This is a genomic window from Luteibacter sp. P1_D3 (assembly GCF_056406135.1).
Window position 1 is genome coordinate 1 of the sequence record NZ_JBFUAT010000007.1, and the last position, 53,355, is coordinate 53,355.

The window sequence follows — 53,355 nt, forward strand, 5'->3', positions numbered from 1 at the left end:
GCACCTGGTACGACGTCATCACCGGTAAGAACCCCGCCGGGGACTGCCTGTTTGACAACAACTATTACTGCAACATTAGCGCCCCGACGTCTCCCTACGACTTCGCGCCATTGCGCTACGACGGCGTATACACACTCTTTTATTACCTGAAGAGCCTGGGAGTAACGGCTCCTGTCGGATCACTCGACATGACGCTGTCCGACACGGTGGACACGGCGATTCCTGCTGGCGAAGACCACGTCGATGTCGCAACGACCATCAATGGCCAGCAGGTTCGTGTTCCGATCGAGGTCAAGCCGGGCGAGGATATCAGCGTCAGCCTCACCGATATCGACAGCCAGCCCAGCCCGTTCTACCTCACGGCCCAGCTGTTGCGCCCCGATGATTCCCAGCTCACGAGTTTCAGCTGCGGTGCGGGGTACGGAAGCTGCATGACAACGCTCGAGGGTGCGACCCCCGGGATCTACCACCTGGTTCTGAAGCAAGCTGATACACGTACCCAGACGTTCGCTGCCAAGGTGTGGAGGGTGCCGTTCGTCGACGCCGGCCCATTGGCAATCAATTCGACCATCAACGTGGCTACGACTCTACCGGGACAGGTTCTTCGGTACTCGGTCTCGGGCGCGGCTGGCCAGCTTCTGCATTTCTATCTGGACAACGTGGTTCCAGGGGCGGGCGGGCAGTACATGTACCTCACTGGAAAGAACCCCGCAGGTGAGTGCATTTYCGACAATAACTACTACTGCAGCTTTGGCTCGTCCTCGCATGGGCTGTACGACGTCGCGCCGTTGCGCCTGGATGGCACGTACAAGCTGCTTGTCTACTTCGGAAGTACCGGCAATCAGGCCGCATTCGGCACCGGCACGATTAACCTCTCCGATACGAAGCCGATTCACGTGCAATCGGGGGAGTGGTCAGACTCCTTGGTAGCCGATCGGCAAGGGCAAACGGCCCGGGGCATCATCGACGTTCAGGCCGGCGAGAGCTTTACATTGGCCACCACAGACGTGCTTCCGGCAAATACCGATGGCCTGATCATTAATCTCTACGCGCCGAACGGTTCGCTGGCACGCGACTTCTGGTGCGGCTACAGCGGCGGATGTTCCACGTCGGTACTGAGTGCGACGGCAGGCAGCTACACCGTTGAAGCAGCATCCATGAATGGTTACGGGAACACCTTCGCAACCACGCTGATCAAAAGTGAAGTGGTGGATGGCGGCAGCATCACACCTGGCGTCCCGCTTAGGCTGTCGGTCGACAGGCCCGGAAACCTGGTTCGTTTCACCCTGTCGGGCAAAGTCGGCGATCACTTCTCCATCGCGGTAACTGACCCGGTTCTGGGGCCGAAGGCCGGCAGAGCTGGTGTCAGTGGGCGTGGCGCCGACGGCACATGCGCGTACTACGACAACTACTACTGCGACGTGTCCACGGGAGGCACCGCGACGATAGGGCCTTTGTCGGCAGACACCACGCGCGATATCTATTTCTATGTCTCGGGTAACGGAACCAGTGCCGCGACAGGTGCGGCAACCGTGACCGTGAGTCGCATTAACTAATTCGGTAACCGGAAGCCGGGGTGGTCTTGTGAAAGCATTGGGATGCTTAATTTTCTTAGCCTTCGTGGCGATGTTCAGTCATCGGGCCGAGGCGGATAGCGGCCTCTGTAAATGGGAGGGCGGCCCTGGGGTCGACGCAAGTTGCAAGGCAAATGAGTGTCCACAGTACGGAGGTACGGCGATCTGTACGCAGGTGGAAATAAAGAAGCCAGACCGTGGTGACAATCCGGAGGGCTATACGTATTCCATGTGTGATGGAAGCCTGTACACCAGCAACGATGTGAAGTGGTGCATTGCCGCTGGTGGCACGCCGGGGACCGGTCCCGACGGGGGAGCCGGTTGCGACAATTTGCCGGCGCATGTCCTCGGCAACATGGGGCAGGCGGTCGACCAGGAATCTCTTACCTACACGATCCCGGATAAAAAGGTTGGCAATCCAACTTGCGACAAGACGACGGTCGTCGATTCCGGCTGGGGAAAAAAACCTGAACATGACCCCGGCTGCTGGTCCGTCGATCCGATGTCGGTCAACGGCATCAACGTCCTGGACAGGCGTGAGCGAACGTACTCTGGCCACTTTACCGCTTCCGATGGGACGTGCAGCACGCCATGGTCCGGTACGATCGTTGTCAGACGCGATAGGGGGGTCGTTTGCCCCATAGGTTATGACCAGCGTACCCGGCCCGATAAGTCCATTGATTGCTATAGATTGCGGCCGTGTCCGAAGTGCGTGGGTGATCCGGTGGAAGTCGCCAGCGGCGCGCGCGTGCAGCGCGAGAAGGACTATGAGTTTGGAAACGCGACCGGCTTGGGGCTGAGTCGCTACTACTATTCGTTCGGATTTTATCGCCCAGCATCGTCTGCTAACACGAGTGTCGCGGCTTACACCGACTTCTGGCGCACGAGTTTTGACATTCGCCTGTATGAAGAGGTCACCGTTGGCGGCACGGTTGTGTCGATCGTAGAACCTACCGGAGCCATCAGTGCCTTTGACGGGACGGGCGCGCAACTCGGTAGTGACGGTTCCGGAGATAGGCTGCAGCGTGGCAACGATGGAACGTGGATGCGACTGCGTGGTAACGGCTACAAGGATCACTTTAATACGTTGGGCCAGATCGTCTCGATCGCATCACCATCCGGCGACGAGACATTGCTTGCATACGATGATCAAGGGCTACTCGGCTTGGTGCAGGACAGCTTCGGTCGATCGATCGGTTTCTCATATACAGCCGGGCGACTCACGGGGGCAACGCTGCCTGATGGCAGACTTGTGACCTACGGGTACGACGACGCAGGGCGGATGTCTTCCGTGTCTTATCCCGATGGGACACAGCGAAAGTATGAGTACTCGGTTGCAGCACAGCCCTCACTGATGACGGCTCTGGTCGATGAAGGCGGAATGCGGACAGAGTTCGCGTACGACGGGAACTGGCGGGCATCGGCGAGTCGCGCCGGCGGCGTTCTCGACGAATCGTTCTCTTATGGCGCCGCATCAACCACGTACATCGCCGGGGATGGGTCAGCCACGACGACTCGCTTTGAACCTATAAATGGCGTGAATCGCCGTGTTGGTGAGAAGGTAGTTTGCCCTGGCTGTTCCGCGCGCGAGAGCACGACAACTTATGATTCCGACGGAAACGTCGTTCAGACCCAGGACAGTCGGGGCACCACCACGAAGTTCACCTATTTAGCTGGATCGAATCTTGAGGCGTCGCGCGTCGAAGGATTGGATGTGGCGGGGGCTACGACAGCAGATACACGGCAGACTTCAACAGAATGGAATGTCGCGCTGCGAAAACGATCTCGCATTCTGCATGAGGCGAATGGCGAGCCATCCTGGACCGAAAGCTGGACATACACGCCCAATGGCGCGGTGAGTAGCTATACGCGATCGTCAGGAGGAATCGACAGCACAACGTCATACGACGTGGACGCTCATGGACGCGTCACTCTCGAAGACGGCCCGTTGACAAACGTTTCAGACACCAAGTCGTACGAGTACTACGCCGACTCCGATCCTTGTTCTGGTTGCCGGGGGAGTGTCAAGGTGGAAACGGACGCCGTCGGTCAAAAGACGACATACGCGTCGTATGACTCGAGTGGGCACCTGTTACGTGAGGTCTTGCCCAATGGCACGGTGAGCACTTGGACCTACGATGAGAGAGGTCGCCTCATAAGTTCTACGTCTGCCTTGGGTACGGATGCCGAGCAGACCACAAAGTATGGCTTCGATCCTGCAGGACGGCCGATGTCGACAACTTATCCCGATGGCACGTCGAAAACCTACACGCGAGACGCTGCAGGCCGGCTGACCGGCCAAAAGTACCCATCGGGTGCTTTTGCATCGTTCTTGCTGGACGGGGTTGGCAACAGGACCGAAGCGTCGTTCACCGATGGCTCCGGTGTGCTTCGGCTGCTGGGTCGGTCGACTTTTCTTGGTGATGGGTCGCTCTCCCAGACTGCGGACGCCTATGGAAACACCACCTATTATTCATATGACGGTTTTGGCGGCCTGGCCGCAGTCATTAGCCCGTTGGGGCACATGAGGCGTTACGCGTACGACACGCTCGGGAGGCGGACTTCGGTCGTCGATGCGAACGGTGGAATCGTTACTTTCAAGTACAACTCTGAAGATCTCCTGGCCTCCGTCGTCGATCAGGACGGTGTCACAACGTCGTACGAGTACGACGCGGCTGGTCACCGGACGCGAATGTCCAATTCCGCTGGAGATGACATTCATGATGCCTTTGATAGTGCTGGAAACAGGGTTTCGAGGAGCGATTCAAGTGGGCGCACAGAACACATCTCGTACGACGGCCTCGGTAGAGTAACCTCTGACGATGTGGGCTCAGGAACCTCGACGACGGAATCTACCAAGTTTGTCTACGCTGGCGCGGGTCTTGAGACTGGTCAAGTCAAGTCCATATCGAAGACCGGCGTAAGTACGTCGTATTCATATGACGTCCTGGGTCGAGTCGTCGATGAGGTGGGAGTGGTCGACGGCAGTCCGGTGATGGATGTTGGCTATCAGTATTCCCTTGGCCGTCTCAGGAAGATGACGTACCCGAGTGGTCTCGAGCTTTCATATACCTACGATCAGGATGGAAACCTGAATGYGATTACGGCTGGCTCGGACATTCTGTTCTCGAATGCTCGTTACGGAGCGCCAGGTAATTTGATTGGGTTCACGACGGTCGGTGGCTTTTCGATAAAACGCGACACTGACCTGTCAGGGCGGCCGGTAAATGTGTCCCTCGGATCTGGCGCCCAAGCCGAAGCAGCCAGCGTTTACGCCTATGACGCCGTCGGTCGGTTGACTGATGAAATGTCGGCGCGGGTCCAGGGCTCATATATTTACAGCCTTGGAGGCGATCGCAAGCGGTCATCGATCAATAGCGCTGTCCTTGCGTACGACTACGCGCCTTATTCGCATAGGATATCCACAGTTAGGGATGCTTCGGCGACTTCGACGTTTGCATACGACGGCATAGGAGCAATGACTTCAAACGGCGAATTATTGCTTTCTTACGACGATTCGGGGCGGCTCAGTTCAACGAATGGTGTTGTTGGCGAGGCCTATAAGAGCGATGGACTAGGGCGTCGTGTGTGGTTGTCTGGACCTGATGGCGTCGTACGGTTCGCCTACGATTTCTCACACCGGTTGATCTCGCAGCGGGTTGAGTCGGGCGAATTCATGGAGACCGTTTTCGCAGGGAGCTTGCCTGTCGCGGTTGTCCGTACCTCGCCGACTGGCGTTCGCGAATCGTTTTCTGTCTATGCCGATGTGATCGGCGCCCCGTTCGCTTTGTACGATATTCAGGGGCGGCTTCGTTGGCGCTGGGTGCACGACGCGTTCGGCGTTGGTGAGGCAGAGAATGATCCGTCTTCTATCGGCGCGCTGCGCTACGGCGCTCGGTTTCCCGGGCAAACTGCTGGAAGTTCCTTGGGTCTGGTGTACAACGTTTTTCGATCCTACGACCCAACGACTGGTCGTTATTCGCAAACGGATCCCTTGGGACAGGCTTCGGATCTCAATCCCTACGTTTACGCAGCATCGGATCCCGTCTCCAATGTTGATCCGCTGGGCTTGGCAACCTTCTCCGGTTTCCAGCCCTCTCAGGAGGGCCTTATCAGGGGTGGCATCGATCTGGCGGAGAAGCGGCTCAGGGACTGCGACCTCACAGACTGCAACGGCCTCGATCACCGGGATATAGACAGGGTTGCGAAGTCAATCGCTAATGCGCATTACGTGCTTTCACCAGCGCTGCCTACTTGCGGTTATACCGTACCTTTCTTTTCGGAGGTGATCGAGCTGGCACCGTCGGCCTTCGATTACACGGTGTGCTGCGACCTTGCGTCGACCATTGCGCATGAGGGTAGTCACCTGCATGGCGGCATGCGCGGCACGGAAGATCGTAGCGTGAAGGTCGAGATTCGTTGTTTCGGCTGCACGCAGCTTCCCAAGGGGCCCGACATCCGGCCGCCCGCGCTTTGACAAGGCCGCACTTCCTAAAAGATGGTCGGAGGCTCTGAATACTGCACGAGAAATCTCCGCGATGGTGGCATCGAGCTTCGTTGGGCTGCCCCGTTGACGCGTATAAGAAGTGTGCCTTTTCTGGGTGTAGAGACGAGGCGATACGTGTCTCACGACTCCTGGACTTTTGCCTTGATCCTGCAGCAGGATGTCGTTGTAGGGAGCGTATCGGCAATGTAGGGGTGCGAGTAGTGAATGACGTTCAAAGGCGGACGATCGCGAGCCGTCGCTTGCTTTATTTGCCTATCGGGGAATCGGAAAAGAGAAACCTCACAGTTCGCATTGTGGGTCCGTATCTTCTTGTCCAAGGTTCCGTTGGCTTTGCTTTTGACGAGGGAGCGGCCGGCTGCGATATCGAATTCGATGGCCTGTCGATGGAAGTGATATCGGTGTACGGAGCCGATGCTATTCAAGCGTTAGCCTTGGCTACCGATATCGATCCTTATCTGCGTGGGCTCAGTCGTAAGTACCACTTTTTCTTTGAAACGGGAGAGCCGTATTTCGACGCCCTAAGTTAGCCATGTACCGTGATCTCTAATTTTTCTCTCGGATATTGGCGTTCCGCTGTGGCTGCTCCAGAAGAGAATTCCGTGTGTTTTCGCCAGCACCCATCGCCGATGAATCGGCTCCTACAAGGGCAGCATCTCCTTAAGGCCAGAAGATTTTAGAACCACTTGTTGCGCTTTAGAGCGATGAAGATGATGCCTACCACACACGCCACCAAACAGGTGATAGCTGGATAAGCCCAAGGCTGCTGCAACTCCGGCATATGCGCGAAGTTCATGCCGTACCAGCTGGTAATCAGTGTCGGCGCGGCGAGCATGGCGGCCCAACCGGCCAGCTTCTTCATCACCTCGTTCTGTCCAAAGGTAACGAGAGCCAGGTTCACACTGATAGCCGCCCCAAGCATCTCCCGCATCGCGGAAATCGACTCGTTCACCCGAAACACGTGATCGTAAATATCGCGGAAATACGCCCGCAGCTCGTCGTGAATCAGATGCGGATGCAGCCGCGTCAGCTGGGCCACGATGTCCTGCAGCGGCACGACCGCCAGGCGCAAGGTCATCAACTCACGCTGCATGTCGTACAGCCGCTTGATCGTCTGCCGGTTGTACGTCTCGGCGAAGATATCGTTCTCGAGTTCATGCAGTTCCTGCCGGAAGTCGCGCACGATAGGCAGGAAGTTATCGACGATGAAATCGAGTACGGCATACAGCGCGTAACTCGGCCCCATGCCGAGCAATTCGGGCGATTGCTCGCAACTACGCCGCGCCGGCGCATACGACAGCGAGGCGCCATGGCGCACCGTGACGAAGTAACGCTGTCCGACAAAGATCTGCGTTTCACCAAAGGCGATGTTGCCACCGACGAGCTGCGCCGTCTGCGCCACGATGAAGAGCGAGTCGCCGTAGGTCTCGATCTTGGTACGCTGGTGGGCGAGCTGGGCGTCCTCGATGGCGAGGTCGTGCAGGTTGAATTCTTCCTGCAGCTTCAGCAGCAGCGCTTCGTCGGGCTCGTGCAGGCCGACCCAGACGAAGGTGTCGGGCTCCTTGAGCACGTCGCTGATCGCGTCGATGGTGATGTCGCCGATGCGACACCCATCGTTACGGTAGGCGACGCAGTTGACGACCATGCCGCCGTTGGAAACGGGCGGAGCGACGGGTTCGGGGAGAATCGAGACAGATGCCATGGCGGCATGATGCCGCCCCAAATGTGACGGGGCAATCTCAGCGATTGAGGCGATCAGTCGTGCTTACGGCAAAAACTTGCGAATAGCGCGGCCCAGCACGGCAGGGCAAGCAACAGCCACGGCATGTTGCGCTGCGGGAAGTCGGGCCACAGGTGCAGCAGCAGGCCGATCACGCAGGCAGCAAACGATATCGCGGCGACGCGCGGCGCCGTGCGGCCCATGGGCCGACCCGCTCTGCGTAGACCCCAGATACCCGGAATCAGCAACAGCGCAAAAGGCTGGTAAGCCAGCAGATTGAAGTTGCCCCAAGCGGATCGGTGCAGGGTCAGCGTCCACAGGCCGAGCATGAACAGGCCAGCCAGTCCGGCGAACACGGCGAACAGAGCGGCGGCAGCGACGAAGACGCCGCGAGCAACGCGGTGCCGGGTGAAAGCGGGCAGGGCAAGCGGAATCGCCCACAGCAGGCCGGCGATCAGCAGCGGCCAGCGCAGGTCGGGTGCCAGCTCCGGCGGCGGATCGAGTTTGTTCTGCGCCAGCGTGTCTTCCTGATCGACCAGCGGCCGCGCGTCGGCGCCGTCCCCGATGCGGACGTGACGGAGCTCGTCTTCGAGCACCATCGGCAGGAAGGCTTCCTTCCAGGCGGTCATCGGCTGGTCGGCATAGGGGCCGAGGCCAAGGTCCATACCCAGCATCAGCCAGGCCTGGTTGCTCATCAGGCGTGCCGTCTGCTCGCGGAAGGTCATGCCACCGGGTCGCTCACGTAACTGGCGGCTCAGCGCACCACCTAGCGCGCCGTCCAGCGCATCGCGTACGCGCGTGGTGCAGTTGTCGGCGTAGTAGTCGTAGTTGTAGCCGGCGTTGGCCGGTTGCACGTTCCACAGCAGGAAGCGGCGCAGGCTGTCTTTCTGGTCGTTATCCAACGCCAGTCGCTGGCGGCGCACGTAGCGACCTTCGCCCGAGTAGAACTCGACATCGGACTGCGTGGTCTCGGCGTCCATGCGGTAAGCCATGATGCCGCGCGCGAAATTGAGGATGAAGCCCTTCTGGTCGAAGTCGAACACGCCGTAATTGAACGCGATGGCTTCGCCGCTCACGGTGTCGCGGACTTCCAGCGCATCGTGGCCGAAACGCTCCCAGTAGATGTCGCCGGGCCCGTACGTCATCAGCGAGATTTCGAGGTTGGCCGCCGGGGCATCGACGATGCCCGCATGGGCTGCCGGAACGAAACACAGGGCGATCAACAGGAACAGGGCGTAGCGCATCGTGGGGCGTGGTCCTTGCCCGCAGGCATGGCTTGAAGGGAAGGCGAGCCGCCGGCCTTGCGGGCCGGCGTCGGTATCAGGCGCCGTTGCTGGCGCCGCCGTTGCCGCTGACGCGGGTGACGTGGAAATGCAGGACGCGGCGATCGTCGGCTTCGGTGACGCGGAAGACGAAGTCGCCCATGGTGATCTCCTCGCCCACGCTCGGCAGGTGGCCGAACTCGGAGGTGATCATGCCGCCGATGGTGTCGAACTCTTCATCGGAGAAGTGCGCACCGGCCACCTCGTTGAAGTCGGCGATGGGGGTGAGCGCGCTGACCGCGAACACGCCTTCGTCGAGCTGGGTGGCGAGGATGGGATCTTCCTCGTCGTCGTGCTCGTCGTCGATCTCGCCGACGATCTGCTCGAGCACGTCCTCGATGGTGATCAGGCCGGCGACGCCGCCGTATTCATCCACCACCAGGGCCATGTGGTTACGCGTGAGGCGGAACTCCGCCAGCAGCACGTTCAGGCGCATCGACTCGGGGATCAGCACGGCGGGGCGGAGCAGGGCGCGTACATCGCCGGCTTCATCCTGGCCGAAGTACTTCAGCAGGTCTTTGGCCAGCAGGATGCCAAGGACTTCGTCCTTGTCCTCGCCATGCACGGGGAAACGGGAGTGACCGGATTCGACGACGGCGGCCATGATCTCGGCCAGTGGCGCATCGACAGGCAGGCTGACGATCTGGGCCCGGGGGACCATGACGTCGTCGACGCTGAGTTCGGTGACCTTGATCGCACCCTYGACCATGGTCAGGGTGTCGTTGGAAAGCAGGCCGTTGGCCTGGGCGGTACGCAGTTCCTCGATCAGTTCGTCGCGGTTGCGTGGCTCGCCGGAAAACATGTGGCCCAGACGGTCCCACCAGGATCGGTGTGTAGGGCCGTTGGTACTGCCAGGGTCCTCGTTCATTACTCTTTGATATTCGGCCCGAATGGGCGGAATGAGCAGTCTAGCGGAATTTTTGTGACGGTTCAGGCCGGATCGCTTGGTGGGAGCCGATTCATCGGCGATCGGGCGCTGGCCGAAACCTGGCCCGCTGCCGCGGGATCGCCGATGAATCGGCTCCTACAGAGGAGCCAGGTAGGGATCGGAGATCCCCAGACCCGCCAGGACCTTGGTCTCCAGCGCCTCCATCGTCTCGGCTTCGGCCTCGTCGATGTGGTCGTAGCCCAGCAGGTGCAGGGTGCCGTGGATGGTCAGATGGGCCCAGTGGTCGGCCGGTTTCTTGCCCTGCTCGGCGGCTTCGCGGGCCACCACGGGAGCGCAGATGACCAGGTCGCCGATGAGTGGCAGGTCGACGCCGGGCGGTAGCTCGACCGGGAACGAGAGCACGTTGGTGGCGTAATCGCGACCGCGGTACTGCAGGTTCAGCGCCTGGCCTTCCTCGGTGTCCACGATGCGAACGGAGACTTCGGTGGCCTTGCGGCGCTTCGCGCCCTTCAGCGCGGCCTCGATCCAGCGCCGGAAGCTGGCCGAGGCTGGCACGCCTTTGCGCGGCGCGGCATAGCCGACGGCGACGTCCAGCTTGCTCAACGGGCTTCGTCCTTCTGCTCGAAGGCCTCGTAGGCGCGGACGATCTTGGCCACGAGCGGGTGGCGTACCACGTCGCGCGAGGTGAAGAAGGTAAAACTGATGCCGTCCACGCCGCGCAACACTTCGACGGCATGACGCAGGCCCGAGCGGATATTGCGCGGCAGATCCACCTGCGAGACGTCGCCCGTGATCACCGCGACCGAGCCGAAGCCGATGCGGGTCAGGAACATCTTCATCTGTTCGACGGTGGTGTTCTGCGCTTCGTCGAGGATCACGTAGGAATCGTTGAGCGTGCGGCCGCGCATATAGGCGAGCGGCGCGATCTCGATCACGTTGCGCTCGATCAGCTTGGCGACTTTCTCGAAGCCGACCATCTCGTACAGGGCGTCGTACAGCGGGCGCAGGTAGGGATCGATCTTCTGGCTGAGGTCACCGGGCAGGAAGCCGAGCTTTTCGCCGGCTTCCACGGCCGGGCGCACCAGCAGCACGCGCTGCACGCGGTTGTTCTCCAGCGCCTCGATGGCACTGGCGACGGCGAGGTAGGTCTTGCCGGTGCCGGCCGGACCCACGCCGAAGTTGATGTCGTGGCTGGTGATCGCGTGCAGGTAGCGGGCCTGGTTCGGGCCACGGCCCTTGATCACGCCGCGCTTCACCTTGATCACCACTTCCTGCGTCGACTCCGCGGCCTGGTCGGCCAGTGCGTCGATGCCGGACTCGGCGAGGTGCAGGTTGATGATCTGGCCGTTGAGGGTTTCGTGTTCGGCGGCGGCGTACAGCGCGCGCAGCACCTTCTCGCCGGCGCGCGCGGTGAGCTCGTCGCCGATCACGCGGAACGTGCTGCCGCGGTGATCGATCTCGACACCCAGGCGCAGCTCGATCTGGCGGATGTGCTCATCGAGCGGACCGCAGACGTTGGCAAGGCGGATGTTGTCCTCGGGCTCGAGGGAGAAGTCACGCTGGATGAGCTGGCTCATGGCATTCACGAGGCGAGGGCGACCTCTTCGTCGAGGCGGACACGGCCGCGCAGGGAGTTCGACATCGCCTCGGTGATCACCACGTCGACGAACTGGCCGATCATCCGTGCATGGCCTGGGAAGTTCACGTAGCGCATGTTCTCGGTGCGTCCCGACATCTCGCTGGCGTTCCGGCGGCTGGGCTTTTCGACCAGTACGCGCTGCACGCTGCCGACCATGGCTTCGTTGATCTTACGGGCATTCTCGTTGATCGCGGCCTGCAAACGCGCGAGGCGCGCCTGCTTGACCTCGGCCGGCGTGTCGTCGGCGAGGTTGGCGGCCGGTGTACCGGGGCGCGAGGAGAAGATGAAGGAGAAGCTCTGGTCGAAACCGATATCGTCGATCAGCTTCATGGTCTTTTCGAAGTCGTCGTCCGACTCGCCGGGGAAACCGACGATGAAGTCCGACGAGACACAGATATCCGGACGCACGGCGCGCAGCTTGCGGATCTTCTGCTTGAACTCGATCGCCGTGTAGCCGCGCTTCATGGCCGAGAGGATCCGGTCCGAGCCGGCCTGCACGGGCAGGTGCAGGTAGTTGGCCAGCTGCGGCACGTTGGCGTAGGCCTCGATCAGCGAGTCGGAGAACTCCAGCGGATGCGAGGTGGTGAAGCGGATCCGGCCGATGCCTTCGATCTGCGCGATGGCGTGGATCAGTACCGAGAGATCGGCCATGTCGCCGTCGTGCATGGGGCCGCGATAGGCGTTGACGTTCTGGCCAAGCAGGTTGACCTCACGCACGCCTTGCTCGGCGAGCTGGGCCACTTCGACGATGACGTCGTCGAACGGACGGCTGATTTCTTCGCCGCGCGTATAGGGCACGACGCAGTAGGAGCAGTACTTCGAGCAGCCCTCCATGATCGAGACGAAGGCGGTCGGGCCCTCGGCGCGCGGCTCGGGCAGGCTGTCGAACTTCTCGATCTCCGGGAAGCTGATGTCCACCTGCGACTTGCCGCTGGCCCGCTGGGCTTCGATCATTTCCGGCAAACGGTGCAGGGTCTGCGGGCCGAACACGAGGTCCACATAGGGCGCGCGCTTGAGGATGGCATCGCCTTCCTGCGAGGCGACGCAGCCACCCACACCGATCAGCACCGGCTTGCCGCCGGCCTTGTGGGCCTTCCAGCGGCCGAGCTGGCTGAAGACTTTTTCCTGGGCCTTTTCGCGGATCGAACAGGTGTTGACCAGGATGACGTCAGCTTCCGCTTCGTCCTGGGTCAGCTCGAGACCGTGCGATGCGAGCAGGACGTCAGCCATCTTGGCCGAGTCGTACTCGTTCATCTGGCAGCCGTGGGTCTTGATGAAAAGCTTGCCGCTCATGGGCCGGGGTACCGTGATTCGTGGGGAGTTACCGAACCGCGCAGTTTACGCCGCCACCACCCACCTTGCCACAGGGTTCGGCGGATCAATGACTTGCGTGAGGAAGATCACGTTATTGGCCCTTGGCAGGGCAGGGGTGCTGGGGCACACTCGCGCCCATGGCTCACGACGCGATGCCAGGGGAAAGCGCCGGCCATCGCGCCTGCCGTTTTCTGCTCTCCCGGACGGCCCTGCGAAGGGTCGCGGGCGTTGTCGTGCTGCTTTCGGGTCTGCTCGCCGGACCGGCTTCTGCGGGCGCCCTATATAGATGTGTCGGCAGCACCGGTGAAACGGTGTTCGCCGGAACGACGACCGGCTACAAGGACTGCAAGCGGCTGGCCAACATGGCGCCGGCGCGACCGGCCCGGCCGATCGCGCTTCCTGTGGCGGCGGCTCCCGCTTTCCAGGCGGTCGAGGCAGCGCCTTCGCTGAAGGGCGTGATCGGCAGTGTGGTCCTGGCGCCCGGGCGAAACGATGACCCGGTAACGTCCGGCCTGACCGTGGAGAGTTCCGTCACCACGACGGCGAAAGCTCTCGGTCCCGCCCGCGTGACCGCCGCCAATCCGGTCACAGTGGCCGATGCCGTCGCGACACCGGGTCTTCCCGTGGGCGCCACAGCCGCTGCGGCCAACGCAGCGCCTGCCATCAAGGCCCCTAGGGGCACGTGGGACTACCGCGAGTCCGCCTCCACGGACCTCGCTTCGATGCCTGCGCCCGAGCAACCCAAGGGCTCGCGCGTGCTCCGCGGTGCCGTCTACCGCATCACCCGTGCGGATGGCGGTGTCGAGTACACCAACATTCCCCAGGCGGCCAGCGGCCAGAAAGGGCAGAGCATCAAGATGCTCTTCACCTACATCGCCACCTGCGCCGCCTGCGACGTGCATTCGAAGATCGACTGGAACAGCGTCGCGCTCAACATCAGCGCGTACGGCGATGCCATCAGCTCGGCCAGCAACGAGTTCGGCGTGGACGAGGCGCTGCTACGCGCGATCATCCACGCGGAAAGTGCGTTCAATCCGCGGGCGCTTTCGGTTGCCGGCGCGCAGGGCCTGATGCAGCTGATCCCCGGCACCGCGCGGGACATGGGTGTGCTGGACGCCTTCGATGCGAACCAGAACATTCGAGGCGGCGCGCGGTATCTCGCGTTGTTGCTGAAGAACTTCAACGGTAACGAACGCCTCGCTGCGGCCGCGTATAACGCGGGCCCGGGTGCGGTGCAGAAGTACAACGGCGTGCCGCCGTATGACGAAACCCAGGTGTACGTCGAACGCGTCGGCCAGCTACGCAAGCGCTATGGCGAGACGTTGAAGAGCCGGCCGGGTACGAACGTGCCCCTGGCGTCGCGCGGCAGCTAGCCGCTAGCGCAGCCTTGGTAGGAGCCGATTTATCGGCGATGCGGTGCTCGCGACACAGTTAGGGTTCGCCGATAAATCGGCTCCTACCTGGGCGCGCCTTGCAATGCCTGCATGGGTGCCGTGGGTGGGCGCTGGCTCGGGGTGATCGTGCTGGTGAAAGGCGCGCCACTGCGCAAGCCTGAGACTTCGATCGCCGTGCCCGGTTTGAAGGACGCCTCGCGCCGGCGTAGGTCCGAGGGATCGAGGATGTCTTCACCGCCGATCTTCAGCAGGACGTCGCGCTGCTGGATGCCGGCGATGGCGGCGGGGCCGCCGGGCGAGACGTCGTTGACCACCACGCCACGCGCGGCGGAGGGCAGGCCACTGTCGGCCGAGATGGGAAGCACGCCGTAGTCGGCGCCGATCCACCCACGCACCACGTGGCCGGTCTGGACGATCTGGTCGAGCACGTTACGGGCGCTGGCCACCGGGATGGCGAAGCCGATGCCTTCGGCGCCGACGGCTTGGCCGATCAGCGAGGTATTGATGCCGACCAGGTCGCCATGGGCGTTGACCAGGGCGCCGCCCGAGTTGCCGAAGTTGATCGCGGCGTCCGTCTGGATGAAGTTCTCCAGGCTGGACAGATTGAGCTGGCGGCCGATGGCGCTGACGATACCCATGGTGACGGTCTGGCCGATGCCGAAGGGATTGCCGATAGCGAGCACCACATCGCCCACCCGCGGACGGCGATCGGCCTCGGTCATGTGGATGGCGGGCAGGTTGCCGGCGTCCACCTTGAGCACGGCCAGGTCGGTCTCGTCGTCGGAGCCGACCACGCGTGCCTTGGCCACGCGGCCGTCGTAGAGCAGCAGCTGGATGTCGTCGGCGTTGGCGATCACGTGGTTGTTGGTCAAAACGTAACCATCGTCGCTGACGATCACCCCCGAGCYAAGGTTCTGCTGGCGCCGTGTCCGTGCCGGCCCGGTGGGCACGCTGAAAATGCGCTGCAGCACCGGATCCGAGTACAGCTGGCGCGGCTGCTCGGTGACCATCTTATTGGCGTAGATGTTGACCACCGAGGGCGCAGCCTTGGCCACGGCGTCCGCATACGAGACCGGCCCCGAGGCGGGCGAGTCGCCCGTAGTGGTCGCCGTGATGCCGGCTGGCGCGGTGAAACGCTGGCGAAGAAAGGCGCCGCTACCGGGCCAGAAGAGGCCGATGATGAAGGCCACGGCAAGGCCGAGCACGACGAAGCGGGCAATGAAAGCGAGCGTGCGGGCGGCGTGTTTCATCTAAGAACGAGGGATCCTGTCGTCGTCGCATCGCCGTGCCCATGGCACCCCTTGCCCCTTATGGGATAGGGTGGCGTCCAGTTTATTGTACGTCGCTAGTGCTGACGTTACACTGACGCGATTTGCGGAAGCCGATTTCCGAAAGAACCGGCGATAGGGGTCCGCAACCTCAATGGCAAAGTTCCGGAGAGCCTGATGGCGAACGAAGTCGTCGATCACGGGCGCCGTCGCTTCCTTACCGTTACGACAGCAGTCGTAGGTGGTGTGGGAGTGGTCGCGGCGGTCGTGCCCTTCATTAAGTCGTGGGAACCAAGTGCAAGGGCAAAGGCGGCAGGAGCGCCCGTCACGGTCGATATCAGTGCCATCGATGCGGGCCAGAAGGTCACGTTCGCATGGCGTAGCCTTCCGGTTTTCGTGGTCAACCGCACCACGGACCAGCTGGCCCAGCTGAAGGGCCTCGAGCCCCGCCTGCTGGATCCGCAGTCTTCCAACGCCGAACAGCAGCCGAAGTACGCGACCAACGAAACGCGTTCCATCAAGCCCGAGTGGCTGGTCGTCATCGGCCTGTGCACTCATCTGGGCTGCGTTCCCGACTTCGTCCCGGACATCAAGCCCGAGCCGTTCGACGCGAACTGGAAGGGTGGTTTCTACTGCCCCTGCCATAAGTCGCGCTACGACCTCTCCGGCCGTGTGTTCAGTGGCGTGCCCGCACCGAAGAACCTCCCCGTGCCGCCGTACCACTTCGTGGACGACACGCACATCCAGATCGGTGTCGATCCGAAGGAGGCCGGCTGATGGCTAACCTATTTGATTGGGTCAACGAACGCGCGCCGAACCTGGCGCCCACGTTCCGCAAACACATGACCGAGTACTACGCGCCGAAGAACTTCAATCTTTGGTACTACTTCGGCTCGCTGGCGATCCTGGTCCTCGTGAACCAGATTGTGACCGGCATCTTCCTGACCATGAACTACAAGACGAGTGCGCTGGAAGCGTTCAACTCGGTCGARTACATCATGCGYGACGTGSMSTGGGGCTGGCTGATCCGCTACATGCACTCCACGGGCGCCTCGCTGTTCTTCGTGGTGGTSTWCCTGCACATGTTCCGCGGGATCATGTACGGCTCGTTCAAGCGTCCGCGCGAGCTGGTGTGGATCCTCGGCATGCTGATCTTCCTGGTCCTCATGGCCGAAGCCTTCATGGGCTACGTGCTGCCGTGGGGCAACATGTCCTTCTGGGGCGCGAAGGTCATCATCTCGCTGTTCGGCACCATTCCCTACATCGGCCCTGGCCTGGTGGAGTGGATCATGGGCGACTTCCTGCCCGCCGACGCCACGCTCAACCGCTTCTTCGCGCTGCACGTGATCGCACTGCCGCTGGTGCTCCTGCTCCTGGTCGTGCTGCACCTGGCCGCACTGCACGAAGTGGGTTCGAACAACCCGGACGGCGTCGACGTGAAGCACGGTCCGAAGGGTAATCGCTGGGATGCCAGCAAGCCCATCGACGCGATTCCGTTCCACCCGTACTACACGGTGAAGGATCTGGTCGGCGTGGGCTTCTTCCTGCTGATCGCGGCGTTCATCATCTTCTTCGCGCCGACCTTCGGTGGCTGGTTCCTCGAGCACGACAACTTCACGCCGGCTAACAATCTCGTGACGCCGACCCACATCAAGCCGTCGTGGTACTTCACGCCGTTCTACGCGATCCTGCGCATGATCCCGTCGTTCTTCGGCACGGCCATCTGGGGCGTGATCGGCATGTTCGGCTCGATCCTCATGCTGGCCCTGTTGCCATGGTTGGATCGCGGCGAAGTCCGCTCGGTGCGCTTCCGCGGCATGGGCTATCGCATCGCCCTCGCCGTGCTGGTGATTTCCTTCCTGTCCCTGGGTGCGGTCGGCGCCGGCGTCACTGCCGAGCTGATTCCCGAGTGGTTCCCGGGTGCGGACGCGACCACGATCGAGAACGCCTTCGGTCGCGTCATGACGCTGGCCTACTTCGGGTTTTTCGTCTTCATCTGGGTCTACACGCATTTTGGCTTCGAGAAGACCAAGCCGGTTCCGGAACGGGTGACGATGCATGATTAAGCGCTATCTATCCGCCATGGCCCTGGCGCTGGGCCTCGTCGTCGCCACCATCCCCGCCTTCGCAGCCGAAGGCGGTGAGGGGCTGCCCTCCGCTGGCACTAACGTGAATGACCGGGCCTCGCTGCAACGCGGTGCCAAGCTGTTCTTCAACTACTGCGTCGGCTGCCACTCGCTGAAGTACGTGCGCTATTCGCGCCTGGCCAGCGACCTGGGCCTGAGCGAAGAAGAGGTGATGACCAACCTCAACTTCACCGGCGCGAAGTTCGGCGAACCGGTGATCTCGCACATGCCGGCCGACTCGGCGAAGACCTGGTTCGGCAAGGATCCGCCGGATCTCTCGCTCGAAGCGCGCGCCAAGGGCGTGGACTTCATCTTCAATTACCTGAACTCGTTCTACCTCGATCCGAGCCGTCCGGTCGGCTGGAACAACACGGTCTTCCCGAACGCTTCCATGCCGAACCCCTTGTGGGAGCTGCAGGGGCTGCAGGTCGCCGTGCATTCCGAAGCCAAGCCGGGCCAGGAGTCGGTGGTGGAGAAGCTCGAACTCTCCCAGCCGGGTCGCCTGACCCCGGAAGAGTTCAAGGGCGCCACCCGCGATCTGGCCACCTTCCTCGAGTACACGGCCGAGCCGGCCGCGCTCGAACGGCAGTCGGTCGGCGTGTGGGTCGTCCTGTTCCTGGCCTTGCTCACCTTCCTGCTGTACCTGGTGAAGCATGAGTACTGGAAAGACGTTCACGAGAACCACTGAATGATGTCCCTCGGGGCGGCCTGACCGGCCGCCCCGTTTGTTTCATGGCGGCAGGGAGAGGGCTCGCACGCATGGTCCAGAATGCTCGTTCGCGAACGGCTTTGACGCTGTACACCAGCGCCGATGACATCCACTGCCACCGCACGCGGCTGGTGCTGGCGGCCAAGGGCGTGGCGTACGACCGGATCATCCTGAAGTCGGACCAGCCCACCTCTGACCTGCTCGAGTTGAATCCCTATGGCACGCTGCCGACCCTGGTCGATCGCGACCTGACCGTCTACGACCCGATGATCGTCGTCGAGTACCTCGACGAACGCTATCCGCACCCGCCCCTGATGCCGATCGATCCGCTGTCCCGGGCACGCCTGCGCCTGGCCACCTGGCGCATCGAGAACGACTGGCTGCCCGAGATCGAAGCGATCGGGGAGGGCGGCAAGACCGCCGACGGTGCCCGCCGCCGGTTGCGCGAGCACCTGCTGCAAGCGGTGCCGCTGTTCCGCGCGTCGCGGTTCTTCCTGAACCCGGAAATGAGCCTGATCGACTGCCTGGTCGCCCCGGTGGTCTGGCGCCTGCAGCATCTGGGCGTGGATCTGGGCAAGGAGGGCAAGCCGGTCGTCGATTACGGCGAGCGCCTGTTCCACAGCCAGGGCTTCGCCCGCAGTCTCACGCCCGAAGAGCGCAACATGCGCCCGGACTTCAATTTCGCGCCCGGTTAGCCTCGTTACCGCGTATCCCGTAAACTGTGCGCATGGATACGAACGAAAGCTCGGGCATGACCTCCAATCGCCCTTATCTGCTGCGCGCCATCTACGACTGGATCAGCGACAACGGCCTGACCCCGTACGTACTCGTGGACGCGGCGCAGCCTGGCGTGAAGGTCCCGGCCCATGTCGTGAAGAACGGCCAGGTCGTCCTCAACCTCGCCATGCGCGCCGTCGCGCACCTCGACCTCGGTAACGACCGCATTGCCTTCCAGGCGCGCTTCTCCGGCGTGAGCCAGTCCATCGTTATCCCGATGCACGCCGTCCTGGCGCTCTACGCGCAGGAAAACGGCCAGGGCATGATGTTCCCGGCCGACGAAAACGAAACCCTGCCCACCGACGGCGTCGAAGCCGCCGACGAGGCTGAAGCCCCCGCGCCGTCCGCCGGTGGTGACGATGACCGCCCCAAGCGAGGCGCCCCGCACCTCCGCGTCGTCAAATAAAAAAACCGCCGAAAGGCGGTTTGGTTTTTGTAGGAGCCGATTCATCGGCGATCCTTAACCGTGTCGCGAACCCCATCGCCGATAAATCGGCTCCTACCGAGCAAGGGAGCTCAGCGGTCAGTGCAGCCGCCGCCGGTCGGCCAGCGAAATCACGTTCGCCCCGTGCACGATCGAGTCGGTCGCGACGACAGTTTCCAGGGCCGGCGAACCACTCATCGGCAGCGAAAAACTCACTACGTCGTTCCCGGCCATCCACAGCCGTGCCATTTCCCGCGACTGGCCGTCTTCGCTGACCTCAAAGACGTAGCAGCGCTCCAGGCGCCGTACGCCGTCCACGCCCTGGAGGCGGATGGAGCGCAGGCCCACGCTCTGGTCGAGCAACTGGAGACCGTGTCGCTTGGTCAGCGAGGCGGCGGCCCGAACCGCTACCTCGCGGGCACGCGTCAACCGATACCAACTGGCGATACCAGCAGCCAGGGCCATGAGCCAGAACAGATCGGAGAAGGAAGCCATGGGGTCAGTGTGTGGCCGCGTCGGCAGGACCACAAGCCCCCTCGTGCTTCACATCCAACCGCAACGAAAGATCGATCGCGCGCACGTTCTTCGTCAGTGCTCCACTGGAAATGAAATCCACGCCGGTCTCGGCAATTGCCCGGATCGTATCGATCTCGACGTTGCCGGAGACCTCGAGCGGCATCCGACCGGCGGTAAAGGCCACGGCCTCGGAAAGCATCGCCGGTGTGAAGTTGTCCAGCAGTGCCCGGTCGGCGCCGGCGTCGAGGACCTGCGCCAGCTCGTCCAGATTTTCCACCTCGACGATGAGGGGGAGTGTCGGGTGGATCCGCCGCGCCGACGCGACTGCGGCCGGAATACCGCCGGCGGCGATGATGTGGTTTTCCTTCAGCATCATCGCGTCGAACAGGCCGATGCGGTGGTTCGTGCCGCCGCCGCAAAGCACGGCGTATTTTTGTGCACGCCGCAGGCCGGGCAGGGTCTTGCGGGTGTCCAGGACGCGTGTCCGCGTTCCCGCAATGGCATCGGCGTAGCGCGAGGTCACGGTCGCCGTGGCGGAGAGAAGCTGGAGGAAGTTGAGTGCCGTGCGCTCGGCCGTCACCAGCGCGCGCGCGTTGCCGGCGAGACGGCAGACGGTGGCGCCGGCGGGCATGCGGTCGCCATCGTGGACGAGCCATTCGATGCGCACGTCGGGATCGAGCTGGCGGAAGGCGGTTTCAAACCAGGCCGCGCCGCAAAGCACGGCGTCTTCGCGGCAGGTGAGGACCGCGGTGGCGGCGGCGCCGGCGTCGAGCAGGTCGGCCGTCGCGTCGCCGGGGCCGATGTCTTCGGCAAAGGCGCGCTGCACATCGGCAAGGATCTCGCTGGCCGGCGGCAGGGCATCGACGAGGTGGCGCGTATCGGGAGAGCTCATCGTGTCGGGCTGTCCATGAAGGAAGGCCGCTACCTTAGCGCGGCCTTCCGTTCCTGGGGAGTCACGCCGGGGGCGTGGCTTCCGGCTGGCGCAGGCGCTCGACGATCGCATCCATGGCGCGGTCGAACAGCAGCGAGGAATCGAGCAGGCGCGCCGTGCCGTTGGCAAAGGCCTGGGCGAGGCCGGCAAGGCTGTGATCGGCGACCTTGAGGCCGCGGCGATTGACGAACAGGAAGCGGCCGCTGATCGGGCTGACCCACGACAGCTTGGCGCGATCCGTCGTGCCGTCCTCGGACGTGAACTCGAGCCACTGGCCGACCTTGAGGTCGCGTGCCTGGGCGAGATTACGCTCGTCGAAGGCTTCGTCCATCAGGGCTTCGGTCTCGTCATCCGGCTCCGGTTCGAGCGTGGGCTCTTCGATCGCCTGGATGGATTCCGGCAGCGGCATGACGCTGGAGACGAGCGTGCCCGACTCCGTCTCAGGCGTGGACTCGCCAAGTTGCTGACGATAGAAAGCATGCAGCTGGCCGAGCAACTGTTCGGTGTCGCCTTCCTGGAAGGCCACTGAGGCGAGGCCTCGACGCAGCGATCGTTCGATCCCGGGCAGCAGCGAGCGCAGGTCGCGACGACCGTTGAGGTCGTATACCGGGCGGGCGCTGGCGATGAAGTCATCGATGAAGCGCAGCGACTCGCGGAACTCGGGGGATTCGTCGCCCTGGCGGAGCAGGGTGAGCACGATATAGTTCGCCCAGGCACGGGTCAGCACGCCATAGATCAGCGGCGGCAGTGCGGCACCGCCGATGCGGGTGACGATTTCCGAGGCCGCGCGGCGACGCGCCTGCTCCAGCTTTTCGCGGCCGCGGGTGGATTCGGCGACGCGCTGTTCGGCCAGTTCGGCACGCTTGCGGCTGACGTCGAGGAACTCCTGCAGTTCGCTGGCCAGACGCGTGAAGATGACCACGTCGTCGTCGAAGTCGTGCAGCAGTCGCTCGACGATCGACTTGACCTTGTCGAACAGGCGGCCATCGCGGTCGGCTTCCGCCGACCAGCCCTTGGCGGCATCCGCGAGGGCATCGAGCAACTGCCGCGCAGGATGCGACTTATGCGCAAACATGCGGCGATCGAGCAGGGCGACCTTGAGATAGGGAATCTGCAGGCGTGCGAGCAGCACCTGCATCTCGGCCGGCAGGTTGTGGTCTTCGAGGATGAACTCGAAGAGCATGCCGACCAGGTCGATCGTGTCTTCGTCGACGCCGGACACGTGCGAGGTGTGCTGGCCGCGGAGCTGGCCGATCTGCGCGAGCAGCTGCTCCTTCAGGTGAGCGACGTCACGGGTGACATCGGCCTGGGTGACCAGTGGTGTCGCATGCGACGGCAGGCTGGCGATCTGGCTCTGCAGCAGGGTCAGGGCGCCTAGCAACTCGGCTGCGCTGGGCAACGGGCCCGTCTGGACCGGTGCCGAGGTCGTTGCGCCCATGACCATCGAGGCGCTGTCGCGCCGTGCCGAAAACAAGGCGTGCAGGGACTGCATGAACTCGGCCGCGGCGACATCGGTCACCGGTGCGCTGGCAGCGACCTGCGGCGGCGCGACCGCCGTGGTGCCCGGGCCGATGGGCGCCGGCGCATCGCTGCGACGGGTGGAAATCTCGTGGCGCAGCTGCGGGAGTACGCCCGCAGCTGCCAGTTCGTTGTTGATGTCGTCGTAGAGTTCGTCGATGCCGGCGAGCACGTAGCGATCGAACAGCTTATAGATGATCAGCTTGACGCGGACTTCGACCATCAGCTCGCGCATGGCCTGACGGAACGCCGAGGCCAGGGCGGCAGGGCCGACCGGGTTGGAGGCGTCGTCCATCTTGGTGCCGCCGCAGATCACGGACAGGCGCTGGTTGACGGCGAAGAGAGCGCGCGCGAGGCGCTGCTCGTTCTTGCCGATCATGCTGGTGATGGCGAGCGACTCTTCCAGCTCGTTCTCGCCGACCAGGCTCAGCTCGATGTTGGCGAGCGGGCGCGCGGCGCCGTCGGCGTTCGGAGCACGGGTACGGCCGGCTGAAAAATCGGCCAGATCGCGGGCGACCTGGCCGAGGAAGGTTCGCTCGACGATCGCGCGTTTCTTGCGGACCTCGCGCATGCCATCGAAGAACTGGGTCTGCGCGGCGTTGTTCTCCGCCTTCTCGGCGAGGTCGAACAGGGCGTCGTCGATGTTCTCGAACATGTTCGTCGCCAGCGCGTGCAGGCGCTTGGTGGCCAGGCCACGAACCGTGACCAGGAGCGCGCCCACGCGCTCACTGCGCGGGTCGAGGCGCTGACTCAGGTCGACAACGTTGGACGGCTCGCTCGCGTTGGTCATCACGCTTCTCTGGATTCTTACTGGCCCCCGCCCGAGGGGCCATTGTGCGGGAACGGATGCTTTAAAGTGTGACTCGCGTCACGGATTTTGCGCGAGGCCGGATTCTGCCGTAAGGCCCTGCAGTTGGGTCGTGCCGATGCCGGCTTCCGGCAGCATGACGGGGATCCCGTCTTCCACCCGATAGACCAGCTTGCCGTCGGTGGTGATCAGACCTTCGGTGATCGGCTCGGCGATTTTCTCGCCTGCGACGGTCTCGAGGTTGCCGGCACGGATGGCGCCATTGAGGTTGTCGCGCTCGGTCGCCGTGAGCGGGCGCAGCGGTCGCTTGCTGACGGGGCAGCAGAGGATGTCGATAAGACGCTTGTCCATGGGAGCGGCCGCGAAGGGCCAACCTGTATGTAGATCGGGAATGCACTTACAATAGCGACTTTTGGGTGCTCCGGCCATGACTTCCAACGAGGTGAACGAGGCGAACGCACCGCGCGTTGGCGTGGTGATGGGCTCGCGTTCGGACTGGGAAACGATGGAGCACGCCTCGACCACGCTGACCCGCATGGGCATCGTGCACGAGGTTCGCGTGGTCTCGGCCCACCGTACGCCGGACCTCCTGTTCGACTACGCCGATGGCGCCCGTGGCCGCGGTATCCAGGTAATCATCGCGGGCGCCGGTGGCGCCGCCCATCTTCCCGGCATGATCGCCGCCAAGACGGCGCTGCCCGTGTTCGGCGTGCCGGTGCAGTCCAAGGCCCTCAACGGCATGGACTCCCTGCTGTCGATCGCCCAGATGCCGGCCGGCATCCCGGTCGGCACCCTGGCCATCGGCCGTGCCGGTGCGACCAACGCGGCCCTGCTCGCCGCCTCGGTGCTGGCCCTGCACGACGCCGCGGTCGCCGCGGCGCTGGACGCGTTCCGCGCCGAGCAGACCCAGACCGTCCTCGCCAATCCCGATCCCCGCACGCCGGATCCGCGCACGTGAGCCGTAAGCTGCCCACGGTCGGCATCCTCGGTGGCGGCCAGCTCGCCCGCATGCTGTCGCTCGCCGCCGCTCCCCTGGGTGTGCGCACCCTGGTGGTCGATGGCTCGGCCGACGCCTGCGCCGGGCAGGTCAGCGAGCTGGTCATCGCCGACTGGAACGACGACGACGCGCTCGAGGCCTTCGCCGCCCGCGTGGACGTGGTCACCTTCGATTTCGAGAACGTGCCGGCCGCGACCGCCGAGCGCCTGGCCGGCCTCACGAACGTGTTCCCGAACCCGGGCGCGCTGTCGGTCGCCCAGGATCGCCTCGCTGAAAAGACCCTGTTCCGGGCTTCCGGCCTGAATACCCCGGATTTCGAGCCAGTCGACAACCGCGACGACCTGGTTCGCGCCGTGGCGCGTATCGGCGCCCCGGCCATCCTCAAGACCCGCCGCCTTGGTTACGACGGCAAGGGGCAGTTCCGCCTGAAGACGGCGGACGACATCGACGCCGCCTGGGCCGCGCTGGGCGAGGCCGCCGCGTCGGTGGGCCTGATCCTGGAAGCCTTCGTGCCGTTCGATCGTGAGCTGTCGGTCGTAGCCGTGCGTGGTCGCGACGGTGCGTTCCGCACCTGGCCGCTGACCCGTAACTGGCACGTCGATGGCGTGCTGTCGCTCAGCCTGGCGCCGGCTCCCGGCACCTCCGATGCGCTGGAGCAGGCCGCCATCGGCCACGCCCGTACGATCGGCGAAACGCTCGACTATGTCGGTGTCTTCGCCCTGGAGCTGTTTGTCTGTGGTGGTGAGCTGCTGGGCAACGAGATGGCGCCTCGCGTCCACAACTCGGGGCACTGGACCATCGAAGGGGCCCACACCAGCCAGTTCGAAAATCACGTGCGGGCGGTTCTCGGCCTGCCGCTGGGCGATACCGGCGTGCGCGGTGCCAGCGCCATGCTCAACTGGATCGGCAACATGCCCGATCCGAGCCCGGTCCTGTCGATTGCCGACGGCCATTGGCACGACTACGGCAAGGAGGCGCGTCCCGGCCGCAAGGTCGGCCACGCCACCCTCTGTGCGCCCGATGCCGGCAGTCTGCGATCGAAGCTCGCCGCCGCCGGCGCCGCCCTGGGTCGCGACGAGCAGGTAGCTCCGGCCGTCGACCTCCTCGGATAGAGACGCGCTCTGGTAGGAGCCGATTCATCGGCGATCCCGCGGCAGCGGGCCAAGCCCTCGGCAGCGGGCCAGGGTGCCGCAAGCACCCGATCGCCGATGAGTCGGCTCCCACAGAAAGCAAAAAAGGCCGGGTCATGAGACCCGGCCTTTTTTTACTCTCTACATCCAGGAAATCAGGCGAGGTTCTTCGCCGCAAAGTCCCAGTTGACGAGGTTCCAGAACGCTTCGAGGTACTTCGGGCGCGCGTTGCGGTAGTCGATGTAGTAGGCGTGTTCCCATACGTCCGCGGTGAACAGCGGCTTGTCGCTGCCGGTGATCGGGGTGGCGGCGTTGGAGGTGTTGACGATGGCCAGGGAGCCGTCCGGACGCTGCACCAGCCAGGTCCAGCCCGAGCCGAAGTTGCCGGCTGCGCTCTTGGCGAACTCTTCCTTGAACTTGTCCACGCCGCCGAAGGCCTTGGTCAGGGCATCGGCAAGCTTGGCCGGCGGCTCGGCACCGCCGGGGGCGCGCATCGAGTTCCAGTAGAAGGTGTGGTTCCAGACCTGGGCGGCGTTGTTGAAGATGCCGCCGGACGAGGACTTCACGATGTCGACCAGATCCTTGCCCTCGAACTCCGTTCCCTTGATCAGGTTATTGAGGTTCGTGACGTAGGTCTGGTGGTGCTTACCGTAATGAAACTCGAGGGTTTCAGCGGAGATGTGCGGCTCCAGGGCGTTCTTCTCGTAGGGAAGCGGGGGAAGTTCGATCGCCATGTGCGGGACTCCTTAGCGTTGGCTGGGGGAAAAGGGACAGGGCAGGGCGCGGGGCGCGGCACTGCTACACTACGCAACTATCAGCATTCTAATGATGAAACCCGACCTATGGACGTCGTAGACGAGATCAAGGCCATCGTGGCGGCGCACCCCATCGTGCTTTTCATGAAAGGCACGCCGGAATTTCCTACCTGCGGCTTCTCCGATCGCGCCGTGAAAGCGCTCGAAGAGGCAGGCGCGAACTTCTTCTCGGTCAACGTCCTGGCGGATCCGCGCGTACGGGCGGGCCTGCCGCATTACTCCAACTGGCCGACCTTCCCGCAGCTGTTCCTGTTGGGCGAATTCATCGGCGGCTGCGACATCGTCAAGGACCTCCACGCCTCGGGCGAGCTCAAGCGCATGGCGGTGGAAGTCGCCGGAGCCGAATCGTGAGTGCCTGGGCATCGGTGGGTCTGCCTGAAGGTTGGGCGCCGGCGCCGGCCTTGCTGGCCGGTCGCGTGATCGTCGTCACCGGTGCCACGGGAGGCCTGGGCGGCGAGACGGCGAAGGCCGTGGTGCGCGCGGGTGCGACCGTGGTCATCACCGGCCGCAAGGTCCGCGCGCTGGAAAAGCTCTATGACGAACTGGTCGCGCTCGGCGGTGCCGAGCCGGTCATCCATCCGCTGGACCTGGAAAGCGCCACGCCCAACGATTACGCCGCGCTCGCCGACGGTCTCGAGAAGGAATTCGGCCGGCTCGATGGCGTGGTCCATGCAGCCGCGCACTTCAACGAACTGACGCCCATCGCCATGCACAAGCCGGACGACTGGCTGCGCGCGATGCAGGTGAACGTCTCCGCGCCCTTCGCCCTCACGCAGGCGTGCATGCCCTTGCTGACGAAGGCCGAGGACAGTGCCGTCGTCTTCGTATTCGACGATGCCGACCTCGTCTCGCGTGCACACTGGGGCGGTTACGGCGTGTCCAAGGCGGCCGTCGAGCGCATGGCTGCCGTACTGCACGCCGAAAACGGCAAGGGCAGCATGCGCGTGCATGCCTTGCTTCCCGCGCCCATGCGGACGGCGCTGCGTCGTGCCGCCTATTACGGCGAGAACACGCTGGAGCGGCCACTGCCGACAGCCTCGGCCGACGCCATCGTTTACCTGCTCTCCGGTGCCGGCGCGAAGGCGCGCGGTGCCGTACTCGATATTCGCAATACCCACTGACGTACCGCGCCGCTCTGGCCATAAGGGCGCGCCGCAAAGGAGTTTTTCATGGAAGCGCAGATGACGACGTTGTCCGCGGGCATCCTGCTGTTCCTGATCATGGATCCGCTGGGCAACATCCCGTTGTTCCTCGCCCTGCTCAAGGACGTGCCGCCACAGCGGCGCCGCAAGGTGATGGTGCGCGAGTTGCTGATCGCCCTTGCCGTGCTTATCGGCTTCCTGCTCGGCGGCCAGTACATCCTCAAGGTGCTGCAGCTGCGCCAGGAGTCGGTCAGCATCGGCGGCGGCATCGTGCTGTTCCTGATCGGCATCCGCATGGTCTTTCCGCCTGTCGAGGGCGGCGTGTTCGGCAAGCAGGGCGAGGGCGAGCCCTTCATCGTGCCCATGGCCATCCCCGGCGTGGCCGGCCCGTCGGCCATGGCTGCGCTGCTACTGCTGACCAACTCGCAGCCTGGCCGCACGGCGGAATGGGGCATCGCCCTGTTTCTCGCCTGGCTGGCGACCGCGGTCATCCTGCTCAGCTCGACCTTCCTGTTCAAGTGGCTGGGCGAAAGTGTTCTCACGGCGCTCGAGCGTCTGATGGGCATGTTGCTGATCGCCCTGTCGGTCCAGATGTTCCTGACCGGACTTTCCGCTTACCTGCACATTGCCGTATGAACATACGAGGCAGTAGGGTTGCTGTCATAATTCCCCGCGAGCATGTCCGGGGGTAGGCGCCGTCTACCTTTGGGCATGTCGTAGCCCCTCAAGGGGCACTGAGGACGTTCGAAGGTATGAAAAACACGACTCTGCCCCATCTTTGGGAGCCCAAGTCATGCTGAGCATCGATCAGACCCTGGCCGAGCGCATTCCCTGGCTGGACCAGCACCCCCTTCTCCGCAAGCCCCTTGTCGGCATGCTGGAAAAGCTGGCCCACGAGACACGTTTCAACAAGACACTCGACCACGCCGGTTCGGCGCTGGGCTTCGACTTCTGCGAGCGGACGCTGGACTATCTCGGCGTCAGCTGTCGCATCACCGAGCGCGAGCGCGAGAACATTCCCGTCGAGGGGCCGTTGCTCGTCGTCGCCAATCATCCGCTCGGCATGGTCGACGCGATCGCCCTGCTGCAGATGATCGGTACGGTACGGCGTGATGTACGCATCCTGGGCAACGATGTCCTCGCGGCCGTGCCGCAACTGGGTCCGTTGCTGTTGCCGGTGGACGTGTTCGGCAAGGGCGGCGCCTCGAAGATGCGCGGTATTTTCCGCAGCATCGAAGCCGGCGAAGTCCTGGTGATCTTCCCGGCCGGCGAAGTGTCCCGCATGGGCGCGACCGGCGTGCGCGACGGCAAGTGGTCCGACGGATTTGCCCGCATCGCCATGCGTACGGGCGTGCCCGTGTTGCCCGTGCATATCGCTGCGCGCAATTCGGCCATGTTCTACGGCGTGTCCATGCTGGCCAAGCCGCTCAGCACGGCGATGCTTCCGCGCGAAGCGACCTCGGGCAAGCAGCGCGTCGGCTTCCGCATCGGCAAGCTCGTCGACGCCGAGGAGCTCAAGAAGCTCAGCGGTGGTTCGCCCGAGCAGGCCGCCAAGCTCATGCGTCGCCATGTGTACCGCGTGGGTCGTGGCCGCGATCTCGTGTTCGGCGGACAGACGCCGCTGGCGCATCCGGAGCCGATCGAGCGAGTCGTCGCCGAATTGGACAAGGCTGAATTTCTTGCGGATCTGCCGGATGGCAAGCGCATCCTGCTCCTGCAGGGTTCGCAAGATAGCGCCGCGCTGCGTGAGATCGGCCGTCTGCGTGAGCTCACGTTTCGCCGCGTGGGCGAGGGCACCGGCAAGCGCCGCGACCTCGATGCCTACGACCCGTACTACGAGCACCTGGTGCTGTGGGACCCGAAGGCCCTGCGCATCGTCGGTTCGTACCGCTTCGGCCACGGCGGCCGCCTGATCGCCGAGCGCGGTCTGTCGTCGCTGTATACCTCAAGTCTTTTCGATTACTCGCCGGCGCTCGAATCGCGTTTGGCGCAAGGTCTGGAGGCCGGTCGTAGTTTCGTTGCACCGGCTTACTGGCGATCGCGGGCGCTCGACCATCTGTGGCAGGGCATCGGCCTTTACCTGCAGCGTCATACGGACCTGCGTTACGTGTTCGGGCCCGTGAGCATGTCGGTCAGCATGCCGCGCGAGGCGCGCGAGTGGATTACGGTCGCTCACCAGCATTTCTTTGGTGTTGAGGGACTTGCGGCCGCGCGTATCCCCTTCGTCGTCCCCGGAGCCACCAGCGAGGCGATCCGCGCCGAGCTGGCGGGTCTCGATCCGGCGGCCGGCCTGGGCAAGCTCAAACACCGCCTGGACGCCCTCGGCGTCTCGCTGCCGGTGCTCTACCGTCAATACGTCGATCTGGTCGAGCCTTCGGGCGTCCAGTTTCTTGCGTTTGGCGAGGATCCGGACTTTTCCGGATGCGTGGACGGGCTCGTCATGTTGGATCTGGCTTCCCTGAAACCTGCGAAGCGATCTCGGTATCTTGGTAAAAACGCTTGAAATTCATAGAGGTGCGCGGGAAGGGCGCACCTCTAGGAAAAAGTGGTATTTATCAATGTTACGTGAAAATGTTACGAATCTGTCATAGAATCCCGTTAAAGTTCGCTTAACAAGTGTCGCCGTCCGGGCGCATTACGTGACCCGGATCACACCGGCCGACATCAAAAAATTGGGGAAAGCTCAACGACTGTGTCAACCCGGCCTCGCGGCCAGGTGGCCTTTCGTTCGGCCGAATTTTCGTTGCAAGTCACAGGGCAGACCATTAGATGAATAGCCGTATCCGCGCCAAACTTCTGCCGCTAGCGATCGCATCGCTTCTCGCGGCACCTGCCTTTGCGCAGGACACCTCTTCCGCCATCAGCGGTCGCGTCCTGGATGCCGGCGGCAAGCCCGTCGCCAACGCCGAGGTCAAACTCGTCCATGAACCGTCGGGCACGACGAAGATCGTCCAGACCGATGCCGAGGGCCGCTACTCCGCCCAGGGCCTGCGCGTCGGCGGTCCGTTCGACGTCACCGCGACCAAGGATGGCCACACGGTCGCCGAGCAGGGCAACGTGTTCCTGCAGTTGGCACAGACCAACGCGGTGAACCTCACCGCCGAGCAGGCCGCCGGCGCCAGCGCCCAGGCGCTCGAAGGCGTCACCGTCTCCGCGAACTCGCTGTCGCAGACGTTCTCGCCGGACAACAAGGGTCTGTCGACCAACATCTCGAACAAGGAACTGGAGTCGATCCCGACCCCGGGCCGCTCGATCCAGAACGTCGTCCGCCTCGATCCGCGCATCGTGGTCTCGGACCGTGCCCGCGGCGAAATCTCCGCCGTCGGCCAGAACAGCCGCTACAACAACATCACGGTCGACTCGGTGTCGGCCAACGATCCGTTCGGCCTGAACGCCAACGGCCTGCCGACCCTCGGCACGCCGATTTCGCAGGACGCGATCCAGGAATACAACATCTCCACCGCGAACTATGACGTGGCCACGCGTCGCGGCGTCGGCGCCAACATCAACGCCGTCACCAAGAGCGGTACGAACGACTTCCACGGTTCGGTGTACTACGCGTTCCAGAACCAGAACATGATCGGCGACAACGAGGCCAACAAGCCTTACGCCGGCTTCGACCGCCAGTTCACGGCCGGCGGTACCGTCGGTGGCCCGATCATCAAGGACAAGCTGTTCTTCTTCGGCCTGTACGAGAAGAGCAAGCAGATCGGTTCCGGTAGCCCGTATGGCCCGTCGGATTCCGGCGCGGCGATCCCGGTCAAGAACCTGACCACGGCACAGCTGAACTCGATCCGTAGCATCGCCCAGGGCCTCGGCTTCGGCGACATCGGCTCGGTCGGCGGCGGTAACCAGAACCTGCAGGACAAGCGCTACCTCGGCAAGCTGGACTGGAACATCACCGACAACCACCGCGCCAGCTTCACCTACAGCGAAACGAAGGAACAGAAGCCCATCATCACGGGCTCGGACACCAAGCTCGTGCTGTCGAGCGGCTGGTACAACACCAACGTCGATAACAAGTCCTACGCGCTGCACTTCTACGACGATTGGTCCGACATCTTCTCCAGCGATACGACCCTGTCGTACGCCAAGTTCGCGCAGAACCGTACGCCGAACGGCCCGGACATGCCGGACGTGACGATTTACCCGACCACGTTCGCCAACGGCGGTGCGGTCGAGTTCGGTTCGGAGTTCTCGAGCCAGGCAAACATCCTCAACGTGAAGTCCTGGAACGCAGCATGGGCTGGCTCGCTGTATCTCGGCGACCACACCGTGAAGGGCGGCTTCGACTACGAGAAGGACGATTACTACAACCTGTTCCTGCAGGGCGCCTTTGGTAGCTACACCTTCGAAGAACTGCCGGCTGGCCAGGGCGCCAATAACGGCCTCGCCAACTTCGCCAATGGCAAGTACTGGAAGTACTCGTACAACCGTCCGGCCAACGGCCTGGGTCTGAACGACGTCGCCGCCAAGTACAGCCTGCAGCAGTGGGGCGTGTTCCTGCAGGACACCTGGCAGGCCACGCAGAACCTTTCGGTTCAGTACGGTTTCCGCGTCGACATCCCGCTGATGAACGACAAGCCGCTGTACAACGCGACCTACGCCGCGCCGCAGAACTACGGCCAGACGAACCAGTACAACATCGACGGCCACCGCGTCTTCCAGCCGCGCATGTCGTTCAACTACCAGTTCAACACCGAGCACATGACGCAGCTGCGTGGTGGCGCCGGCCTGTTCGTGACCAACCAGCCGGCGGTGTGGCTGGGTAACATCTTCTCGAACTCCGGCGTGACCCAGACGCAGTTCGTCTGCGGTCCGAACAGCGGTGGCGTGGCGCCTTGCACGGGTACCAACCTCCCGGCCTTCAGCTCGAACCCGGCCGCGCAGAACGACGGCCGTGCGGGTGGCCAGATGACGGTCAACACCGTCACCAAGGACTGGAACATCCCGACGGCCTGGAAGCTGAGCCTCGGTTTCGACAAGGAGCTGCCGTGGTGGGGCCTGATCGCGACGGTCGACTACGAGCACATCGACCAGCGTGACGCGATCTACTTCAAGAACCTCAACCTGGGTGCGCCGGTGCGCGTCGCTCCGGACGGTCGCGCGAACTACTTCCTCACCAATGGTGCAACCAACTCGACCGGCCAGCGCTCGCGCGCCAATGCCAACTCGAAGTTCTCCGGCAGCACGATCGAGCTGGGCAACACGAGCAAGGGCGAGGCGGACAGCCTGGCACTGTCGCTGAAGAAGAACTTCTCCGACGACTGGTCCGGCATGGTCGGCTTCACCTGGACGCGTTCGACGGAAGTCAATCCGGGTACGTCCAGCGTCGCCAGCTCGAACTACAACAACAACTATGTCCTGAACTCGAACGAAGACAAGGCCAGCACGTCGAACTACTCGACCCCGCGTCGTGTGATCGCCGCCCTGACCTGGCAGCACGCCTTCTTCGGTCAGTACAACACCACCGCCAGCGTGTTCTACGACGGTCACTCGGCCGCTCCGTACACCTGGGCCTTCGGCAATGACGCCAACGGCGACGGCATCGTCAACGACGTGGCCTTCGTTCCCAAGGAAGGTCAGATCGAATTCAAGCCGGGTACCAGTACCGCGCTGCAGCAGTCGTTCTATGACTACATCCAGAACAACGACTACCTGAAGCACGAGCAGGGCAAGACGACGGCGCGTAACGGCGACCGTGCAGGCTGGATCAACCAGATCGACCTGAGCTTCAGCCAGGAAATCCCGGGCATCTTCAAGGGCAACAAGGGCCTGATCAAGTTCGATATCTACAACTTCACGAACATGCTCAAGAAGAGCTGGGGTATCGAGAAGCGCGTGAACTTCCCGGGCGGCCGCGGTCTGGCCGACTACGCAGGTATCGATCCGACCACGAACAAGTACATCTACGACATCACGGGCAAGAACTACTCGTCGGGTAACACCTACCAGCCGCTCGCGATTCCGACTTACGTCAACAACAACGACGACCTCGCCCAGCGCTGGTCGGTCCTGCTGACGGTGAAGTACACGTTCTAAGCCCACTCGCTCTCTGTGGGAGCCGATTCATCGGCGATTAGCAACCGGGACGACGGATCGTCCCAAACCAAGGCCGGCCCCCGCAAAGGGGTCGGCCTTTTTTTTGCCCGCCAAAGCCCCACTCTTGACCCCCGCGCCCGCCGCGCGTGATCCTAGGCGGTCCGCTCCCGATCCGGAGCGGGGTTCGCCGCTAATTCGCGGTCAGAAGGACGAGTCACACCATGAATGCCAATCAGTTCGGGGAGCCGGTATCCGGCAAGACGGTCAGTGCCCGCGTTTCGCCGGCCGGCGGCCTCGATATCCTTTCCCGCAACGAGGTCGCGCGCCTGCGCGACGCCAGCGGGTCCGGGTTGCACCAGCTGCTGCGCGGTTGCGCGCTGGCGGTACTGACATCGGGCAACCTTTCAGACGATCCCGGCACCATGTTCGGGAAGTACCCGGACTTCGACATCCAGGTGCTGCAGGAAGACCGCGGCATCAAGATCGAGCTGAAGAACGCACCGGAACAGGCCTTCGTCGATGGCCGCATCATCCGCGGTATCAACGAGCTGCTGGTCGCCGTCGTGCGCGACATCGTCTACGTGTCGACGCAGCTGGAAGCGGGCGCGTTCGATCTGGACGACAGCGTGGGCATCACGCACGCCGTGTTCGAGATCCTGCGCAACTCGCGCATCCTTCGTCCGCAGATCGATCCCAACCTGGTCGTCTGCTGGGGCGGTCATTCGATCTCGCGCGACGAGTACGAATACACCAAGCGGGTGGGCTACCAGCTCGGCCTGCGCGCCATGGATATCTGCACGGGTTGCGGCCCGGGTGCGATGAAGGGTCCGATGAAGGGCGCGACCATCGCGCATGCCAAGCAGCGTCGCAAGGGTAACCGCTACATCGGCGTAACCGAGCCGGGCATCATCGCGGCGGAGTCGCCGAACCCGATCGTGAACAACCTGGTGATCATGCCGGACATCGAGAAGCGTCTCGAAGCGTTCGTGCGTCTCGGTCACGGCATCATTGTGTTCCCGGGCGGCGTCGGCACGGCGGAAGAAATCCTCTACATGCTCGGCATCCTGCTGCTGCCGAAAAACAAGGGCATTCCGTTCCCGCTGATCTTCACCGGTCCGAAGAACTCGGCCTCGTATTTCGAGCAGATCGATCGTTTCCTGCGACTGGCGCTCGGCGACGAGATTGCCACGCATTACAAGATCATCATCGACGACCCGGCGGCCGTGGCGCATGCCATGGTCACGGGTATCGACAAGGTGCGTAACCACCGGCTCGACAACAAGGACGCATTCTTCTTCAACTGGGCGCTGGATATCCCGCTGCCGTTCCAGCAGCCGTTCCGTCCTACCCATGAGGCGATGGCTGGCCTGGCCCTGCATCGTGACCGCCCGCGCCACGAACTCGCCGCCGACCTGCGTCGTGCGTTCTCGGGCATCGTCGCCGGCAACGTCAAGGAAGAGGGCGTGCGCGCCATCGAGCAGTTCGGCCCGTTCGTCATCGACGGCGAGCCGGAGATCATGCGTGCGCTGGACGACCTGCTTAAAGCTTTCGTCGAGCAGCACCGCATGAAGCTTCCAGGTGGCACCGCTTACGAGCCGTGCTACGTGGTGCGTACGTAAAACTACTTAGCGGCGCCGCGTATCGCGCGGCGCCGTTTTACCGTTTTATGAACGGAACGCCTGAACGCGTTCCGCGCATCACATGTCCTAGACGACCCCCTGCGCAACGATGCACTCCGAGTTCACTGCCGGAGACACCCATGCTCGTTACCATCCTGCTCGTCATCCTCATTCTCGCCCTCGTCGGCGGCCTTCCTACCTGGGGCTATTCGCGCTCATGGGGTTATGGTCCGAGCGGTGGTATCGGCGTTATCCTCGCCATCATCCTGATCTGCTGGTTGCTCGGCGTCTTCTGACTTCGTGGCGTCGGGGTGACCCCGCCCCGACGCCACTGGAGGACGTCATGACCCGACCGCATCGTCCCGTGCCCGACACGGACAAGACGCCTCCCGGCACCTCGCCGCCCCCCTACGACCACGAGCCCGTCGAGCGTCCCGGGCCCGACCCCGACACCGATGGCGAGCCCCTGGACACCTGATGGCGCTCCGTCGAGTTCGCTGGCCAGGCGACGTCCTGCCGCGATCGTTCTACCAGCGTGATGCCCGTGAGGTCGCCCAGGCCCTGCTCAACAAGGTCCTGGCGTGCAGCGACGGGCGAGCGGGGCGGATTGTCGAAGTCGAAGCATATGTCGGTGCCATCGACCCGGCCGCGCATACGTTCCGCGGCAAGACGGCGCGCAATGCGGTGATGTTCGGCCCGCCTGGACACATGTATGTCTACTTCACCTATGGGATGCACTGGTGCGCCAACACCGTATGCGGTGACGTGGGCGAGGGTTCCGGGGTACTCATCCGGGCGCTGGAACCTGTCGCTGGCATCGAGCGGATGCGCGAAGCGCGGCCGAAAGTGAAGCGGGAGCGTGAGCTATGCAGCGGGCCGGCGCGGCTGGCGCAGGCCATGGGCATAACCGGTGAGCAGAACGGTATCGATCTGGTGCGCGCACGCGCGGGCTACGCCATTCTCGACGATGGCTCGCCGGCGCCCGAGAACGTGCCGGGCTCGGCCCGCATTGGCATTCGGCAGGGGACGGACCTGCTCTGGCGCTGGCTGGTGGCGGGGAACCCCCACGTCTCAAGACCCTGAATGGACGCGCAAGAAACGCCGTCCGGCCCTTGGCTTCGCTTGCCGCCAGAGCTAGCCTGCGTGAAGACATCGACAGGGAGTTCCATATGAAGCGCATTGCCATTGCCGCCGCCATGTTCGCCACCGTCCTATCGTGTGGCGTCGCCGCTGCCGACACCTTTCGCGTGGGTTCGCAGGTCGTCACCACCGGAGACAGCGAGGGGCGCCTCCGCGAAATCGCGGGCAAGCCGGATCGCGAGACGCCGATCGAGTCCCGTAACGGTGGTCTGGAGGGATATCGCCTCGAGTACTTCCAGAAGGGCAAGTCGGTGCAGGTCGAAGTGGTCAACGGGCGCGTTCGCTCGATCACGCAGATCGACAGCTGACGCCGTGACGACGGTGGGATGATCGCCGCTAACGGTGATCACCCCACACAAGATCAGCTGGCGGTTTTCTTCGGCCCTTTGAGGGGCGTGCTGCGCGGCGTCTCCGGAAGGGGCTCGCGGCGGTTGTGCGAATAGACGTAGGAAATGAACGCGGCGGACGAACGATCCGGCGGCGGCGTGTCCACGGAGGGTGTGACGGGTTTCTTCGGGGGCATGACGATCGTCTGAGTTAGGCGGGACGAGCCCCGACCGGTGAGTCGGGGGTGAATCCGGCCAAACGAAGCCCGGGTGGTCCAACATGCGCTTTCAGTTGTTAGTTGGGTGTAACGTGACGGGTCTGACGGCCCGATGGCCGTAACACCGACGTAACCCACCACGTGTCACACGTGGACTGACAGCGAGGGCACGTCATGGATACACAGAAACAGGTCGTCGGCCCGGCCGACGCCACCAGGATCGACCTTGAGCTGCGAACCGACATGAACTACTGGACGCGCGTGCTCGGTGTGTCCGAGACATCCCTGCGCGATGCGGTGCTTCGTGTGGGTGAGCAGTCGTCCGACGTGCGTGCCGAACTGCGACGTCGCCGCTGATGGACGGTGTCGTACGCCCGTTGCGCGTGTTCGTGTTCTATCCGTCGATGAATCTTCGAACATGGACGGTGTTGTTGCCTGGCGCGACCAAGCATGTGTTTCACACGGAAGGCACGGCGATCGAGTTCGCGCTGACGCGCGCCTCGGCCATGAAGGGCAAGGGCCGTGCGGTCGAAGTGCTGCGCGAGCGGGTATCCGGTGGCTGGGTGCTCGTGCCGTTCTGAGGCCAGGCGAACGTAAGTCCGACGCAAAGAAAAAGGCCGCGCATCACTGCACGGCCTTTCAAAACCTGGCGCCCGAAGTTGGACTCGAACCAACGACCCCCTGATTAACAGCCAAGTGCACGATGTAGATATTCACTAGGATAGTCGAGTGGTTGCCGCGGGAGGCATGCATACGGGGCAGATCGTGCCGATGGGGTAGCGTTTGCGATGACGCTCGCAGAACCGAAAGCCTCGGCAAGCATCGGTGGATTGTCGCGTCAGCGCGTGGCGCTGTTCGCGTAGGTCGCGCGCAAGGCAGCTGAAGGAGTCCATGAGGTGATTCTCTTGAGGGACGGCCTCAGTGCCCGAGACGAGCTTCCCCACTAGTTGGACACAGCGTGTTCCCAGCCTACCGCAGTGAAAACGCCCAGGCCGCCCCAATTCGGTCGCTTCCATCCTGCATGGGGTGAATCAAATCCCGGCTCAACAAGCCCGGGTCATTATCCACCACTGCGAACGATGCGGCCGCGCCGCGTCCCGCGAACTTCGATCGTGCCGCTGCCTGCGCGTACGCCCTGACCAGGCTTGGACTCTCAGCGGCAAACTCCCCGCATGGGCTCTTTGCCAAGAGCTCAGGGGGCGCGCTTATCACAGGCTCGAACCCAGCATCCTCGAGGTCCTTGGCGATGGCTGCCAAGTTCGCGGCATAACTCTCGGGAGTGGTTTCGACCAGTCGCTTCGCATCGTTTGTGCCTAGGGCGATGTGCACTCGTCGAATACGATTCGCGGCAAAGCTACGTTTCGCCGATTCGAGAAGGCCGCGGCCAGGCAGCCAGTCCCAAGTCGTTGTGCCGGACCTTCCGCGATTGAAGGCAAGGGCGACAGTCGATCGGTTGGTCAGCATGGTGGTGACGACGGCCGTAGGTGGGCGGGAAACTCGCTCGCCAGATGTGATGCTGTCGCCGATAAAGCCTATGCCGATGATAGTAGGGGAGCCATCGCGAGGCGGCGGAACGGCGAGCGTAACCGGTGGCACCAGAGCCACGCAGAAAGCAAAAGCCACGAGCCCCCTGTTCACGTCACGTCTCCGAGCCTCTCGTCCTGCAGGCGCTTGGCGAAACGCCAAGGTGCGGACGGATCCTTAGATGCGCAATGTACCCGATCTGGACAAACTAGCGCTGCCATCCGTGAAATCTTGCCAATTTCACGCAAACACAGATGCCTGCATGAGCGCCTTCGGCTTACACATCACGCAAAGAAAAAGGCCGCGCATCACTGCACGGCCTTTCAAAAACCTGGCGCCCGAAGTTGGACTCGAACCAACGACCCCCTGATTAACAGTTAGGTCTACGCAGTAGCGAAAACATGTACTTACGTGCGTTTAATTTACGCCAAAGGCACATGCTCACGTCTGTTAGATCAACTACTTATTCGGCTTTTTTACACGCGTTCCAGCCACATCAACGGTCGCTATCTCGTGGTCGTAGAGCTGGGTCATCGAGGCTGACTTGTGGCCACTGGCCTGTTGCTTGTCTGCCTTCGTGCCCTCGGTGTCCGTGACGCCGCGGTGCTTGAGGCCATGCACTCCGAAACGCTCCTCCGACTCTATGAGTCCCTCTGCGATCGCCACAGTCATAGCACGCCGCCAGGCTGTGCTCATGGCGCTCTTCGTCATGCGCACTCCGTCTTCGGTCACGACCAGAGGCCGGTCCTTTGCAGCAAGCGGAATCGGCATGCGCCGGCGCGCCCAGACTTCCGCTCGTCGCTCGATCAGACATCGATGGGCGGCACGTAGCTCGGGACTCCAGCGCACGAGCGTCGGTAGGCTGCCTTTCACGCGGACGACCTTTAGGCCCTCGGCGTCCTCGTTCCAGTCGGACATATTGCGGACTTCGACGCCACGCGTACGGCAGAGGTACGCGATCGTGGCGACGGCCCAGAGGTAAGGGGCCAGCGCACCTTTGCGTCTGGCTACATACGCCCCGCGCGCCTTCAGAAGCCCGATCACCGCGTGCATGGTGTCTCGCTCAGGCATCCGGTGTGCCTTTCGCTCCGTAGCCTCCTCAGTACCCTTCGCCGGGTTGCCAACGCAGTAGCCGCGGCGACTGCCCCAGGAGTACGCCACCGATAGGTAGCGCTTCATGGCGTTGGCCTTGGTGGGGTAGTCCTCACTGATCTGGTCGACCATGATCTGGATCAGCTGCGACGTCACCAGCCTGAGTGGCAGGTAGGCGAAGCCGATGCCGAGTTTTGTCGGATGCTTGCGTAGGGCCTCGTGGCTATACCTGTACCCCTCGCGCGTCGCCTCAGCCTTCTCGCGGAAGCGCTTCGATTTGTTGAACGCGCACAGCATGTAATCCAGGGTGTCGGTCTTTACCCCGCGCACGGTTTCCATGGCCTTGTGGAGGTCGGACATCAACGCATCTTCGCCGGCCACCTGCTGGCGCTTCGCCGGCTTCCCGGCCAGCGTGTACCAGTTCCGGTCTCGCCGATTCCAGTACACGCCGACAGGAAGCTTCTTTTGGTCGATCTGGGCCGGAATCGATGGGTCGTGCCGGCGCTTGCGCCCTCGCGTCACAGGATGTCCTCCGGACGGTACTGCGGCTCGTTCGACGGGCTCAGGCCAAGCGCCGCATTGACCGCCTCGATCGTAGTCCAGATTTGCGGCCCCGGGCCCAGGCGGATGCCCTGCTCGCTGGCCCACCGCCGGACAGCCGTCGGCCGCAACTTGCCGGAGATCCGGCAGAGGTCGTCGAAGTCGACCAGGTGAGTATTTGTGCTCACGGCTTCGCCGCCTCCTGTTCCGCCCGCCATTCGGCCCAGCTCGGGTCCGTGGCCTTGTGCTGGGTCCACTCCGGCGTATCTGGGGTGGGTGTATAGGTCTTGCCCTTGCCGGCGTAGCAGCACTTGCACAGCTGGGCGTTGTCGCGGCGGTCACCGGCATAGGTCAGGTGGTCTCGGCAGAAGTACAGGCCGCAGCCGTGCTCGCCGCCATACGGATCACCGCCGCAGACGAACGACAGTCCGCGATCGATCTTTTCGGTGCACCCTGGGTGATCGCAGATCGACGGCACGCCATAGCCGATGTCGCGCTTCCAGTTGTCGTCGTACCCGATTGACCAGCCCATCAGCTGATCCCCGCATTGGCGATCTTCGACTCGTGCAGGTAGGACGTGCTGCCTTCCTCGCCGACGAGGCCGCCAGACGCGCCGTGCACTAGCCCGCCCGTTGGAATGCGGCGGAACTCCACGACCCAGACCCACGGGTTGTCGGCCCAGCTCTCGTTGCCGTTGATGGATTGCCAGATGTGACGGAAGTGCTCCATCGGGGACGCGTTGTAGGCATAGCCCGGGACGCTCCCGTGGCCGCCGGCAGCACCCTCGGCTAGACAACCCTCGCCGGTAATGGCGTGCAGTCGCTCAACGCGCACGCTGATTACCTCGAGCCAGATCCGCGAAGCCCACTTCGGCATGTGAATGCTCGGAACCCAGTGCGGGCCCATGTCGTGGTCGCGGCACTGCGCGCACCCAGGCCGATCGCAGGAAAGGTCCGGGGCCGGATCAGTCGCGCGGTAGTGCGGCTGTACCCAGATCGGGGTCTCGCCGTCGACGTCGTCGATATCGCGCCCCTTCATCGGGCGTCGGTCGGCAAACGGCGGGGCCTCGCCTTCGACGCAGTGCTCAAGCGTAAACGTCTCGCGCACGTACAGCCGATCCTCGGTCTCGTAAGGCGGTCGTGCGTCGATGTGGTCGCGATAGGCATCCGGGCGCGTGGGAATGCCCCAGGTGCCTTTGCCTGCATCGGATGCTCGTTCACCCGACAGGATCCACCCTTGCCACTGGTGCGCCGCCGAGGGTTGAGGCTTGACTAGGCGCCGGGTCACCGTCTTGCGGCCTTCGAGGATGGCGCGCACCATCGGGGCACTGAATAGGATGGGACGCTCAGCCATGATCGACTCCGTCGGCAACTACGTGGTGATGTTCAGCGCGACCAGCATTTCGGACACGCTTCGAGATAACTGGTACGGCTCGTGGACGATCTTTGAGCGACAGGCTGATGGCGATCTGCGGCGGGTCGAGAGCGACCGCGACGACACCGGGTTCGACCACATGGAGCCTGCCTGGAACGTTGCCCGGGCCCGCGGGATCGAGCGGGTTCGCGTGCTGAGCAACGACCGGACACTCCAGCCCGAGCCCTACCACGGTTAACTTGCCCAGCAGGGTCGCCTCGCGCACCATGGCGCCATTCATCAGGATGGGGAGTTCACGCATGGGAATGCGCCTCGTGTGGGTGTGGCTGGCGGGGGTAAGCAGTGGCGCTCTGATGCTTGCCTTTGTTGTGTATCCCCCAGTGCGCGGTTGGGGCGAGGGAAAGGCCCTGACCGACTGGATAGGGGCGACGGGTAGCCTGCTTGCGGCGGCTGCCACTTTCGTCGCCGCGTTTATCGCGCTGCGCGTAGCGCGGCTGCCTGTCGAACAGCAAGCTCAATTTCAGTTGGCAAAAGCGCGCGTCATGGCCCAGGGTCTCGTCGACGAATTGATCGCGGCGGAGAAAGTCGCCAAGTCGACGGCCGCCCGGCTCGGGGGCCTTTCGACTTCGACGAACATCCACGCCTTGGCGCTGGTCGGCATATACGCAGAGAACGTGAGCACCGCTTCGCTTGAACGAAACCTCCCTGCGCTCGACTGCTTCGGGCCGAAGCACGGTGAGGCGATCGCCCGAGGCGTCTATGGAGTGATGGAACTTCGCGCCTTCGGAAAGGAGATATCGACCGCCGGAGATCCGTCCATTCCGAGCATGCTTCTTGGAGACGAATATGTCCCCTACAGAGCGAAGGCTGGCATCGACATCTGCCTCAGTTCGCTGATCAAGATCACAGGCGCAATCGATGCCATACGGACTTACGCCAACAGCCACCCTTGAAAGACCGATCATTGCCGCACCGCCTCGGCGGCTGCAGGGCGACGCGATCCTTTGAACTCAGGAATGACCGGATAGGCCGGTGGCATGATGACGTTGGCCCTGATTGCCCGCCACGATGCGGCGTTGTTGAAGACGATGGGACCAGCGTCGTTGTCGACCATGCCAGGGGAAGGCGGGACAGCGATCTTGTCGAGCACGTCGCACGGCACAGCCACGGCGGAGCACCCGCTGTTGTAGTAGCCGAGCTTGGCGAGAACCTGGTCTTCCGGGTACTTGCCGGCCCACGAAAGCGGATAGGCATAGCCGGAATCGTTCGGACGCCATACGGTGATGAAGGGATCGCGGCGGTGCGTGTGCTTCACGCTGACGATGTAATACTCAGCCACGGGGCACCTCCGGCGCGGCGCCGAGCTTCGCGTAAACATCTTGCGGCTTACATCCTACGCCAATGACGAACAACGTTTCCGCCTTCTTGCTTCCTTGCATGAGGCGCGCAAGGGCAGCCAGTTCGATGAAGCCAATTTTTTGCCACCCATCCGGCACGCCTTCGGGGCGCGGCTGGGCATGTCGCGAAATCTGACCCGTGCCATCGCAATTTTTGCAACGAACGCGCTGGCCATTGCTGCCATCTGCTGTGCGCTCACCCCGCCCGAAACACAATTTACACGGCTCCCGGACCACCACCTCCCCAGCCTGCTCACCCGTGGGGGTGGGATCGCGTCCTGTTGCGATCGCACCCAATTGGTACTCGATCGCCTGGTCCAACGTGTAGTGGCCGTCCTTCGCGTTCCGCATGAGCCACACGCTGTTCTTGGCAATGGCTTCCCACAGATCGACAGGAAGATGCGTGTACCTCGGGACGTCACCCGTGGGGCGGGGATGGGCGAGGGCTAGCTTCATGTCGCGCACAGCATCGATGACGCAAGCCATCGTGTACCCGATCTTTTCGTCATCGATGAAGACGATGGGCGAGCAGTCCTCGTCGTTAAGCCGGATGGTGAGAGACAGCTCAGACCAACCAGCCGGCAGATCCACATCCACCGCCTCTACAGGCTGCGCAGGCTTAAACCGCGCGGCATCCTCATCGAGGACCAGGTCGGCGTACTCGTAGAAATGCTCGCGCAGATCCTTGGTGTGCGCTTCCTTCCCGTGCATCCACGGCTCGACATGCGCGACGGCACGTACCTTGAGGTCGCGCTCGGTGCCATAGCGGTACCAGACGGCGTTGAAGTTGCGCGCTACGGCCTCGGCCACCGCCTTCGACGGCATCGCGACGAGATCGTCGGGGCCGGCAATGTAGAGGCTCCACAGTTCGTTGCTCATGCTTCGGTGTCCTTCGCCACAGGCAGGGCGTAGAGGTTGAGGGTGTTGCGATCGTGGGTCGCGATCACGGCGTGCCCGAGCCGGCGCGCCGTGGACACCCTCGCCATCGTTACGTCGTCCAGCAGGACGGTGGCGAAGTGTGTTCCGTTCGGGTAGCTGCTGGCCCAAGTCGTGCGCAGGTTCTGCTCGCGCGTCTCGAGATCGGCCACACGACGCCGCAGCGCCTGCGCCTCGCGCTGGCTGATGGTCTTCCTGGTCATGCGCCGAGCTCCTTTACGCGCTGGTTGACGGCGTCGCGCTTGTCGTACTCGCTCCGCAGGGCCGCGCCGAGCTTCTCAGCCCCGTCGATCACGGCCTGCTCTGCCGCCTCGCCGAAAGTGTCGAACTGGGCGAGGAAGTCAGCATCGCTCGCCATGTCGAGCGACACCTCGAGCGTGCATCCGAGGTCCTCGACCTGAACTTTCACCTTGATCTTGCTCATGCCTTCGTTCCCTCGCTGTCGCGCGCGGCGAGTAAGATCTCGTGGTCGACCAGCAGGCCTTCGTAGTCGTCCTTCAATGCCTCGTAGGTCCCATGGATGTCTTCCACCATGTCGACAACCTCGCGTGCCGTCAGGCTCACGCACTTAACAGGATCGGCGTAGACGCGCTGCTCGGCCCAGTCATAGAGGTAGAAGAGCTCACGGCTCAGCTTGCGAAGATCGGCCTGCACGACCGAGGTGCGAGTCATCAGAGACCCGAGCTCTTCGGAGAGGCGTAACGCCGTGGCAGCGAATTCTCGATGAAGGATGGCCGTGCCACCGGCGGCCGCCCAGGCCTCCGTATTCCGCCGGTAGTCGTCGATCAGGATGTCGCCCTTGGCGTGCATAAAGAGCGGCTTGCTGGACCCGCCGAGGACCGGCAGTACGGTGACGTGAGCCGAGAGGTGGGCGCGGACCCATTCCACCTTCTGCGTGGCCACGTGCGCGTAGTTCGACTTCGGGCAGGCCGTGAGGATGATCGGGTCCAGGTGCTCGATCGAGCGAAAGAACTCGAGAGCGCCTTCCATCGGCGGCAGGTCGCGGAAGAACGACGGGTGTCCGTTGATCTTCAGCCACATGTCGTCGTCGGCCATATCGCGGTGGTCCAGGCCGAACACGGCCGGGAACGTGCCATCAAAGTCGGCCATGACGCCGTCGAGGTCGAGGTAAAGTCGGCGGCTCATGCGGCCACCACTTCGCGCACGTAGAACGCCACCGGCATGTCCTCGGTATCCCAGATGCCGCAGAACAACCAGCCCTCGCCTGCCGGCGGAGTCGGGGTCCAGAGAGAAACATCGCAGTCCCCGCTCTCTACGAAGTCGTTCGCCTGTTCCTCGGTGGCATCCGACTCGAACCAGACGAAGTCGATCTCGAAGCCTGCCGCCGCGAACTTCGCGCGGTCATAGGCCTCCTCGTTGTCGTCCATGTTCCAGCGATCCGACTGCAGATCGGGGTGGACGCACATGCCATCCTCGTCGCGCGGAGGCATGACGGATGGGTCGAACAGCTTGCGGATGGCGGTATCCATGCTCATTCCTCGATCTGGATTTCGTGGTCGCGGCAGCACGCATCGATGGCGTCACGCACGCGGCGGCTCTGGTTGGGATAGTCCGGGTCGGCCTGGTCAAGGGCTGCGAATGCGGACTGGAAGGCAGCGCGGGCCTCGCTGGTGGAGCAGTCGCGCGGCACGCCGAGGACGTCGCTCCAGTGCTGGCGCGCGGCCGAGCCCGTAAAGGTCTGACGAAGCCCGGTGATGGCGGCCCGTTGCTGCTGGGTGGTGGCAGCGAGCGTGATAGTCATAGGCACGGCCTGTTTCACCGCAGGCTTCGGCGACTGCTCGGCGGCCAGACCCACGAGCCACCAGGCAGTGCTGCCACCGCGCCTGTCATCGCGCAGGAGCCGACCGTCACGCTGTAACGCCTGGAGCCGCCGCCGCGTCTGCGGAATCGACAGGTCGGCCTCATCCGCGATCTCGCCGATCAGTGGCCCGTAGATCACGGCAGTACGGTCGCCACCCCGCAAGGGCTCCTCAGCAGCACGGCGCGCGATGGCCCGCAGGCACGCCCTGGTCACGGCCTTCTCGAACTCGGTCGTGTCGATCGTGGTGGTCATGCGGCCACCGCCTTCGCTGCAGAGGCGGCGCGCGCCCGCAGCGCTGCGTCGATCCGTCCGCGGGCGATGTCGACATAGCCGAGCGGGTTGCCGTTCTCGTCCAGATCCTTCTCGATACCGATGAAGTTGAGGTCGAGCTCGGGCAGTTCGGCGCAGGCCACGCCCGTGGTACCGCTGCCCATGGTGTTGTCGAGCACGGTGTCGCCCCTGTTGGTATACGTCGCGATCAGGAACTTCATGAAGTCCACGGGCTTCTGGGTCGGGTGGTAGCTTCCCCGCTGCTTGTCGCTGGAGAAGAATTGGACAGATCGCGGGTAACGCTCGGTGGAGTCGTACTCGGTCAGGTTCAGGGCCTTGCCGTAGCACTCGGAATTGACGGTCTTCCGGCTGGTCGTCTTCCGCGCGTGGCCCGAGGTCATCTGCGGGTGGTACGTCGGCTGGCGCCGGTAGAAGACCTGGGCGGTCTCATGCGCGCGAAGCGGTTGCTTCTTTGCGTTGAGGAACCCGGTGGCGTTGCCTTTCTCCCAGACCCACTCGTACCGGTAAGCGGGAAGGTTGCTGGTTACCAGCAGGCTGGCGAAGGGCTGCGCGGCACAAAGCACGATCGCAGCATTACGCTTGGCGATGCGCTTGTAGTGAGCCCACAGCGGGGCGAAGGGGATGACAATGTCCCAAGCGCAGCGCGTGGAACCGTAGGGCAGGTCGGCAAGGATCAGGTCGACGCTGCCGTCAGGGATTGACGCCATGACGTCTAGGCAGTCGCCGGTGTGGAGGGCGTACTTCATGCGGCCGCCCGCTGATCGCCGGGGTAGCAATCCATGAGCGCGCCGATCACTTCGGCCGCGACTTCCGGGACGATGGCATTGCCGTAGGCGCGCAGGCGTCCCACTCGGGCGGGAACCCCATGAGCCAGCAGACGAATGCCGGGTTTAACGCGCCTGGCTTTTCCGTCGTGTCCGAGCATTTGGGAGGCGTGATCCCAGAAGCTGCCATCTGTGCCTGCATGCGAAGGTCTGTCAGAGATACCCCGCATGCGCCGTCGAGTGCTTCCTTCCTCGCTAGGAACGCCTCCGGAGATCCGCCCGGCGAATGAACCGTAGGCGTTGCCCACATTGCTAGAGCCAGCGTCATTGGCAGCGTCTTTCCCTTGGGATTCGCCGCCCAAGCCTCGTAGAACTCCGCGCTCGCGCTCTCGCTTCGCCAGTCCCTCGCTGCCGGCGTGGGCCACAATCCAGATACGGTCACGTCGGTGGGGGGCGTCGACGGCACAAGCCGGGACAACGGCCGCCCCGCAGGCGTAGTCGACGCCTTCCAGGTCAGCAAACACTCCGTCGAGCCAGTCCTTGCCAACCGCCGCCGCAACCTGCTCTCCCACGAAGTCATCGGGCTTGCGGGCACGGATGAGTCGAAAAAGGTGGGGCCACAGGTGCCGATCGTCAGCCTGCGCTTTGCCTTTGCCGGCGACGCTGAACGGCTGGCACGGCGCGGAGCCCGACCAGAGCTCACGGTCGTCGGGCCAGCCTGCGATGCGAGCGGCAAGAGCCCACCGTCCGATTCCGGCAAAGAAGTGGCACTGCTTGAATCCGACGAGGTCTTCGGGTCGAACATCCTTAATGCTCCTGGTGTCGACCACGCCTGGCGCGATGTGCCCAGCGTCGATCAGATTGCGCAGCCATTGCGCTGCGTAAAGGTCAATTTCGTTGTAGTAAGCGGTCACGCGACGTCCTGCGATGCGTTGGCGTTCTGCGGAAGATCGGGATAGATGCCCCACGGCGCGCGTAGTTCGCGCCACGGGTTGGTTTCAGAGATGGCGCTGCGATGCGCGTGTCGCCCTTTGACACCGTTGTCCCAGTACTCGCGGTGACGTGTTGCCTGGTTGTCGAACCAGCCGGTGAGCATGTCGGGCGTGCGCGGCATAGGTCAGGCCGCCTTAGTGATCGCGAACGGCGGAAGGTCTCCACCGTCGTGCTGGGCAAAGATCGTGAGCATCTGGCTAGCCCTCTCGAAGTCACCGCGACGGATGGCGCCGGCAACCTCTGACCAGGTCTTCGGCCTGTTGATCGGCACCTTCCGCTCGAGGCCCAAGCCTCGAAGGTCGTCGTCGGTCATGGCGCCGAGGATGTCCTCGCGATCTACTTCCACCTCAACGGTCACGTACATGGAAATTCCTTTGCCGGCCGGAGCCGACTCGTTGCTAAAAGGGAATCGTGTCGTCGTCAAAGCCATCGTCTGCCGATGCGGCGGACTGAGGCTGTGTGTCGTGGGTGCGCTGGGCAAAGTCACGTTGCGCACGGCCCTTGCCGGTGCCACCGTTGGAACGCTCACCGCCGCCGTAGCGCGACTCGCCGTAACGGTCTGACGGTCGATCGGAGGGCTGACCACCCAGCATCTGCATTTCGCTGCCGATGATGTCGGTCGAGTAGCGTTCGACGCCGTCGCGGTCGGTGTACTTGTCCGTCCGCAGCGAGCCTTCGATGTAGACCTGGCGACCTTTCTTCAGGTACTCGCCGGCGATCTCGGCCAGCTTCCCGAACAGCTTCACTCGATGCCACTCGGTACGCTCCTGCTTCTCGCCCGAGGCCTTGTCGGTCCAGGCTTCCGAGGTCGCGATGCGAAGCGACGTGATGGCCGTGCCGCTGCCCGTGTAGCGGGTTTCAGGATCGGCGCCGAGGTTGCCGACGATGATCACTTTGTTGACGCCGCGGCTCATCAGGCGGGCTCGCCCTGGGTCACGGTCTCGGCCTTCGCCGTCTCGACGTCGACGCCGTCGTGCAGCGCGCGCACCAGTTCGTCCTGGCTGGCGACATCGACGGTGTACTCGTCGAGCGCGACGTGGCGAAGGGCCTGCGGCTGCGAGGTCGCACGCACTAGACGCGGCTTCGAGTCAGCGCGGTTGACGATGTAGATGCGGGTCGGGGTCTTGCTCATTGTGCGAATTCCTTTGCCGGGTCGCCCCGGCGTGGCGTTAAGGCGTGACGAACGGTGGGCTTCAGCGGTGCGGCAGGACCGCGAGCGCGATGGGAAGAAGGAGGGCAGGGAGGACGAAGAGCAGCACGGCCGTCCTCTCGTCGCAGGGCGCGGACATCCACCAGGCAATGGCTCGCTGGATGCGTGCTTCCATCACGGCTTCGCCGTGCAAGGCACGTCTGTGACCATGACCACCGGTGCTCCCTGGGCGCCGTACGATCCGATCTGCCGCGTCTTATAGCCGCGGACGCAGTGGTCGCCGTTATCAGGCAGGGTGAGCGTCGAGGGCGGATGGCCGCCGGGCTTGAACGCTCCGCAGGCAGCCAGGCCGAATATGGCGAGGCCAACCATCAGCATGAGCACGACGCCCTGCGGGCTTTCGAAAAAGCGCTGCAGGTTCGGTGTGGATGACGCAGCGTTCTGCAGCTGCTCGGCAGCGCGCACCTCGCGGTCGCCCGCGGCTTTCACTGCAGCATAGAGGCCAGCACGCTGGCTGATGGTCAGGCGGCTCACGCGGCACCCCCGACGCGCTCAAGGGCTTTCTGGATGCGATCGTAAGCCTCGCGCTCCTTTTCGTTGCGAAAGCACATCTTGGGCGACACAGATTCGAGCAGGAGCTTGTTCGCTTCGAACAGTTCGGCCAGCCCGTTGCGTGCGCGGTACACCTGCGAGTTGAGCTTAAGGCTTGAGGTGTTCCCGTCGAGTGCGGAGAGCAGGCCCAGAACATCCAGTTTCGGCGCGTCGGTGTTCATGCGGCAGCCTGCTGCGCGTCATGCGCCATGCCCAGGTAATGCGACGCGGCACGCTCGCGGGCACTGTCGATTAGGGCGTTATGGGCAGAGGCGAGGGCCTTAAACGCATCCTTCGCATGGAAGGCGGCATCGGTCGGCGCCGAGATATCCGACTCGATGTCGGCGATCAGGTCGTTGACGACCTTGACCAGGGCGCCCGTCCTGTCGGCGAGCTGCTGGTGGTTCGAAATGAGTGCGTTGGTGCCCATCGTCCTCTCCCTTCGCCGGTTGGTGGCGTGGGAGAAGTAAACCATAGTTGTCTAGCCGTAGTCAACTACAGTTGTCGAAATATTCTCGGGCGAAGAAAAACCCGCTATGGCGGGCTTACGCCGGTCGCTGAGCCGTTAGACCCTTACGACGCTGCCTGATTGAGATCCGGCCGATTTAGGTGCCGCAACTTGCAGCCGCGATAGCCGACCGTAGTTGGTCGTTGAGCAGGGCGAGTCGCCGCCTTGCCTCCGTATTCTGACCGGGCGCCCAGGAATCAAACGAAACGTGGATTGCATATGCGCCGCTGCCGACCGGTTGGCGCGTCACCCTACCGCCAAAGAGGCCTGCGCCCGTCGGCACGTAGGTTTCGAGCAGGGAAGGGCTCGCAAGCCGGAGGCGCATGCCACTCAGTTCCTCGATGCTCGCTGTAGCTGTACTCCAAGCCGCTTCACACTGGGTCGGACAAGCGCATACCGGCACTTCTGCCATCGCAGGCGGCCCGCCGACCCGGAAGGGAGCGACCTGCAGCTTGGGCAGATCGATTACCATCTGCGGCGAGGCCAATGCGGCAATCGCCATGACGCCTACCAGTGCAAACATGGAAGCCCCCAAAAACCTGTCGCCCATGATACGAAAAAGGATGCCCTAAGGGCTCTGGCGCAGGTGTCAGGGGGAGGCTTTGGCGCTGGGTACGCATGGATCGTTGGACACCTCGACCACCTTCGTGTCGTACTGGCCGATCGTTCCGTTGCTCCGCGCCTTGAAGCCCCGGATGCAGGTGTCGCTCTGCTCGGGGAGCGTCATGGTCGAGATGCGTAGGTCTGGTCTGGCGCGGAACGGGCCGCAGGCGGACAGCAACACGCAAAGGGCCAACAAGGGGAGGCGCGGCATGAAAGATTCCGTTCAGTTGGTGGCTGTCGCGCGAGATATTGCGGCAACTGGCGGCCGCTGTATGTAGGCGAACGCCTACACGAAAAAGCCCGCCGAAGCGGGCTTTCGATCACTTTCCTCGCGCCGCATCCACCGCGTCAGCCGCAGTCGGGTGGCCGGACAGTCTGAGCAGAAGAGCAATCAGTGCCGCCGCGATCCCAAGGAGGGCAATCAGGCCACCGCCTGCCCACATGGACAGCTGCAATTTGGTTGGAAACGTGTCGAGCTTGGCCGACATTGCGGCGAGTGTGCTGTCGATGGAGCCCAGGCGGTCTTTCACGGCACGCACGTCCGTCCGGACTTCGTCGAGATCCCGACGAATGTACCGACACTCACTCTCAAGGGCAGCGACGCGTGCTTCCATACCTCCATCATGGGGCGGCTCGCCCGTGCCCGCAAGGTCGGTACCACCACCAGCTGGCCGCTGGGGAAACTGGTGAATGGTCATTCCCTCGATTTCTCCACGAGTTGCTTGATTCGGAGGTGAGTATGTTGCCGGACGTACCCGCACCGCTGGCAAGCCAGGGTGATTACGGCGATGCCGTTCATTCCCATGTCTCCAGACGGCTTGCCCCATGGCAGCACCTGGCATGTGCCTTCATCGAAAATCCCGTCCCACTCTGTACAGGCACAGATCGGGCACCCCCTTGCCCCGGGGAAATCGGCGAAGACCCTGTTGAGATCGTCCGTCGTATAGGTGAACGTCTCGTTGTCCTTGGGCGCTCCCATTAATCCTCCCAGCTGCCGATCCACCGCACGCGGCCGTGAATGGCGAATTGCTTCGTCTCGTCGACCGGCACCGGCTTGCGCCACTTCGGGTCGTCCCTGTTGTCGCTCTGGATATGCCAGTTCCCGCCGATCTCTATTAGCCGCTTGGCCATGAGCGCGCCTTCGTAGCTGATCACATAGATCTTGTCGTCACGGGGCTCGATATCTGAAGTGTCGAAGAGGATGGCGTCGCCGTTTTTGATGGTCGGCAGCATCGACTCGCCCTTGCCGTAGAGCACGGCCAGGCGGTCCGGACGCAGGCGCTTGCGGCGCAGGGACTCGGCCCGGAACTTCAGCTTGTGGGTCTCGGCGTACTCATCGATGACGGCACCTTCGCCCAGGGCTGCAGCCTGGCGCACGCCTATGATGTCCGCCCAGCCTTCCTCAGCGACGATGTCTTCGGGGTGCTTGGGCTGCTTGCCATCGACGAGCCACCTAACGGTCACGCCCAGGAACCGGGCAATCGGCTCCATGGTGGACATGGCCGGCTTCAGCGTGCCGCCATTCTCAATCTTGGAGACAGCCTGCTTCGAGACACCAGCCACGTCGGCCAGGTCTTCCTGCTTCGCCCCCTTGTCTTCGCGCGCTTCGCGCAACCGCTCAGCCAGAGTTCCCATGTCAACTATTGTTGACGAGAAAGAGTAACCTGTAGTTGACCTCATGTAGACAACTGTGGTTGACTAGCGCCATGAYCGAGACCAATCGACTCACCAAAGAGCAGGCGCTTGCCTTGTTCGACGGCAACCAGGCCGCGCTCGGCCGCTCCCTTGGCGTCACCCGTCAGGCCATCAACAAGCTTCCTCCGGGCGAAATGCCCGAATGGATGGATCTCAAGATTCGGTTCGTCATCAAGCCTGGCGCGTTCGGCGCGAGCACCCGCGAACGACACCGACCCACGGCCGCCTCGGCAGGGGCGACGGCCGAAGCAGCTGAAGTTGTTCTGACCCGGAAGGCCAGCTGACGTGGGCGCCGATGCGCTCGCGCTGCTGGCCTTCGCTTTGTGCGCGCTCTGGCCCACGAGGAAGCGGGCAGGGCGCTGACGCTCCACCGCTTCGACGTTCCCTGATTCCCTTGTCGTGATCTCCATGGTGACGACTCTACCTACCGGGCCTACGCGGCTCACCATTTGAGATTGACCCGCATGAATGTCCTCGATGCAGCCCAGGCAACGGTAAAGGCTTATCCCGGCGGCGCGGAATCGCTGGCGCCGCGGCTCGACATGTCTGGCGCGCTGCTGCGCGGCAAGGTCAACCCTAGCTACGACCGGAACCACCTGACGCTGGCCGAAGCCGACCTGCTGATGACCGTCACCGGTGACCACCGCATCCTGCACGCGCTGGCGCACACGCACGGCTACGTCCTCCAGCGTTGCGACGACCTCGAAGCCGAGCGCGCCGATGCGCAGAACCGCGTGGACGAGCTCGTGCTTCAGCTCATGCGTGCGACGGGCACCTTCGCCGGCACGATCGCCGAGGCCCGCGAGGACGGCGTGATCACGCACAACGAGGCGAAGGATGCATCCAACGCCGGCATGGATGTGCAGAAGACCGTGGTCGATCTCGTCGCCGCGATACAGAACCAGGTGAGGCTCAGCTGATGATGATCTTCACCCGCGCCGAGCTGCTGATCTGGATCCACACCATGAACGCCCTGCGGAGGTTCGGCCGATGAGTAGCCCGTCCCGTATGTGCTGGTGTGACGACATGGCATGCCGCTTCACAAGCCCGAGCATCCCATGCCCGTCACCGCGCCCGTCATGGGCTGACGCGAACGGCTACGACAAGGCAGCCATCGACCCGTCCGAGAAGTGGAATGGTCGGCTCTTCACCTGCTCGCCCTCGCTGAGTCCAGCTCGGTGAACCGCCTGTCGTCCCCTGGCTACCACTACGC

General features: G+C 63.4%; 65 protein-coding genes. 27 read left to right on the forward strand and 38 right to left on the reverse strand.

The window, feature by feature from the left end; all coding sequences use genetic code 11:
* The 3 genes from AC1DYM_RS06505 to AC1DYM_RS06515 form a co-directional block, all read left to right on the forward strand.
* On the forward strand, positions 1-1,556 hold a 1,556-nt coding region (locus tag AC1DYM_RS06505; RefSeq protein ID WP_477337116.1), incomplete at its 5' end, for a hypothetical protein.
* A gap of 28 nt (positions 1,557-1,584) precedes the next feature.
* The gene (locus tag AC1DYM_RS06510) at positions 1,585-6,051 is read left to right on the forward strand and encodes an RHS repeat-associated core domain-containing protein (protein ID WP_477337118.1); all 4,467 of its coding nucleotides are present in this window, start codon (positions 1,585-1,587) and stop codon (positions 6,049-6,051) included.
* Positions 6,052-6,281: 230 nt separating this feature from the next.
* Positions 6,282-6,608, forward strand: a complete 327-nt coding sequence (locus tag AC1DYM_RS06515) for a hypothetical protein (protein WP_477337120.1) — start codon at positions 6,282-6,284, stop codon at positions 6,606-6,608.
* Positions 6,609-6,754: 146 nt separating this feature from the next.
* On the opposite strand, the gene AC1DYM_RS06520 is transcribed toward AC1DYM_RS06515, so the two are convergent.
* From AC1DYM_RS06520 to miaB, 6 genes are all read right to left on the reverse strand, one after another.
* The gene (locus AC1DYM_RS06520) at positions 6,755-7,780 is read right to left on the reverse strand and encodes a magnesium and cobalt transport protein CorA (protein ID WP_477337122.1); all 1,026 of its coding nucleotides are present in this window, start codon (positions 7,778-7,780) and stop codon (positions 6,755-6,757) included.
* Between the two features lie 53 nt (positions 7,781-7,833).
* Positions 7,834-9,042 (reverse strand): lipoprotein N-acyltransferase Lnb domain-containing protein, encoded by a 1,209-nt coding sequence (locus AC1DYM_RS06525; RefSeq protein WP_477337124.1) that lies wholly within the window; start codon positions 9,040-9,042, stop codon positions 7,834-7,836.
* 76 nt (positions 9,043-9,118) lie between these two features.
* Positions 9,119-9,988, reverse strand: coding sequence for an HlyC/CorC family transporter (locus tag AC1DYM_RS06530; protein WP_477337126.1), 870 nt, complete (start codon positions 9,986-9,988; stop codon positions 9,119-9,121).
* Between the two features lie 156 nt (positions 9,989-10,144).
* A complete protein-coding gene (gene ybeY / locus AC1DYM_RS06535; protein ID WP_046966412.1) occupies positions 10,145-10,612 on the reverse strand; it encodes an rRNA maturation RNase YbeY in 468 nt (155 codons plus the stop codon).
* Positions 10,609-11,586, reverse strand: a complete 978-nt coding sequence (locus tag AC1DYM_RS06540) for a PhoH family protein (protein ID WP_477337128.1) — start codon at positions 11,584-11,586, stop codon at positions 10,609-10,611. Before AC1DYM_RS06540 ends, ybeY begins: the two co-directional genes overlap by 4 nt.
* Positions 11,587-11,591: 5 nt before the next feature.
* The gene (gene miaB, locus AC1DYM_RS06545; RefSeq protein WP_046966414.1) at positions 11,592-12,941 is read right to left on the reverse strand and encodes a tRNA (N6-isopentenyl adenosine(37)-C2)-methylthiotransferase MiaB; all 1,350 of its coding nucleotides are present in this window, start codon (positions 12,939-12,941) and stop codon (positions 11,592-11,594) included.
* 158 nt (positions 12,942-13,099) lie between these two features.
* Here miaB and AC1DYM_RS06550 point away from each other — a divergent pair, with 158 nt between their 5' ends.
* Positions 13,100-14,335 (forward strand): lytic transglycosylase domain-containing protein, encoded by a 1,236-nt coding sequence (locus tag AC1DYM_RS06550; protein ID WP_477337131.1) that lies wholly within the window; start codon positions 13,100-13,102, stop codon positions 14,333-14,335.
* An 83-nt stretch (positions 14,336-14,418) separates the two neighbouring features.
* Here AC1DYM_RS06550 and AC1DYM_RS06555 read toward each other — a convergent pair whose 3' ends face one another.
* A complete protein-coding gene (locus AC1DYM_RS06555; RefSeq protein WP_477337133.1) occupies positions 14,419-15,606 on the reverse strand; it encodes a S1C family serine protease in 1,188 nt (395 codons plus the stop codon).
* 195 nt (positions 15,607-15,801) lie between these two features.
* On the opposite strand from AC1DYM_RS06555, the gene petA reads away from it, so the two are divergent.
* The 5 genes from petA to AC1DYM_RS06580 all read left to right on the forward strand — a co-directional run bounded on the left by petA (position 15,802) and on the right by AC1DYM_RS06580 (position 19,642).
* Positions 15,802-16,401 (forward strand): ubiquinol-cytochrome c reductase iron-sulfur subunit, encoded by a 600-nt coding sequence (gene petA, locus AC1DYM_RS06560; protein ID WP_046966416.1) that lies wholly within the window; start codon positions 15,802-15,804, stop codon positions 16,399-16,401.
* Complete coding sequence (locus AC1DYM_RS06565) at positions 16,401-17,690, forward strand: cytochrome b (RefSeq protein WP_477337135.1); 1,290 nt, start codon at positions 16,401-16,403, stop codon at positions 17,688-17,690. Before petA ends, AC1DYM_RS06565 begins: the two co-directional genes overlap by 1 nt.
* Positions 17,683-18,438 carry a cytochrome c1 gene (locus AC1DYM_RS06570; RefSeq protein WP_477337138.1) on the forward strand — a complete coding sequence of 252 codons (756 nt, stop codon included), beginning with the start codon at positions 17,683-17,685 and terminating at the stop codon, positions 18,436-18,438. Before AC1DYM_RS06565 ends, AC1DYM_RS06570 begins: the two co-directional genes overlap by 8 nt.
* A gap of 71 nt (positions 18,439-18,509) precedes the next feature.
* Positions 18,510-19,154, forward strand: coding sequence for a glutathione S-transferase N-terminal domain-containing protein (locus AC1DYM_RS06575; protein ID WP_477337140.1), 645 nt, complete (start codon positions 18,510-18,512; stop codon positions 19,152-19,154).
* A gap of 56 nt (positions 19,155-19,210) precedes the next feature.
* Complete coding sequence (locus tag AC1DYM_RS06580; RefSeq protein ID WP_078023178.1) at positions 19,211-19,642, forward strand: ClpXP protease specificity-enhancing factor; 432 nt, start codon at positions 19,211-19,213, stop codon at positions 19,640-19,642.
* A gap of 117 nt (positions 19,643-19,759) precedes the next feature.
* On the opposite strand, the gene AC1DYM_RS06585 is transcribed toward AC1DYM_RS06580, so the two are convergent.
* From AC1DYM_RS06585 to AC1DYM_RS06600, 4 genes are all read right to left on the reverse strand, one after another.
* Positions 19,760-20,155 carry a DUF3301 domain-containing protein gene (locus AC1DYM_RS06585; protein ID WP_477337142.1) on the reverse strand — a complete coding sequence of 132 codons (396 nt, stop codon included), beginning with the start codon at positions 20,153-20,155 and terminating at the stop codon, positions 19,760-19,762.
* 4 nt (positions 20,156-20,159) lie between these two features.
* Complete coding sequence (nadC, locus tag AC1DYM_RS06590) at positions 20,160-21,068, reverse strand: carboxylating nicotinate-nucleotide diphosphorylase (RefSeq protein ID WP_477337144.1); 909 nt, start codon at positions 21,066-21,068, stop codon at positions 20,160-20,162.
* 61 nt (positions 21,069-21,129) lie between these two features.
* The gene (locus tag AC1DYM_RS06595; protein ID WP_477337146.1) at positions 21,130-23,415 is read right to left on the reverse strand and encodes a DUF1631 domain-containing protein; all 2,286 of its coding nucleotides are present in this window, start codon (positions 23,413-23,415) and stop codon (positions 21,130-21,132) included.
* 78 nt (positions 23,416-23,493) lie between these two features.
* Positions 23,494-23,784, reverse strand: a complete 291-nt coding sequence (locus AC1DYM_RS06600; RefSeq protein ID WP_477337148.1) for a Trm112 family protein — start codon at positions 23,782-23,784, stop codon at positions 23,494-23,496.
* A 76-nt stretch (positions 23,785-23,860) separates the two neighbouring features.
* Between AC1DYM_RS06600 and purE the strand changes: the two genes are divergently transcribed.
* Positions 23,861-24,391: a 5-(carboxyamino)imidazole ribonucleotide mutase gene (gene purE, locus AC1DYM_RS06605; protein WP_477337150.1), complete on the forward strand. Its 531-nt coding sequence runs from the start codon at positions 23,861-23,863 to the stop codon at positions 24,389-24,391.
* Positions 24,388-25,542 (forward strand): 5-(carboxyamino)imidazole ribonucleotide synthase, encoded by a 1,155-nt coding sequence (locus AC1DYM_RS06610; protein WP_477337152.1) that lies wholly within the window; start codon positions 24,388-24,390, stop codon positions 25,540-25,542. Before purE ends, AC1DYM_RS06610 begins: the two co-directional genes overlap by 4 nt.
* Before the next feature lie 173 nt (positions 25,543-25,715).
* On the opposite strand, the gene AC1DYM_RS06615 is transcribed toward AC1DYM_RS06610, so the two are convergent.
* On the reverse strand, positions 25,716-26,294 hold the full coding sequence (locus AC1DYM_RS06615; protein WP_477337154.1) for a superoxide dismutase: 579 nt from the start codon (positions 26,292-26,294) through the stop codon (positions 25,716-25,718).
* Positions 26,295-26,402: 108 nt separating this feature from the next.
* Here AC1DYM_RS06615 and grxD point away from each other — a divergent pair, with 108 nt between their 5' ends.
* The 10 genes from grxD (at position 26,403) to AC1DYM_RS06665 (ending at position 36,626) form a co-directional block, all read left to right on the forward strand.
* Entirely contained in the window at positions 26,403-26,726 is a 324-nt protein-coding gene (gene grxD / locus AC1DYM_RS06620; protein ID WP_477337156.1) for a Grx4 family monothiol glutaredoxin, read from the forward strand.
* On the forward strand, positions 26,723-27,496 hold the full coding sequence (locus AC1DYM_RS06625) for an SDR family NAD(P)-dependent oxidoreductase (protein WP_477337158.1): 774 nt from the start codon (positions 26,723-26,725) through the stop codon (positions 27,494-27,496). The genes grxD and AC1DYM_RS06625 overlap by 4 nt, the downstream gene beginning before the upstream one ends.
* A 60-nt stretch (positions 27,497-27,556) precedes the next feature.
* Positions 27,557-28,153 carry a YhgN family NAAT transporter gene (locus AC1DYM_RS06630; protein ID WP_046966471.1) on the forward strand — a complete coding sequence of 199 codons (597 nt, stop codon included), beginning with the start codon at positions 27,557-27,559 and terminating at the stop codon, positions 28,151-28,153.
* Positions 28,154-28,310: 157 nt separating this feature from the next.
* Complete coding sequence (olsF, locus tag AC1DYM_RS06635; protein WP_477337160.1) at positions 28,311-30,020, forward strand: bifunctional ornithine lipid synthase OlsF; 1,710 nt, start codon at positions 28,311-28,313, stop codon at positions 30,018-30,020.
* A 266-nt stretch (positions 30,021-30,286) separates the two neighbouring features.
* Positions 30,287-33,559: a TonB-dependent receptor gene (locus AC1DYM_RS06640; RefSeq protein ID WP_477337162.1), complete on the forward strand. Its 3,273-nt coding sequence runs from the start codon at positions 30,287-30,289 to the stop codon at positions 33,557-33,559.
* 221 nt (positions 33,560-33,780) lie between these two features.
* Positions 33,781-35,178: a nucleotide 5'-monophosphate nucleosidase PpnN gene (gene ppnN / locus AC1DYM_RS06645; protein ID WP_046966427.1), complete on the forward strand. Its 1,398-nt coding sequence runs from the start codon at positions 33,781-33,783 to the stop codon at positions 35,176-35,178.
* 140 nt (positions 35,179-35,318) lie between these two features.
* Positions 35,319-35,474 (forward strand): DUF3309 family protein, encoded by a 156-nt coding sequence (locus AC1DYM_RS06650; protein WP_071924962.1) that lies wholly within the window; start codon positions 35,319-35,321, stop codon positions 35,472-35,474.
* A gap of 47 nt (positions 35,475-35,521) precedes the next feature.
* Entirely contained in the window at positions 35,522-35,656 is a 135-nt protein-coding gene (locus tag AC1DYM_RS06655; protein WP_280136184.1) for a hypothetical protein, read from the forward strand.
* Complete coding sequence (locus tag AC1DYM_RS06660) at positions 35,656-36,261, forward strand: DNA-3-methyladenine glycosylase (RefSeq protein WP_477337165.1); 606 nt, start codon at positions 35,656-35,658, stop codon at positions 36,259-36,261. Before AC1DYM_RS06655 ends, AC1DYM_RS06660 begins: the two co-directional genes overlap by 1 nt.
* Positions 36,262-36,347: 86 nt before the next feature.
* A complete protein-coding gene (locus tag AC1DYM_RS06665; RefSeq protein WP_477337167.1) occupies positions 36,348-36,626 on the forward strand; it encodes a DUF2845 domain-containing protein in 279 nt (92 codons plus the stop codon).
* Positions 36,627-36,679: 53 nt separating this feature from the next.
* Here the strand turns inward: AC1DYM_RS06665 and AC1DYM_RS06670 are convergent, their stop codons facing one another.
* Positions 36,680-36,841: a hypothetical protein gene (locus tag AC1DYM_RS06670; protein WP_156165886.1), complete on the reverse strand. Its 162-nt coding sequence runs from the start codon at positions 36,839-36,841 to the stop codon at positions 36,680-36,682.
* A 195-nt stretch (positions 36,842-37,036) separates the two neighbouring features.
* On the opposite strand from AC1DYM_RS06670, the gene AC1DYM_RS06675 reads away from it, so the two are divergent.
* The gene (locus tag AC1DYM_RS06675) at positions 37,037-37,219 is read left to right on the forward strand and encodes a DUF3606 domain-containing protein (protein ID WP_477337169.1); all 183 of its coding nucleotides are present in this window, start codon (positions 37,037-37,039) and stop codon (positions 37,217-37,219) included.
* Positions 37,219-37,443 (forward strand): hypothetical protein, encoded by a 225-nt coding sequence (locus AC1DYM_RS06680; RefSeq protein WP_477337171.1) that lies wholly within the window; start codon positions 37,219-37,221, stop codon positions 37,441-37,443. Before AC1DYM_RS06675 ends, AC1DYM_RS06680 begins: the two co-directional genes overlap by 1 nt.
* Positions 37,444-37,831: 388 nt before the next feature.
* Here AC1DYM_RS06680 and AC1DYM_RS06685 read toward each other — a convergent pair whose 3' ends face one another.
* The 5 genes from AC1DYM_RS06685 to AC1DYM_RS06705 form a co-directional block, all read right to left on the reverse strand.
* Positions 37,832-38,500, reverse strand: coding sequence for an SGNH/GDSL hydrolase family protein (locus AC1DYM_RS06685; protein WP_477337173.1), 669 nt, complete (start codon positions 38,498-38,500; stop codon positions 37,832-37,834).
* A gap of 345 nt (positions 38,501-38,845) precedes the next feature.
* On the reverse strand, positions 38,846-40,000 hold the full coding sequence (locus AC1DYM_RS06690) for a site-specific integrase (protein WP_477337175.1): 1,155 nt from the start codon (positions 39,998-40,000) through the stop codon (positions 38,846-38,848).
* On the reverse strand, positions 39,997-40,206 hold the full coding sequence (locus AC1DYM_RS06695; protein ID WP_477337177.1) for a hypothetical protein: 210 nt from the start codon (positions 40,204-40,206) through the stop codon (positions 39,997-39,999). The genes AC1DYM_RS06690 and AC1DYM_RS06695 overlap by 4 nt, the downstream gene beginning before the upstream one ends.
* Entirely contained in the window at positions 40,203-40,550 is a 348-nt protein-coding gene (locus AC1DYM_RS06700) for a hypothetical protein (RefSeq protein ID WP_477337179.1), read from the reverse strand. Before AC1DYM_RS06700 ends, AC1DYM_RS06695 begins: the two co-directional genes overlap by 4 nt.
* Positions 40,550-41,371, reverse strand: a complete 822-nt coding sequence (locus tag AC1DYM_RS06705; protein WP_477337181.1) for a hypothetical protein — start codon at positions 41,369-41,371, stop codon at positions 40,550-40,552. The genes AC1DYM_RS06700 and AC1DYM_RS06705 overlap by 1 nt, the downstream gene beginning before the upstream one ends.
* On the opposite strand from AC1DYM_RS06705, the gene AC1DYM_RS06710 reads away from it, so the two are divergent.
* Both AC1DYM_RS06710 and AC1DYM_RS06715 read left to right on the forward strand, forming a co-directional pair.
* On the forward strand, positions 41,370-41,630 hold the full coding sequence (locus AC1DYM_RS06710) for a hypothetical protein (RefSeq protein WP_477337183.1): 261 nt from the start codon (positions 41,370-41,372) through the stop codon (positions 41,628-41,630). The two genes, AC1DYM_RS06705 and AC1DYM_RS06710, sit on opposite strands and share 2 nt — an antisense overlap.
* 61 nt (positions 41,631-41,691) lie before the next feature.
* Positions 41,692-42,345, forward strand: a complete 654-nt coding sequence (locus AC1DYM_RS06715; RefSeq protein ID WP_477337185.1) for a hypothetical protein — start codon at positions 41,692-41,694, stop codon at positions 42,343-42,345.
* An 8-nt stretch (positions 42,346-42,353) separates the two neighbouring features.
* On the opposite strand, the gene AC1DYM_RS06720 is transcribed toward AC1DYM_RS06715, so the two are convergent.
* From AC1DYM_RS06720 to AC1DYM_RS06815, 20 genes are all read right to left on the reverse strand, one after another.
* Entirely contained in the window at positions 42,354-42,731 is a 378-nt protein-coding gene (locus AC1DYM_RS06720; protein WP_477337187.1) for a hypothetical protein, read from the reverse strand.
* Positions 42,724-43,668, reverse strand: coding sequence for a DnaJ-like cysteine-rich domain-containing protein (locus tag AC1DYM_RS06725; RefSeq protein ID WP_477337189.1), 945 nt, complete (start codon positions 43,666-43,668; stop codon positions 42,724-42,726). Before AC1DYM_RS06725 ends, AC1DYM_RS06720 begins: the two co-directional genes overlap by 8 nt.
* A complete protein-coding gene (locus AC1DYM_RS06730) occupies positions 43,665-43,928 on the reverse strand; it encodes a hypothetical protein (RefSeq protein ID WP_477337191.1) in 264 nt (87 codons plus the stop codon). The genes AC1DYM_RS06725 and AC1DYM_RS06730 overlap by 4 nt, the downstream gene beginning before the upstream one ends.
* On the reverse strand, positions 43,925-44,149 hold the full coding sequence (locus AC1DYM_RS06735) for a hypothetical protein (RefSeq protein WP_477337193.1): 225 nt from the start codon (positions 44,147-44,149) through the stop codon (positions 43,925-43,927). The genes AC1DYM_RS06730 and AC1DYM_RS06735 overlap by 4 nt, the downstream gene beginning before the upstream one ends.
* Positions 44,146-44,871 carry a 5' nucleotidase, NT5C type gene (locus AC1DYM_RS06740; protein WP_477337195.1) on the reverse strand — a complete coding sequence of 242 codons (726 nt, stop codon included), beginning with the start codon at positions 44,869-44,871 and terminating at the stop codon, positions 44,146-44,148. The genes AC1DYM_RS06735 and AC1DYM_RS06740 overlap by 4 nt, the downstream gene beginning before the upstream one ends.
* Positions 44,868-45,215, reverse strand: a complete 348-nt coding sequence (locus tag AC1DYM_RS06745; RefSeq protein WP_477337197.1) for a hypothetical protein — start codon at positions 45,213-45,215, stop codon at positions 44,868-44,870. The genes AC1DYM_RS06740 and AC1DYM_RS06745 overlap by 4 nt, the downstream gene beginning before the upstream one ends.
* 2 nt (positions 45,216-45,217) lie before the next feature.
* Positions 45,218-45,799: a FaeA/PapI family transcriptional regulator gene (locus tag AC1DYM_RS06750; protein ID WP_477337199.1), complete on the reverse strand. Its 582-nt coding sequence runs from the start codon at positions 45,797-45,799 to the stop codon at positions 45,218-45,220.
* The gene (locus AC1DYM_RS06755; RefSeq protein ID WP_477337201.1) at positions 45,796-46,584 is read right to left on the reverse strand and encodes a DNA-methyltransferase; all 789 of its coding nucleotides are present in this window, start codon (positions 46,582-46,584) and stop codon (positions 45,796-45,798) included. Before AC1DYM_RS06755 ends, AC1DYM_RS06750 begins: the two co-directional genes overlap by 4 nt.
* Positions 46,581-47,516, reverse strand: a complete 936-nt coding sequence (locus AC1DYM_RS06760; RefSeq protein ID WP_477337203.1) for a DNA cytosine methyltransferase — start codon at positions 47,514-47,516, stop codon at positions 46,581-46,583. Before AC1DYM_RS06760 ends, AC1DYM_RS06755 begins: the two co-directional genes overlap by 4 nt.
* Positions 47,513-47,716, reverse strand: coding sequence for a hypothetical protein (locus AC1DYM_RS06765; RefSeq protein WP_477337205.1), 204 nt, complete (start codon positions 47,714-47,716; stop codon positions 47,513-47,515). The genes AC1DYM_RS06760 and AC1DYM_RS06765 overlap by 4 nt, the downstream gene beginning before the upstream one ends.
* A 3-nt stretch (positions 47,717-47,719) precedes the next feature.
* Entirely contained in the window at positions 47,720-47,959 is a 240-nt protein-coding gene (locus tag AC1DYM_RS06770; RefSeq protein ID WP_477337207.1) for a hypothetical protein, read from the reverse strand.
* Between the two features lie 34 nt (positions 47,960-47,993).
* Entirely contained in the window at positions 47,994-48,509 is a 516-nt protein-coding gene (gene ssb / locus AC1DYM_RS06775) for a single-stranded DNA-binding protein (RefSeq protein ID WP_477337209.1), read from the reverse strand.
* Positions 48,509-48,727 carry a hypothetical protein gene (locus AC1DYM_RS06780; RefSeq protein ID WP_477337211.1) on the reverse strand — a complete coding sequence of 73 codons (219 nt, stop codon included), beginning with the start codon at positions 48,725-48,727 and terminating at the stop codon, positions 48,509-48,511. The genes ssb and AC1DYM_RS06780 overlap by 1 nt, the downstream gene beginning before the upstream one ends.
* A gap of 61 nt (positions 48,728-48,788) precedes the next feature.
* A complete protein-coding gene (locus AC1DYM_RS06785; RefSeq protein WP_477337213.1) occupies positions 48,789-48,920 on the reverse strand; it encodes a hypothetical protein in 132 nt (43 codons plus the stop codon).
* A complete protein-coding gene (locus tag AC1DYM_RS06790; protein ID WP_477337215.1) occupies positions 48,920-49,279 on the reverse strand; it encodes a hypothetical protein in 360 nt (119 codons plus the stop codon). The genes AC1DYM_RS06785 and AC1DYM_RS06790 overlap by 1 nt, the downstream gene beginning before the upstream one ends.
* Entirely contained in the window at positions 49,276-49,518 is a 243-nt protein-coding gene (locus tag AC1DYM_RS06795) for a hypothetical protein (protein ID WP_477337217.1), read from the reverse strand. The genes AC1DYM_RS06790 and AC1DYM_RS06795 overlap by 4 nt, the downstream gene beginning before the upstream one ends.
* On the reverse strand, positions 49,515-49,766 hold the full coding sequence (locus tag AC1DYM_RS06800; protein ID WP_477337219.1) for a hypothetical protein: 252 nt from the start codon (positions 49,764-49,766) through the stop codon (positions 49,515-49,517). Before AC1DYM_RS06800 ends, AC1DYM_RS06795 begins: the two co-directional genes overlap by 4 nt.
* A 667-nt stretch (positions 49,767-50,433) precedes the next feature.
* Entirely contained in the window at positions 50,434-50,658 is a 225-nt protein-coding gene (locus AC1DYM_RS06805; protein ID WP_477337221.1) for a hypothetical protein, read from the reverse strand.
* Between the two features lie 109 nt (positions 50,659-50,767).
* Positions 50,768-51,061, reverse strand: a complete 294-nt coding sequence (locus AC1DYM_RS06810) for a hypothetical protein (RefSeq protein WP_477337223.1) — start codon at positions 51,059-51,061, stop codon at positions 50,768-50,770.
* 364 nt (positions 51,062-51,425) lie between these two features.
* Positions 51,426-52,061: an XRE family transcriptional regulator gene (locus AC1DYM_RS06815; RefSeq protein ID WP_477337225.1), complete on the reverse strand. Its 636-nt coding sequence runs from the start codon at positions 52,059-52,061 to the stop codon at positions 51,426-51,428.
* Between the two features lie 134 nt (positions 52,062-52,195).
* On the opposite strand from AC1DYM_RS06815, the gene AC1DYM_RS06820 reads away from it, so the two are divergent.
* Positions 52,196-52,426, forward strand: a complete 231-nt coding sequence (locus AC1DYM_RS06820) for a hypothetical protein (protein ID WP_477337227.1) — start codon at positions 52,196-52,198, stop codon at positions 52,424-52,426.
* A 180-nt stretch (positions 52,427-52,606) separates the two neighbouring features.
* Complete coding sequence (locus tag AC1DYM_RS06825) at positions 52,607-53,062, forward strand: phage regulatory CII family protein (protein ID WP_477337228.1); 456 nt, start codon at positions 52,607-52,609, stop codon at positions 53,060-53,062.
* Positions 53,063-53,355 lie beyond the last annotated feature (293 nt).

Excerpts from the sequence above, each read along its gene's own strand:
- AC1DYM_RS06755 (WP_477337201.1), bottom strand. The coding sequence starts at position 46,584 with ATGAAGTACGCCCTCCACACCGGCGACTGCCTAGACGTCATGGCGTCA.
- AC1DYM_RS06630 (WP_046966471.1), top strand. The coding sequence starts at position 27,557 with ATGACGACGTTGTCCGCGGGCATCCTGCTGTTCCTGATCATGGATCCG.
- AC1DYM_RS06670 (WP_156165886.1), bottom strand. The coding sequence starts at position 36,841 with ATGCCCCCGAAGAAACCCGTCACACCCTCCGTGGACACGCCGCCGCCG.
- AC1DYM_RS06595 (WP_477337146.1), bottom strand. The coding sequence starts at position 23,415 with ATGACCAACGCGAGCGAGCCGTCCAACGTTGTCGACCTGAGTCAGCGC.
- AC1DYM_RS06665 (WP_477337167.1), top strand. The coding sequence starts at position 36,348 with ATGAAGCGCATTGCCATTGCCGCCGCCATGTTCGCCACCGTCCTATCG.
- AC1DYM_RS06710 (WP_477337183.1), top strand. The coding sequence starts at position 41,370 with ATGATCGACTCCGTCGGCAACTACGTGGTGATGTTCAGCGCGACCAGC.
- AC1DYM_RS06805 (WP_477337221.1), bottom strand. The coding sequence starts at position 50,658 with ATGCCGCGCCTCCCCTTGTTGGCCCTTTGCGTGTTGCTGTCCGCCTGC.
- AC1DYM_RS06740 (WP_477337195.1), bottom strand. The coding sequence starts at position 44,871 with ATGAGCCGCCGACTTTACCTCGACCTCGACGGCGTCATGGCCGACTTT.
- AC1DYM_RS06585 (WP_477337142.1), bottom strand. The coding sequence starts at position 20,155 with ATGGCTTCCTTCTCCGATCTGTTCTGGCTCATGGCCCTGGCTGCTGGT.
- AC1DYM_RS06730 (WP_477337191.1), bottom strand. The coding sequence starts at position 43,928 with ATGACCAGGAAGACCATCAGCCAGCGCGAGGCGCAGGCGCTGCGGCGT.
- olsF (WP_477337160.1), top strand. The coding sequence starts at position 28,311 with ATGCTGAGCATCGATCAGACCCTGGCCGAGCGCATTCCCTGGCTGGAC.
- AC1DYM_RS06745 (WP_477337197.1), bottom strand. The coding sequence starts at position 45,215 with ATGGATACCGCCATCCGCAAGCTGTTCGACCCATCCGTCATGCCTCCG.
- AC1DYM_RS06705 (WP_477337181.1), bottom strand. The coding sequence starts at position 41,371 with ATGGCTGAGCGTCCCATCCTATTCAGTGCCCCGATGGTGCGCGCCATC.
- ppnN (WP_046966427.1), top strand. The coding sequence starts at position 33,781 with ATGAATGCCAATCAGTTCGGGGAGCCGGTATCCGGCAAGACGGTCAGT.
- AC1DYM_RS06825 (WP_477337228.1), top strand. The coding sequence starts at position 52,607 with ATGAATGTCCTCGATGCAGCCCAGGCAACGGTAAAGGCTTATCCCGGC.
- AC1DYM_RS06540 (WP_477337128.1), bottom strand. The coding sequence starts at position 11,586 with ATGAGCCAGCTCATCCAGCGTGACTTCTCCCTCGAGCCCGAGGACAAC.
- grxD (WP_477337156.1), top strand. The coding sequence starts at position 26,403 with ATGGACGTCGTAGACGAGATCAAGGCCATCGTGGCGGCGCACCCCATC.
- AC1DYM_RS06570 (WP_477337138.1), top strand. The coding sequence starts at position 17,683 with ATGATTAAGCGCTATCTATCCGCCATGGCCCTGGCGCTGGGCCTCGTC.
- AC1DYM_RS06735 (WP_477337193.1), bottom strand. The coding sequence starts at position 44,149 with ATGAGCAAGATCAAGGTGAAAGTTCAGGTCGAGGACCTCGGATGCACG.
- AC1DYM_RS06680 (WP_477337171.1), top strand. The coding sequence starts at position 37,219 with ATGGACGGTGTCGTACGCCCGTTGCGCGTGTTCGTGTTCTATCCGTCG.
- AC1DYM_RS06615 (WP_477337154.1), bottom strand. The coding sequence starts at position 26,294 with ATGGCGATCGAACTTCCCCCGCTTCCCTACGAGAAGAACGCCCTGGAG.
- AC1DYM_RS06770 (WP_477337207.1), bottom strand. The coding sequence starts at position 47,959 with ATGTACGTGACCGTTGAGGTGGAAGTAGATCGCGAGGACATCCTCGGC.
- AC1DYM_RS06715 (WP_477337185.1), top strand. The coding sequence starts at position 41,692 with ATGGGAATGCGCCTCGTGTGGGTGTGGCTGGCGGGGGTAAGCAGTGGC.
- AC1DYM_RS06660 (WP_477337165.1), top strand. The coding sequence starts at position 35,656 with ATGGCGCTCCGTCGAGTTCGCTGGCCAGGCGACGTCCTGCCGCGATCG.
- nadC (WP_477337144.1), bottom strand. The coding sequence starts at position 21,068 with ATGAGCTCTCCCGATACGCGCCACCTCGTCGATGCCCTGCCGCCGGCC.
- miaB (WP_046966414.1), bottom strand. The coding sequence starts at position 12,941 with ATGAGCGGCAAGCTTTTCATCAAGACCCACGGCTGCCAGATGAACGAG.
- AC1DYM_RS06675 (WP_477337169.1), top strand. The coding sequence starts at position 37,037 with ATGGATACACAGAAACAGGTCGTCGGCCCGGCCGACGCCACCAGGATC.
- AC1DYM_RS06650 (WP_071924962.1), top strand. The coding sequence starts at position 35,319 with ATGCTCGTTACCATCCTGCTCGTCATCCTCATTCTCGCCCTCGTCGGC.
- AC1DYM_RS06525 (WP_477337124.1), bottom strand. The coding sequence starts at position 9,042 with ATGCGCTACGCCCTGTTCCTGTTGATCGCCCTGTGTTTCGTTCCGGCA.
- AC1DYM_RS06810 (WP_477337223.1), bottom strand. The coding sequence starts at position 51,061 with ATGGAAGCACGCGTCGCTGCCCTTGAGAGTGAGTGTCGGTACATTCGT.
- AC1DYM_RS06580 (WP_078023178.1), top strand. The coding sequence starts at position 19,211 with ATGACCTCCAATCGCCCTTATCTGCTGCGCGCCATCTACGACTGGATC.
- AC1DYM_RS06795 (WP_477337217.1), bottom strand. The coding sequence starts at position 49,518 with ATGAACACCGACGCGCCGAAACTGGATGTTCTGGGCCTGCTCTCCGCA.
- purE (WP_477337150.1), top strand. The coding sequence starts at position 23,861 with ATGACTTCCAACGAGGTGAACGAGGCGAACGCACCGCGCGTTGGCGTG.
- ssb (WP_477337209.1), bottom strand. The coding sequence starts at position 48,509 with ATGAGCCGCGGCGTCAACAAAGTGATCATCGTCGGCAACCTCGGCGCC.
- AC1DYM_RS06800 (WP_477337219.1), bottom strand. The coding sequence starts at position 49,766 with ATGGGCACCAACGCACTCATTTCGAACCACCAGCAGCTCGCCGACAGG.
- AC1DYM_RS06780 (WP_477337211.1), bottom strand. The coding sequence starts at position 48,727 with ATGAGCAAGACCCCGACCCGCATCTACATCGTCAACCGCGCTGACTCG.
- petA (WP_046966416.1), top strand. The coding sequence starts at position 15,802 with ATGGCGAACGAAGTCGTCGATCACGGGCGCCGTCGCTTCCTTACCGTT.
- AC1DYM_RS06750 (WP_477337199.1), bottom strand. The coding sequence starts at position 45,799 with ATGACCACCACGATCGACACGACCGAGTTCGAGAAGGCCGTGACCAGG.
- AC1DYM_RS06655 (WP_280136184.1), top strand. The coding sequence starts at position 35,522 with ATGACCCGACCGCATCGTCCCGTGCCCGACACGGACAAGACGCCTCCC.
- AC1DYM_RS06520 (WP_477337122.1), bottom strand. The coding sequence starts at position 7,780 with ATGGCATCTGTCTCGATTCTCCCCGAACCCGTCGCTCCGCCCGTTTCC.
- AC1DYM_RS06700 (WP_477337179.1), bottom strand. The coding sequence starts at position 40,550 with ATGGGCTGGTCAATCGGGTACGACGACAACTGGAAGCGCGACATCGGC.
- AC1DYM_RS06725 (WP_477337189.1), bottom strand. The coding sequence starts at position 43,668 with ATGAGCAACGAACTGTGGAGCCTCTACATTGCCGGCCCCGACGATCTC.
- AC1DYM_RS06600 (WP_477337148.1), bottom strand. The coding sequence starts at position 23,784 with ATGGACAAGCGTCTTATCGACATCCTCTGCTGCCCCGTCAGCAAGCGA.
- AC1DYM_RS06550 (WP_477337131.1), top strand. The coding sequence starts at position 13,100 with ATGGCTCACGACGCGATGCCAGGGGAAAGCGCCGGCCATCGCGCCTGC.
- AC1DYM_RS06575 (WP_477337140.1), top strand. The coding sequence starts at position 18,510 with ATGGTCCAGAATGCTCGTTCGCGAACGGCTTTGACGCTGTACACCAGC.
- AC1DYM_RS06765 (WP_477337205.1), bottom strand. The coding sequence starts at position 47,716 with ATGCCGCGCACGCCCGACATGCTCACCGGCTGGTTCGACAACCAGGCA.
- AC1DYM_RS06640 (WP_477337162.1), top strand. The coding sequence starts at position 30,287 with ATGAATAGCCGTATCCGCGCCAAACTTCTGCCGCTAGCGATCGCATCG.
- AC1DYM_RS06785 (WP_477337213.1), bottom strand. The coding sequence starts at position 48,920 with ATGGAAGCACGCATCCAGCGAGCCATTGCCTGGTGGATGTCCGCGCCC.